This window comes from Mixta sp. (assembly GCF_024610815.1).
Taxonomy (GTDB): domain Bacteria; phylum Pseudomonadota; class Gammaproteobacteria; order Enterobacterales; family Enterobacteriaceae; genus Mixta; species Mixta calida.
The window spans coordinates 1-40,497 of sequence record NZ_JANION010000139.1 but is presented as its reverse complement, the minus strand read 5'-3'; the positions used below and the strand labels follow the sequence as shown (position 1 = coordinate 40,497).

The following is a 40,497-nucleotide window of genomic DNA, read 5'->3' as shown; positions in this document are numbered from 1 at the left end:
GGAGAAACCAGACCGCCGTTCAGCAGCGTCAGGGTGAAGACGCCGGTCATGCCGCCGAGAATCACGGCGATCAGCAGGCGCGGCGCCATCAGCACATACGGGAAGTAGATTTCATGGATGCCGCCAAGGAAGTGGATAATGGCCGCACCGCTCGCTGACTGTTTCGCGTTGCCGCGGCCAAAGAACATATAGGCGACCAGCACGCCCATGCCCGGGCCTGGGTTGGCTTCAATCAGGAAGAAAATGGATTTGCCGGCTTCGCTGGCCTGCTGGATGCCCAGAGGCGAGAAGATGCCGTGGTTGATGGCGTTGTTCAGGAACAGAATCTTCGCCGGTTCAACGAAAATCGAGGTCAGAGGCAGCAGGTTGTTCTGCACCATGATATTCACGCCCGCGGCGAGAATATGGGAGAGGCCTTCCACCAGCGGACCGATGGCGAGGAACGCCAGAATCGCCAGCAGCATACCGATGATGCCCGCCGAGAAGTTGTTGACCAGCATCTCGAAGCCGCTTTTGATTTTGCCGTCTACCGCGCGGTCAAAGGTTTTGATCGCCCAGCCGCCCAGCGGACCGGCAATCATCGAACCGAGGAACATCGGCATATCCGCGCCAACGATCACGCCCATGGTGGTAATCGCGCCCACCACGCCGCCGCGATCGCCGCCGACCAGACGTCCGCCGGTATAACCGATCAGCAGCGGCAGCAGGTAGGTGATCATCGGGCCGACCAGCTTCGCCAGCGTTTCGTTCGGCAGCCAGCCGGTAGGAATAAACAGGGCGGTGATGATGCCCCAGGCGATAAAGGCGCCGATATTCGGCATCACCATATTGCTTAGAAAACGACCAAAGCTTTGAACCTTGACCTTGACAGATGAGGACATAAAAACACACCTCTTATTGTTACGCGCTGACAAATAAGAGAGCGCGTGATTTTGTTAAGACGCTACGGCGAGGCGCCGTCGGATTACTGTATGCAGGCGGACTCTAGCACGCGATTATGACGCTGCGTAGTGAGCTCATCGAAGTGATAAAGATCACAATTAGAGGTAGGTTATCGGACCATATTTGGTGATTAAGATCACAGAAAAGCCCTTATTGAAAACAGGAATGGCGAAATTAGCGGCGAGACAGGGGAATATAATGTGATATTAATCACATTTTTCATGTGGTGGTTTGTTTTAAAAATGTGACGAGTATCACAATAAACTTTTGGTCGAAAATGCGCCAGATCACATTTTTGCCTGGACCGGAAACGGCGCGTCGCGCGGCGCTTTTTTGCAGAAGAGATAACGCCGCGTCGAAAGCAGTAAACAGCGCAGCAGGGGAGGTTAATCGCACCGGAGAAAGTGAAGCGGGAAAGCGATCATCGGTGCATGGCTAATGAAAGAAGCGAGACAAGTACCGGTAAAGCCGGGTAAAGGCAATAACGAGCGCGGGAAATGGGCAACCTCAGGTTGAAAAGTAGCGATAACGGGACAGCCGCAGAGAAAGCGTAGGAAGAAACGGGCGCCAGGATAATCCCTGCGACACCCGCTCTGTGTTACTGGAAGCCGCCCTGCACTGCGCTCTGCGCCTGCGTCAGCGCCTGTGCTTTGGCCGATACGTTGCTCATCAACGTATTGTACTGGCTCGCCTGCTCCTGCGTCGGGAACTGCACGCCATTGTCGTTAAAGGTGACCCGATCGCCCTGCTGTTGCAGGAAATCGCCAGTCTGCACCACATCCTGGCTCAGCGATTGCAGCGCTGGCAGCAGCGGCATCAGCGACGCCGCAGGCTGGGTCACCACTTTGGTATAAACGCGGTCATATACCGCTTTTAAATCATCCGGCTGTTTCAGCGCCGCCTTGCTGCTGTCGGCCTGAGTCTTAGCGTTCTGAATCTGCTGCGTCAACACGCTGAGCGAGCCACTCGCCTGGCGCAGCGCGTCGCGGCGCGTCAGGTAGTCTTGCGGCAGACGAATGGCGGAAAGCTCGTCTACCACCGGACGCAGACCCTGATCCACCGCTTTGTTCACCTGCTGCGAAAAATCATAAATGATGGCGTAGTCACTGGTGTAATTGCCAAAGCGCTGCTTCTGATCTTCACTGAGCGCCGGCAGGCGTTCACCGCTGCGCATCACGGTATTCTGTAAAAAGTCACTAAAAGCCTTACGCTGTTCACCCTCTTTATCACCGCAGCCGGTAAGTTGAAAGATGACCAACAGGGCCGCCAACGGCAGCCACAGGCGCATCCAGACGCGGGAAACTCCGGTCGCCATAGCGTTTACTCCTGTAAATTAACGAATTATCTATTTGTTCAGGCAGCGAGGCTGCCGCCCTGAGGTGCCTAAAGCATAGATCAATGCGATTAGGCTGAATATGGCTATTCAGTAATTAACGATAATTAACACGGCGTTCAGCACGTTTTTTAAGCAGGAAACGGACCAGGAAAAAAGGGAGCGGGCAAGAAAAGAGTAAAGACGGAAGCAAGATCGAAAAATAGTCAGAAAACGGGCGGCAAAACGCTGGCGATCGTCTAATACTTAAATTCCCGATTTATGTTGCACTGCCCTGACCTCGTCCCCTTGCAACAAACCGGCATTCTGAGCCTGGGTTTCAGGTTCTTTTCTCTGTCCTCTTTCACGTTGTTCATAGTGAGTTTTAGGAGTTTGCTATGGAAGTAAAAGATCCCATGGTTGAGTTACTCAGCAGTCTTGAGCAAATTGTATTGACACGGAATGTTGGCGATACCTTTTCCGCGCAGCAAGAAAAAACGGTCTCAGTGCCAGAACCACAGCGCCTGCGCGAAATGACCGGCATGAAAATTGATGAATTTGCCCGCGTGATGGGCGTGAGCGTCTCTTCAGTGAAAAGCTGGGAAGCGAGACGCACCCGCCCGTCAGGTAGCGCACAGAAGCTGATGCAGCTGCTGCATTCAAACCCGTATCTGGGCCGCCAGCTGCTTGACTGAGTGTGTAAATACCGAAAAAAACCCGCCACCGGCGGGTTTTTTTGTTTCAGGCCAGCTGATGAACCAGATGCTCCATCAGATCGGGCGGCAAGGGCGGCGCATAGTTCTGTCCCTCTTCTACGCCGCGCGCCGCCAGACTCCAGGCATCGCCTGAGGCGGCGAGCGCCAGGCTAATCGGTTCCAGCGATGCGTCCAGCGTTTTTGTCTCCGCCGCGCTTTCCTTTGCCTCCGCCGTTTGCGCCAGCAGCGCCGCGATGGCGCTTTCGCCGCCGCTCAGTCCCAGGCCGGCCAGCGTCGTCGGCAATGCGCCGCTTTCCGACAGGCCGTTATGCGCCATCTCTCCGACATCAGCGATGAGGCTGTTTAGCGCGCTGAGCGATAGCTGATGGGCATCTTCCGGCGTGGCTTCCTGATGAACGGTCTGTCCGTCGCCATGGTCCGGCCTGTTGTCCACTGTCGCAGACTGGGCGTTGAAGGCCGTGCTGGTTTCTTCCTCAGCGTGCGTCGCCAGATCCGGGACGGCTTCAGCCAGCACGCTGTTTGCCGGGGCGTGGCCGGTATCGAACGTCACGCTACGGCTGGCGCTGCTGCTGCCGGGAAATTCCGGGTTATCAGGATGGGCGACGGTAACGTTAAGTTGATAATCGCCGTCCGGGATAGTGGCCAGCGCGCCTGCCGGGATGGTGACTTTCCAGCGTCCGTCATTATCGGTAACGGTTTGCCAGCTCAGTTCGCCCAGCGTTACCGTCACTGCGCTGCCGGCAAATATATAATGGGTGGTGCCGCCGATCGTTTGATCGCTTTGCGCTTCCGTCGCGTTGATGATGTTATCGCCCCAGGGGTCAATGGCTACCTGCGGCGGGAACTCGCTGGGATCGGTGTCGCGGGTGAATTCCAGGATGCGCGCCGTGACGATGCTCGGCTGGCCCTCTTCCAGCAGGGTAACGGTCACCATCTGCGTACCGTTCATCGGCAGCAGTTTGGTCTCTTCAAAGGGCACCCACACGCTCCAGTTCAGCTCGCCATTCACCAGCGTGAGCCCGCTTTGATAATGTTGTCCACGCAGCTCGACGTCAACGATAGCGTCCGCCGTCACCCTGTCGGCATCCAGCACGCCGCCGCTCAGTCTCAGGCCGTTGCCCTTTTCCTCGTAGGTAACCAGATTATCGCCGCTGACCGCATCCAGCGTCGGGCCTAAGGGCGATGCCTGCGTTTCGCCGTTTACCGTCAGCGTAATGCCAGCGGTAAAACTACCGGTTTTTACCGTTAACGGCACGTCGCCGACAGGCAGCGCATTCATCTCTTCGCCTGGTATTCTGACCATCCATTCATGGTCCGTCACGCTGGCGCGATAACTTTTCCCGTTCAACGTTAGCGTCACCGGACGGGTGTCATCCCGCACCGTGCCGGTAAAAATATGATCCCACGGGGCGTCGTAGTGCATCACCTCGTCGCCGCCGGGCAGCAGATCGATCTTCAACGGAATCTTCTGCACCACGGTTACCGGCAGGACGGTGCTGGCGGTTTCATCACCGTCCCGCACCGTGACGATAATCGACGTCGGGCCTTGCTCAAGCCGGGCGTCATTAGGAACGGTCAGCGCCCAGGTATCCCCAAAAACGTTCGTGACATAGATCTCATGGCCCAGTTGAACCCAGATTTCGCTGTTATTGTCGACGTTGGCGACTTTACCGCTGAGGTGCAGTTTATAGGCCGATATCTCTTCCTGTGAGATCAGCGAACCCTGACGCAGCGAGTCAAGCGTGATAGTGGGCGCCAGCTCTGGATCGCCGCCGGTGATAATGTCGATATTTCGGCTGTCGGACAGAGCGCCGTTGCCCAGCTGCGCTTTTACCTCGACGTCGCCGGAGCCTAACGTTTGAAGCGTGGAAGCCGGGATAGTGACGCTCCACTCGCCGTAATTGCCCGTTCTGCCGGTAAACGTCTGGCCAGGCAGCGCGCCCGGAAATGTAACGCTGACGAGCTCTCCTGCCGCGACATTAAGACTGGCGCCGGAAATAATTAAATCGGTCTGACTTTCCCGCGCGCTGATAACGTCATCGGTGGAAACCGCGCCGATGGCGATGCGCGGTTCGGTAGAGGAAAAAATATCGTCCAGCCTGATCGTCCGCTCCAGGGAGGTCGTCTCGCCCAGATAATTGGTCGTAATCACCTGCAACCGGTATTCGCCTGGAGAAAGCGCCATCAAATCAGCAACGGAGACGGGTACATGCCATTTGCCTTCCTCATCGACACGCGGCTGATAGTTTTTTGTGCCAAAAACGACCGCCACCACGGTGCCCGGTGTCACGTTAATGGCGGTACCGGAAAGCAACGCCGGGAACATGGCCCACTGCTCATCATCAATCGCAAAGTTGTTATAAGGAGGATCGATAGTCAGGTACGGCGCCGTCGCCGTTTTGGCCACGATAAATTCACGTACGACGGTGGCGGTTTCATTCACATCCTGCACCCAGGCCGTAATGGCCGCCGAGCCATTCTGCAATGTCGCCAGATCGCCAGCGGGAATGGTGGTTTGCCAGTGGTGATTTTTGACCGTTGCCGCGTAGATATCATCGCCCAGCTGAACCCATACCTGACTGCCGTTCGGCACGTTGTCGACGGTGCCGCTGACGATCAGGCCGCTTTGTCGTTCGACGGCAGTCAGCACGTCGTCGCTGGTGATGCTGTTAAGGGTGATTTCCGCCGCGCAGGGCGTCGCATGACCTTTCGTGACGGTAAAGGTACGGTCGATAAGGGTACGTGAGCCGTCATAATCGGCCACCGCCATCACGCTGATGGTATGCTCGCCGGGCGTCAGCGTTTTCAGCACTTCCGGGGGCAGCGTCAGGTGCCAGCTGCCGTTGGCGTCAATCGGCACCTGCCAGCTTTTCCCTTCCAGCATCACGGTAACCAGCGAGCCTTTCTCCGCGAACTCCGTCAGGCCGGAGATGACCTGACCATGGGTTTTTTCCCGGCCGGTCAGCACATCGTTGCCCGCTATCGGACCGATGCCGACACCCGCCGCCGCGCCGTTGCTCATATCCGGAATTTCGACGGTGCGCGTCAGCTCAGTGGTTTTGCCGGAACGGTTAGTGACGCTGATGGTTAGCTGGCGCTCCACCTCCAGCAGCGAGGTAATGGCGGAAGGCGGGATGGGCAGGCTCCAGTCGCCGTTTTTATCAACGCGCGCCTGCCACGTATGGTCTTCCAGCGTCACCGTCACCAGCGCGCCGGGCTCAACATGACGCGCGGTGCCGAAGAGCAGCGCCGGAGAATAGTAATCGGCGGGGTTGGTCGCGCGGAAGCCATCTTCGAACAACGGTTCGACGGTCAGCGTGGGGGGTTTAACCCCGCCACGTCCACAACCATAATGTTTACCAGAGGTGTGTTTGCTCATGATTATCGTCTCGTATGCAGGGTTAAGGTTGGACGAGCGATATCAGATATAATCAAGCGTGCATGCGCAGGCACGGTTTTTTTCGTGGACGACCTTGATGAAATAAAGGGTTTATTTAACAAGTCATTCCGCTGATAAACAGAGAGAATAAACAGGAATGATTGTTTTTTAGCCGAAAAAAAGCGGACGCTTCAGCCATGAATGGCGTGACTGACGAAGCGATAATATAGGAATTTTCTCACGACATCTTAAGGCGTTTCGGCAGATAACTCCCCTGTCGAAGCAGGGCGGTTCAGGTTTACGCCGGCATCAGGTTGTGGCTCAGGAAGTTGTTTATATTGCGCTGTGTCGCTTACAGCGCATATTTTGCCGCCTGTTTTTCAAACCAGGCTTCCGGCACATTGTAAGGTCGCTGTTGCAGCTGGGCGATGCCCTGTTCAATGGTCGCCTGCGCCTGGCGCCAGAGTTCCGCGCTGCCTTCACGCAGCAGCGTAATCTGCACCTGCTTCTCCACCAGGTAGATGCGGGCGAAGTGCGGATCGTACTGCACAATGGCGCGGGTATTATCAATAATGTCCGCCAGCTTAATGGTCTGCGCGTCGGGCGAGGCGTCGGCGGTATGACGGAAATGCGCCACCTTGCGCGCGGCACGGTTTTTCGCCTGCGGCTGTTTTTTATCGGTCAGCATGCTGACCAGTTCGGCGACTTCAGGGCCAAACTGCTGCGCAATATCCTCAAGGGTGGCGCCGGTATCTTCTACCGTGTCGTGCAGCCAGGCGGCGGCCAGCATGTTTTCATCATCGGTGACGCTGCGCACCAGCTCAACCACGGCGGCGGGATGAACGATATAGGGCTCATCCGTATATTTGCGCCGCTGGCCGGCGGCGGCGTGGATTTCTGTCGCAAAGCGTCTTGCCCGTTCTTCCAGTGACTGCATAGATTTCTCCCCCTGCTCTGGTTAAATATTGCTTGCAATTATGTAGTACGCTATTTATATTGTCACGCATGAGTACACATCAAGATGACAAAAAAGCGCCGGGCGCGCCACTGCTGCTGGATAACCAGTTCTGCTTCGCCCTTTACTCAGCCAATCTGGCGATGCATAAACTTTATCGCCAACTGCTGACGCAGCTCGACATCACCTATCCGCAATATCTGGTGATGCTGGTGCTGTGGGAGCGCGATGACGTTACGGTCTCCGATATCGGCGAGCGTTTGTTTCTCGACTCCGCCACGCTGACGCCGCTGTTGAAACGGCTGGAGGCGGCGGGGCTGGTGTCACGCCAGCGCTCGCGGCAGGATGAGCGCCAGGTGGTGGTCACGCTGACGGAGCAAGGCCGCGCGCTACGCGAAAAAGCGTTAAGCATTCCTGAATCGGTTATTTGCGCCTCGGACTGCGATGTCGAGACGTTACAGACCCTTAAGGGCCAGCTTGATCGGCTGCGGGATAATCTGGTTCGCTAGTCCTGTTGTCCAGCCACTGGACAGAGTGGCTGAACAAACTAACCTTTTTAATGTCGTACTAATTAAATCGTTCGCTATTTAATTGTGAATAAACAAACAGGAAGGGGATTTATATGTCATTAGAAAAAGTCATCTATCGTGCAAAAGCAAAAGCTACGGGTGGACGTGATGGCCGCGCCACCTCTTCTGACGGCGTACTGGACGTGAAGCTGGGCGTACCGAAAGAGATGGGCGGCGCCGGCGGCGAAGTCACTAACCCAGAACAGCTGTTCGCCGCTGGTTATTCCGCCTGCTTCCTGGGCGCGATGAAGTTCGTCGCCTCGCGTGACAAAATCGCCATGCCGAAAGAGGCCTTTATCGAAGGCGAGGTGGGCATTGGTCCGCTACCGACCGGTTTTGGCATTGAAGCTACGCTGAATATTCATCTGCCAGGCATGGACCAGGCGGAAGCGCAGAAGCTGGTCGACGCCGCGCATATCGTTTGTCCTTACTCTAACGCCACCCGCGACAACATCGACGTGACTCTGAATATCATCAACGCCTGATATCCCGCCGCGCGCGTTCTGACGCGCGGCTTTCCCTCTCTCTGGCTATCAAACTGTGCGTTTTCTCGTCACGATGGCGAAATTTCGCTGATCCTGATGCCTGACTGTGGTTTACTGCCCACGCTCCACCGGAAAAGGTTCCTTTTTCCGTTCAGAATCCTCTTGTTCATCACGCTGTGAGAATAATGCGATTGTCGGTAAGAACTCTGGCGCAGCGGAGCGGTCTGAATATCGTTTGTAAAGCATATGTTGCGCCGGGAATAAAGAAGGTCGAATGAATTATATAAAATCACTCACTCAGCAAAAGCTGTCTCTTTTGCTGTCGCTCTACATTGGCATTTTGTTGAATTTGCCCATATTTTACCGCCGATTTGATCCATTTCTGAATAAATCCACGCTCACTGACTGGCTGTCGGCCGGGGCGGAAGTCATGGCTATCGTTCTGCTGACTTTCTTCCTGATGCGTCTGCTGTCGCTGGGCGGCAAGCTGTTTTATCGTATTCTCGCTACCGTGCTGGTGCTGATCTCGGTGGCCGCCGCCTACTATATGGCCTTTTTCAACGTGGTGATCGGCTACGGCATCGTGGCTTCGGTGATGACCACCGATATCGATCTCTCGAAAGAGGTAGTGGGCTATCAGTTTGTACTGTGGATGGTGCTGGTCAGCGCGCTGCCGCTGCTGATGATCTGGCGCAACCGCCTGCGCATGACGCTGATTGAACAGTTAAAAACGCCGGGACAGCGTCTGAAGCCGTTGGGCATTATGCTGCTGGCGGTCGTGCTGGTGTGGCTGCCGATCCGCTATTTCGACAAGCTGCAAAAAGCGAATGAAGAGATCACCAATATCGACCTGCCGAGCTATGGCGGCGTGGTGGCGCACTCTTATCTGCCTTCCAACTGGCTGTCGGCGCTGGGCCTGTTCACCTGGACGCACCTTGATGAAGCGGTGGACGGGCAGGAGCTGCTGGACCCGGCGAAGAAATTCACTTACGTGGCGCCGCCGGGCATCGACGACACCTACGTGGTGTTCGTGATCGGCGAGACCACCCGCTGGGATCATATGGGACTGCTGGGCTACGAGCGCGACACCACGCCGAAGCTTTCCCATGAAAAAAACGTGGTGGCATTCCGCGGCGAATCGTGCGACACCGCCACCAAGCTCTCGCTGCGCTGCATGTTTGTGCGCGAAGGCGGCACTATGGATAATCCGGGCCGCACGCTGAAAGAAGAGAACGTTTTCGCAGTGCTGAAATCGCTGGGCTTTAGCTCTGAGCTGTTCGCCATGCAGAGCGAAGTCTGGTTTTACGACAACAGTCATGCGGATAACTTCGCCTTCCGCGAGCAGATCGGCTCTGAGCGCCGCAATCAGGGCAAGCCGGTTGACGATATGCTTTTGATCCCGGAACTGAAGGCGTCGCTCGATCGTCATCCGAACGGCAAACATCTGGTGGTGCTGCATACCAAAGGCTCGCACTATCTTTATTCCCAGCGCTATCCGCGCAGCTACGCGCGCTATACGCCGGAGTGTATGGGCGTAGATGATAAGTGCAGCAAGGCGCAGCTGATTAACGCCTTCGATAACTCGGTGCTTTATACCGACAGTGTGCTGGACAGCGTCTATGACCAACTGCGCGACAAGAAGGCGATCGTCTTCTATGCCGCCGACCACGGTGAGTCGATCAGCGATAATATGCACCTGCACGGCACGCCGCGCGACATGGCGCCGCCGGAGCAGTTCCGCGTGCCGATGATCGTCTGGGCGTCCGACAGCTGGCTGGCGGATGGGCGCAACAAGCAGGCATTTGAACGTTTACAGGCGCAGCAGCGCGTAGGAAAAACCCATCGCCATGTTGAACTGTTTGATACCCTTCTCGGCTGCCTGGGTTACACCTCGCCGGACGGCGGCATTAAAGCGGACAACAACTGGTGTCAGGCGCCTGCCGCCGGCGCGGTAAGCAAAAGCTAATCCCGCGGCTGGCGCGCCGCCGACGTGAATGCTTTTCAGCCAGTTGACGCGCTCAACGTGAAAAAGTCATTGACGCCTGGCGGCGACCTCAGTAAGATGCGCCCCCATCGGCGAGTAGCGCAGCCTGGTAGCGCAACACGTTCGGGACGTGTGGGTCGGAGGTTCAAATCCTCTCTCGCCGACCAAATTCCCAACCCCAGTCAGCAATGACTGGGGTTTTTGCGTTTTAGCGCCGGTCAATGCGCCCGGCATTTTACCTCCCGCCTTCTCGCCTGGATGGGTCAGATATATCTTACCGTTATGGTTTTTCTTTCCGACATAACTTCTTCTTTTATCCAGCTCGCATGCGCAATCGCCTTTAACCGTTATTAATCGCCCTCTCAAAGGAATAAGGCGCGCCCAGCCTGAGATCGAATCTTATTTCGCGTCACATCCTTCCTCTGTCCGATTGTTGCCCGTCGCTGATTGCCTGCGCCACAGGCGTAGCATTTTTTGCTGTTACTCAGGCTTAACAGCCATCAAATCGTTCAGTTATTCAGCGTTCAACGATAAATTTTAAAGGTTTTTTCGCCGTCGAACCCACTGCGACGCTCGCTTTTTACCCGTTTTTTATCGGGCTAATCCGTTAAGAGATGAATTATTCAGCTGCTTTTGTTAGTGGAAGGTTTTTTTTATGTTTGCTTGCTGTTTCTCACACTCTGTGTAAATACCTGACATCTGTATTGACGTGCTTGCAATCTGTTGACAAATTGATGTTTCACCGAGGTAAGGGAAGCGGATTCTTCTGATAGATTTCTTACTGTCAGAGTCAACAAACCCTCACTTATCTCCTGATGCCTTCGGGCAGCTCGCACCGACCGCACAAAAAAAACAGAGGCCGGGCACACGCGCAAACACACATCACACATTGGAGCATAAGCATGAGTATTTCCTTGGCTAAATCAGGGGTGCTAAAGGTTGGTCTGAGCCTGATCGCAATGACCGTGGCCGCCAGCGTTCAGGCTAAGACTCTGGTCTATTGTTCAGAAGGCTCGCCGGAAGGATTTAACCCGCAGCTGTTCACGTCCGGCACCACCTATGACGCCAGTTCGCGCCAGGTTTACAACCGTTTGGTGGAGTTCACTATCGGCACGACGGAACTGCATCCGGCGCTGGCTGAGAAGTGGGACGTCAGCGAAGACGGCAAAACCTATACCTTTCACCTGCGTAAAGGGGTGAAGTGGCACACGACAAAAGATTTCAAGCCGACCCGCGACTTCAATGCGGATGATGTGGTGTTCACCTTCGAGCGTCAGCTCGACAAGAACAACAAATATCATGGCGTTTCCGGCGGCAACTACGAATACTTTGAAGGCATGGATATGCCGAACCTGATCAGCAAGATCGAGAAGGTGGACGACTATACCGTGCGTTTCACTCTGACGCGTCAGGAAGCGCCGTTCCTTGCCGACCTCGGCATGGATTTCGCCTCGATTCTGTCAGCGGAATATGCCGACAAGATGCTTCAGGCGGGCACGCCGGAGAAAGTGGACCTGAACCCGGTCGGCACCGGCCCGTTCCAGCTGCTGCAATACCAGAAAGATTCCCGCATCCTGTATAAAGCCAACGCCGAATACTGGGGCACCAAGCCGAAAGTCGACCGCCTGGTCTTCTCTATCACGCCGGACGCCTCGGTGCGCTACGCCAAGCTGCAAAAAGGCGAGTGCCAGGTCATGCCGTATCCAAACCCGGCGGATATCGCGCGCATGAAGCAGGATAAAAACATCAACCTGATGGAGCAGCCTGGCCTGAACGTCGGCTATCTCTCATTCAACGTTGAGAAAAAACCGCTGGATAACCTCAAAGTGCGTCAGGCGCTGACGATGGCGGTCAATAAGAAAGCGATCATCGACGCCGTCTATCAGGGCGCTGGCCAGTCGGCGAAGAACCTGATCCCGCCGACCATGTGGGGCTACAACGATGCGGTGCAGGATTACCCTTACGATCCGGCTAAGGCCAAAGAACTGCTGAAAGAAGCGGGCATGGCCGATGGCTTCTCTATCGACCTGTGGGCGATGCCGGTACAGCGTCCTTACAACCCGAACGCGCGCCGTATGGCGGAGATGATTCAGGCTGACTGGGCGAAAATCGGCGTGAAAGCCAAAATCGTTACCTACGAGTGGGGCGAGTACCTGAAGCGCGCCAAAGATGGCGAACATCAGACGGTGATGATGGGCTGGACCGGCGACAATGGGGATCCGGATAACTTCTTCGCCACGCTGTTCAGCTGCGCGGCGGCGAAAGACGGCTCCAACTATTCACGCTGGTGCGACAAGTCATTTGAAGATTTGATTCAGCCTGCCCGTGCGACGGACGACCATCAGAAACGTATCGAACTTTACAAGCAGGCTCAGGTAGTGATGCACGATCAAGCGCCCGCGCTGATCATCGCGCACTCCACCGTCTATGAGCCGGTCAGTAAAAAAGTGTCCAACTACGTGGTGGATCCACTGGGCGGTCACTACTTCGTTAACGTCGATATCGCTGAATAATCAACGGGGCCGGCAGCCGCTGGCCCGAAATGTCTCGTCGCGATGGCTGCCTGCGCAGGTTGCAGGCAGCCATCGCCCGACGGCGATATTTGTGGGCTGAACGCATTTCATCCCCTTTCCCGGACGAAAAAAAGGCTAAGGCGCAACCTGTTGCGTCGCGGTTGGCTTCACGCCATCGCAGGATGTGAGCAAAACTCGCCCAACGCGGCGGGATAAAAACAGAGAAACGGAATATGTTGCAGTTCATACTCCGACGTTTGGGCCTGGTAATCCCAACGTTTATCGGTATTACCCTTTTAACCTTCGCCTTCGTGCATCTGATCCCCGGCGATCCGGTGCTGATCATGGCGGGCGAACGCGGGATCTCCCCGGAACGCCACGCGCAGCTGATGGCCCAGCTGGGTCTCGATCAGCCGATGTGGAAACAGTATCTCACCTATATCAACGGCGTCCTGCACGGCGACCTCGGCATCTCCCTGAAAAGCCGCACCCCGGTATGGGACGAGTTCGTGCCGCGCTTTAAGGCGACGCTGGAGCTGGGCTTCTGCGCCATGCTGTTCGCAATGATCGTCGGCATTCCGGTCGGCGTGCTGGCGGCGGTGAAACGCGGCTCGATTTTCGACCACACTGCGGTCGGCATCTCCCTGACCGGCTATTCGATGCCGATTTTCTGGTGGGGCATCATGCTGATCATGCTGGTCTCGGTGCAGCTCAACCTGACGCCGGTCTCCGGGCGGCTCGGCGACGCGGTGTTCCTTGACGATACCCAGCCGCTGACCGGCTTCGTGCTGATCGATACCCTGCTCTGGGGCGAGGCGGGCGACTTCAAAGATGCGGTGATGCATATGATTCTGCCCGCCATCGTGCTGGGCACCATTCCGCTGGCGGTGATCGTGCGTATGACGCGCTCCTCGATGCTGGAAGTGCTGGGCGAGGACTATATCCGTACCGCGCGCGCCAAAGGGCTGACGCGCATGCGGGTGATTGTGGTCCACGCGCTGCGCAACGCCATGCTGCCGGTGGTGACGGTGATTGGCCTGCAAATCGGCACGCTGCTGGCGGGCGCGATCCTGACCGAAACCATCTTCTCCTGGCCTGGGCTGGGTCGCTGGCTGATCGAAGCGTTGCAGCGTCGTGACTACCCGGTGGTGCAGGGCGGCGTGCTGATGGTCGCCACGTTGATTATCCTGGTTAACCTGCTGGTTGACCTGCTTTACGGCGTGGTTAACCCACGCATCCGACACAAGAAATAAGGGGGCGCCAGCATGTCTGTAGTTGATCCTGGCAGCGTAAGCGCTGCACCCACGCCGATGACCCCTTTCCAGGAATTCTGGCACTACTTTAAACGCAACAAGGGCGCGGTAATCGGCCTGGTCTATATCGTGATTATGGTGCTGGTGGCGGTATTCGCCGGCCTGCTGGCGCCGCACGGCCCGGCGGAACAGTTCCGTGACGCGCTGCTGCATCCGCCGGTCTGGCAGGAGGGCGGCAGCTGGCAATATATCCTCGGCACCGATGACGTGGGCCGCGACGTGCTGTCGCGCCTGATGTACGGCGCGCGCCTGTCGCTGCTGGTGGGCTGTCTGGTGGTGCTGCTGTCGCTGATCCTCGGCGTCATCCTCGGCCTGCTGGCTGGCTACGTCGGCGGCGCGCTCGACGCAGCTATTATGCGTCTGGTGGATATTATGCTGGCGCTGCCGAGCCTGCTGCTGGCGCTGGTGCTGGTGGCGATTTTCGGTCCGTCGATCGTTAACGCCTCGCTGGCGCTGACCTTCGTCGCGCTGCCGCACTATATCCGCCTGACCCGCGCCGCGGTGCTGGTTGAGGTAAACCGCGATTACGTCACCGCCTCCAGCGTGGCGGGCGCTGGCGCGCTGCGTCAGATGTTCGTCAATATTCTGCCGAACTGCCTGGCGCCGCTGATCGTTCAGGCGTCGCTGGGTTTCTCCAACGCGATTCTGGATATGGCCGCGCTGGGCTTTCTCGGTATGGGCGCGCAGCCGCCGACGCCGGAGTGGGGCACCATGCTCTCCGACGTTCTGCAATATGCGCAAAGCGCCTGGTGGGTGGTCACTTTCCCTGGACTGGTGATCCTGCTGACGGTACTGGCGTTTAACCTGATGGGCGATGGCTTGCGTGATGCGCTCGACCCGAAACTCAAGCAGTAAAGAGGCACCGAGATGGCGTTATTGAATATAGAAAAACTGTCGGTGCATTTCGGCGATGAAAAAGCACCGTTCCGCGCGGTTGACCGCATTAGCTACCAGGTCGAACAGGGCCAGGTTGTGGGCATCGTTGGCGAGTCCGGCTCCGGCAAATCGGTCAGCTCGCTGGCGATTATGGGGCTGATCGACTTCCCCGGCCGCGTCATGGCGGACAAACTGGAGTTCAACCAGCGCGACCTGAAGCGCATCTCCGAAAAAGAACGTCGCCAGCTGGTGGGCTCGGAAGTGGCGATGATCTTTCAGGACCCCATGACCAGCCTGAACCCTTGCTACACCGTGGGCTATCAGATCATGGAAGCGATAAAAGTTCACCAGGGCGGCAACCGTCGCACCCGGCGTCAGCGCGCTATCGATCTGCTTAACCAGGTGGGCATTCCCGACCCGGAATCACGTCTTGACGTCTACCCGCATCAGCTTTCCGGCGGGATGAGCCAGCGCGTGATGATCGCCATGGCGATCGCCTGTCGGCCGCGTCTGCTGATCGCCGACGAACCGACCACGGCGCTCGACGTGACCATCCAGGCGCAGATTATTGAGCTGCTGCTGGAGCTGCAAAAGCAGGAGAACATGGCGCTGATCCTGATTACGCACGATCTGGCGCTGGTGGCGGAAGCCGCGCAGCACATTATCGTGATGTACGCCGGGCAGGTGGTGGAGACGGGCAAGGCGAGCGATATCTTTAAGGCGCCGCGCCATCCTTACACCCAGGCGCTGCTGCGCGCCCTGCCGGAGTTCGCAGCGGACAAAGCGCGTCTGGCCTCGCTGCCGGGCGTGGTGCCGGGGAAATATGATCGTCCCCGCGGCTGTCTGCTGAACCCGCGCTGCCCTTATGCCACCGACCATTGCCGTGTGGAAGAACCTGAATTACGTGATATTCCAGGGCGTCAGTCCAAGTGTCACTATCCGCTGGATGATGCCGGGAGACCAACCTATGCGTCCTGAACCTCAAGAACAGCAGTATCTGCTACAGGCAATCGACCTGAAAAAGCACTATCCGGTGAAAAAGGGACTGTTCGGCCAGCCGCGGCTGGTTAAGGCGCTGGACGGCGTCTCCTTCAACCTTGAACGCGGCAAAACCCTGGCGGTGGTCGGCGAATCGGGCTGCGGCAAATCGACGCTGGGCCGCCTGCTGACGATGATTGAAACGCCGACCGAAGGCCAGCTGTTCTGGCACGGCCAGGATCTGCTGAAGCACGACCCGCAGGCGCAGTCGCTGCGCCGTCAGAAAATCCAGATTGTGTTCCAGAACCCCTACGGTTCGCTGAACCCGCGTAAAAAGGTCAGTCAGATCCTGGAGGAGCCGCTGCTGATCAACACCACGCTCAGCAAAGCGGAGCGGCGGGAAAAAACGCTGGAGATGATGGCGAAGGTCGGCCTGAAAACCGAACATTACGACCGCTATCCGCATATGTTTTCCGGCGGCCAGCGTCAACGTATCGCCATTGCGCGCGGCCTGATGCTCGATCCCGACGTGCTGATCGCCGATGAGCCGGTCTCGGCGCTCGACGTATCGGTGCGCGCCCAGGTGCTGAACCTGATGATGGATTTGCAGCAGGATATGGGCCTCTCCTACGTCTTTATCTCGCACGATCTGTCGGTGGTGGAGCATATCGCCGACGAGGTGATGGTGATGTATCTGGGACGCTGCGTAGAGAAGGGCACCAAAGAGGCGATCTTCGCCAACCCGCGCCACCCTTACACGCAGGCGCTGCTCTCCGCCACGCCGCGTCTGAACCCGGACGACCGCCGCGAGCGCATCAAGCTGACCGGCGAGTTGCCCAGCCCGCTTAGTCCGCCGCCCGGCTGCGCGTTCAACGCCCGCTGCCGTCGCCGTTTCGGCACCTGCGTCCAGCTACAGCCGCAGCTGAAACGCTACGGCGACCAGCAGATCGCCTGCTTTGCCGTCGACCAGGACGAGCAGCAAAAAGCAGGATAAGAGTAATGCAGAGCGGAGAGCGATCTCCGCTCCATTATTTCCGCTCGCCAAACTTTTCTCTGATTACCGCCTCTGTAGCGCTCCCGCCCCGCAGCAAAAGCTGTTTTGTTGTTACTGGGGGCTGAATTTTGCGGCGCTTCGCAATATCGGACGTGGATTAAAACGATGATTGATTTGTTTTTCGATGGCATTTAGTCCAGATCTTTTTATTGCTTCAATGCGCGCTAAAACCTTTCTGTAATGCCTGGTGCTTCCCTTCTCTTTTTATTTAATTCATGCCGAATGAAGTTGCGCAATAATATATTTCAATCGCTACTGCGCTTTTCAGACGTCCATCTGGCAAAAGGACATGGCTCAGGCCGGGAAAGATCATGTCCGCTTAAAATAAGCCTTCGCGTAAAAAATTACGCGGGCATCCCTGCCTGTTTCGGGAATGCCCGCGTAACGGGTTTCAGCTTGCTCGCTGACGCCCTTTACTGCGGATAAGGCACCCAGTCGCCGCCGTTCAGGCGAATCCAGGGTTTGCCCTGATACATCACCACCACCGCATTATCGTTTTCCGATACCACCGGCGTCTGCGGCAGGTTCTCCGTCAGCACTGACATATTGACGTTCGGCGCGTTAAACACCTGGCCATCCACGACGCGCGACAGCAGTTCTGATATCGCCAGCAGGCTGGTCGGCGTATCGACGCTCAGCGGCTGGCCCTGATGCGGCGCCTTCATGCCGACAAAGCGAATGCCGACCGGCACATGGGTAATGCCTGGGCTGGGAATATCGCGCAGGCCGGACATCTGCATCTTGTCGCCCACCAGCGCAGCGCCATGCTCCGGCACCACCATCACGATGACCCGACGGCCCGATTTTTCCAGGTTGGTCAGGAAGGCGTCCAGCTGATCGAACAGCACCTGCGCGCGCGGCTTCCAGGGCGCGGTGCCGGTTGTGCCAGGCTCGCGCGTGCCGTCGTGCAGCGGGATCAGGTTATAGAAGGTGGCGGTGCGCGCATCGCTGCTTTTGGTGCGGTCATCCAGCCAGCGCTGCATCAGCTGCGCGTCGTTGAACACCGGCGAACCATCGAACGAGGTCAGCTCCGACGCGATGCCCGCCTGCGACATCAGCGGCGCCTGAATATCGCCAAAGTCGCGCAGCTCTTTCAGGTAGTTACCGAAGACACCGGTATGATCCATCATCAGCTGCTCTTTAAAGCCCAGCTTCGCCAGGTTATCAAACAGATAACACTGCTGCTGCGCGGGCTTATAGAGATCGCTGTGCGAGGTCTGACCGCAGCTGGCGCGCAGCAGACGAATCCCCGCCGGGCCGCTGTAGCCGGTCGCGGAGTTGTAGTTGTTCAACAGAATATCGAAGTGCTTCCACAGTGGATGGTCGCGCAGCTGCACCGCATCGATATCGGACCAGGCGAGCGAGCAGATATTGATAATCAGTACATCGAACGGCTGCGAATCAGGAGACAGCGTATCGGGGAAATGGGTGACGCGCTGTTTTTCCGTTTCATAGAAGCGGTTCAGGTAAGCGGTCAGGTTGGCGCTGGTCGGCGGCGCCGACTCATCCAGCGCGTTTTTATCCGCCGCCGCGTTATTGGCGGGCGTTTTGCTGTTCAGCACCACTTCCGGCGTGGCGGAGCGGGTCGGCAGCAGCGAAATCGACGGCCCGGCGATATTGATCACGTTTATCCAGACCAGCATCAGCGAAACCAGCACCGTAATGCGCACCCACTGAGAAATAAACAGGTAAAGCACCAGCATGACGAACGCTGCGCCGACCATCTGCCAGTTAATAAAGCGATTAAAGAGATCGAGCAGGTAGGCGCTGGAAAATCCCGCCACCTGAGCGCCCTGGCTCAGAATGCTTTGCGGGCCGGGCAGCCAGGTGTCATGCCAGAACAGGCCGATGCCGATCGGCAGCGAAATCCAGTTGCGCAGGCGGTGCAGCCGCTCCGACGGCAGCGGCAGCAGCAGCCAGGCGAGAAAGACCAGGTTCGCCAGCGCATGAAAGTTAAGATAGCCGAACCACAGAAGCGCAAATTTAATCAGGAAATAGAAATTCCAGCCGCCCAGACCGCGCCAGCTACGCCAGAAAGCAGCCGTTGAAGGCTGCGTCTTTTTACCATCAGTCATTATTTATCTTTATCCGTTTTAGTGGACTGGCGTTGCCAGGTGCCTTCATATTTCAACGAGCGTGGCGGCAAGAGCCGATGCATAATGCCGCGCCAGCGTGCGGGCAGCCAGCGGGTATAGAGCGGTTTTGTCAGCAGCGCGATCAGCACCAGCAGAATCAGGATCTGAACTCCATCCATTAATGTCATTCGCGCGTGGCTCCCGTTTTATAAATCTTCAGCGCCACCGGCTGCGGCGTTGGACGCGCTACAGGCGCCGGCGCGGATACCGTCGTATCCGGTACGGCCACAGTCAGTTCAGGCGGCTTGTCTTTCCATGCGCCCGGCACCAGCGTTTTCATCTGCCTGACCTCGGAAAGGATCTGCAAATCTTCAAACCAGACCAGGCGATTGGAGAACAGCTCATCGTGCGGCAGACGGAAAATAAATTTCAGCGCCGTATCGAGATCGTTATAGCGACACGAAGAGAGAAAGAGATAGAGCCGGTCGCCCAGCACGGTCACCAGGTCGCCGTAGCGGCGCGGCTTACATAAAGTAAGCGCTTGCTCAGGCCGCAACTCAGGCACCGGACGCAGCGCCACCAACAGACCTTTGCCGTTTTCCGGCAGCAGGGTATTGTTCACCAGCTGCGTCACCGCTTCGCAGAATTTATCCAGCGGTAAAAAGCCGCGTAGCTGAAGCGGTTGCAGTGATTGTAGCAGCGCATCGAGATCGGCAGGAACGTGGCGGTTATAGCGTTGGCCCTGAAGGCTTTCCAGCGTCGTCAAAAAGCGCGACATCGGCGCGCCAAACGGCACGATGGCGTTGACGCCGCACGCCAGCAGCAGACGTTCGTCACTGTAGCGCAGGCTGGTCTGCATCTCGCGCACGATAATTTTCAGCCCGGCGCCGCGGGTGCGGCGCAGGCTGTGAACGTCCTGCGCCAGGGTGCGGATCTGATCGTTATGGGTAAGGGCAAAAATTACCGTCGCAGAGTCGGCCTGCTGGGCGCGTGACGCGACCAGCTCGTTATTGCCGAACAACTGCCAGTGGCTGGAGAGCGGCGGCGCGCCTTCCAGCACCTGTTTTTCTGCAAGACAGATCGCCTCATCGTTCAGCGTCAGCGGCGTGTTCTGCTCATTTTCATTGACCGCCGCAAAGCCGGCAGGCTGAAACGTTAAGCGCAGCGCCCGATCCGCCATCAGGCGACGATCGTGGCACCACCAGCTGACGCGGTAATTCCAGATATCCTGCTGATATTCGAGATGCGCCAGGCCGTTTAATTGGCGGAAAGTACTCAGTAATGTCTGACGTAAATTATTTACGCCAGAACCGGAAGTAATAATTAACAGGCAACAATTACACGTGGCCAGCGTGTGGTTGATTTTTTTACTCCACGCAGTTAATTCCGCAGGTGATAGCTTTTCAATGAAAGAAAAATTATTGAAAAATAATACCAGCCGCGGCTTCGCTGAAAGCGTGCGCGCTAAATCTTCCGGCAAATCCAACAGCGCGCGGCGTTTTTCAGGCAGCGAGTAGAATGGAATACGATTCGGCCCCTGCGGCAAAGCAGGCTCCAGCAGCGCCTGCGGCGCATCGCCGGCGCTGATAAGCGTCAGGGACTTTTGCGCCGCCATAACCTGTCGCGCCAGCCTGCGGGCATCCTCAGGCCGGTTGACGGTAAGCCAGTAACAGCCGGGCGGCTGCATATCACTTAATTCATTCTGAACCTGCTCAATACCGCGCGTACAAGAGAGTGCCATAGAAGTTTCGCAAAGTGGTTCAACCGAAGCTCTTTTATTATAGACAGCGATTTATTCCGCCTGGATAATTTTGATGAATATAATAAAAATCGCCGGGCCATATGTATCGCCTGTACGTTTATCACAGGTTTGAAAAAATGAACGCTATTCGGCGTTCTCTCTTTAATGGCAAGATAAATGAAACAACCGCAAGAAATTTCTGCAATACCCGAAAAACTCGGACTGCGTGACGATATCAGTACGCTCGGAGAGGCGTTCTCTTTTACTGCATTTCGCTACGTCGATATTGCACAGGAAGAGAGACTGGCGGCCATTCTGGCGCGCTGGCCATTATTGAGCGAACTTTCCAGAGAGCAACAGGAAAAGGAAAACGCATGCCGGTCTTAGCATTACAGGGCATACGGGGCGGGACAGGCACGACATCGGTGACGGCGGCGCTGGCCTGGGCTTTACAGCAGCTGGGCGAATCCACGTTGGTGATAGACTGGTCGCCGACCAATCAGCTGCGCCTGCATTTTAATACGCCGCACAGCGAGCGCTGCGGCTGGATGCGCGCGGCGCTGGACGGCGATGCGCAGCATGTGGCGCTGCGCTATCCGGACGGCCCCGATTTTATCCCGTTCGGCGAGCTGAACGGCGAGGAACGCGCGCGCTTTTACGCCGATCCCGCCTCTTTCGCCAGCGACTGGCTCCAGCATCTGACTGAATTGAAAACGCAGTACCGCTGGGTTTTGCTCGATCTGCCCGGCGGCGAGCATCCCTGGCTGCAACCGATCTATGCGCAGGCCGATCGCCTGATGCAGCTGTTGGTGGCCGACGGCAACTGCCATACGCGACTGCATCAACCATTCACGACGCGTCGTCCGCTCTACCTGCTTAACCTGTTTAACGCCAACAGCAAAGTGCAGCAGGATCTGCATCAGCTCTGGATCGGTTCGCTGCACAACCTGATTCCGCTGCTGATCCATCGTGACGAGGCGCTCTCCGAAGCGCTGCTCAACAAGCAGCCGCTGGGCGAGTATCGTCCGCACGCGCTGGCCAGTGAAGAGATCGTCACGCTGGCGAACTGGCTGATTATGTACGTGCGCGGAGAAGGCGTATGAATCCGTTACGCTGGCTGATCGCTGCGCCCGCCTGGCAGGCGCTGAGCACCCGCTACGGCGACTACCGTCAGGCGGGCGCCTCGTCGCTGGCCGCCAGCATCCAGTGCTTCTGGCTGACGCTGGGCTGGTCGCTGCTGCGCTTTGAAACGCCGGGCTGGCAGCGCATCATTGCGCAACGCCGCACGCTCTGGCCGCACATTTCACCGGAGCGGCCGCGTCCGCTCGATATCGTGCGCTTTTTTTCACAGAGCGTCTGGCTGCTGTTGATCCTGCCGCAGGTCGGCAGCAACGTTAGCCAGCGCAAAAGATTTAACGCGTTCCGCCGGTTGTTCAGCTGGCGGCAGCGAATTTATCTGTGGCTCGATGCGCTGCCGCAGCGCATTCAGCAGGGCGAGCAGCTGGAGAAGCGCATCAGCACTATGCCGCCCGTCGCGCGCAAGCTGATTTTTATCGTCTCCAGCCTCGCCGCCGCCGGGCTGGCGCTGCTCTGTATTTCGCAGCCGTTCGATCTGTTTACCCAGTTTATCTTCGTGGTGATGCTCTGGTCGCTGGCAATGATTGTGCGCCGCGTGCCGGGACGACTGGCGACCATGATGCTGATCGTGCTGTCGCTGACCGTCTCCTGCCGCTATCTCTGGTGGCGCTACACCTCAACGCTCAACTGGGACGATCCGGTCAGTCTGACCTTCGGCCTGCTGCTGATCGCGGCGGAAACCTACGCCTGGGTGGTGCTGGTGCTGGGCTATTTCCAGACGCTGTGGCCGCTGCATCGCCAGCCGGTATCGATGCCGGAAGATACGCGCCACTGGCCGACGGTGGATCTGCTGGTGCCCACCTACAACGAGCCGATGAGCGTGGTGAAGCCGACCATCTACGCCGCGCTGGGCATCGACTGGCCGAAGGATAAGCTCAATATCTTTATTCTGGACGACGGCGGCCGCGAAGAGTTTCGTCAGTTCGCCGCCAGCGTCGGCGTTAATTACGTCGCGCGCGCCACGCACGAGCATGCGAAAGCGGGCAACATCAACAACGCCCTGCGCACGGTGTGCAAAAGCGAATTCGTCACCATTTTCGACTGCGACCACGTGCCGACGCGCTCTTTCCTGCAAATGACGCTGGGCTGGTTCCTGAAGGATAAAAAGCTGGCGATGCTGCAAACGCCGCATCACTTCTTCTCGCCCGATCCCTTTGAGCGCAACCTGGGCCGCTTCCGCCGCACGCCGAACGAGGGGACGCTGTTCTACGGCCTGGTGCAGGACGGCAACGATACCTGGGACGCCACCTTCTTCTGCGGTTCCTGTGCGGTGCTGCGCCGCACCGCGCTGGATGAGATCGGCGGCATCGCCGTCGAAACGGTGACCGAGGATGCGCACACCTCGCTGCGTCTGCATCGGCGCGGTCACACCTCCGCCTATATCCGCATTCCGCAGGCGGCGGGGCTGGCGACGGAAAGCCTGTCGGCGCATATCGGCCAACGTATCCGTTGGGCGCGCGGCATGGTGCAGATTTTCCGGCTCGATAACCCGCTGATGGGGCGCGGACTGAAGCTGGTGCAACGCCTCTGCTACGCCAATGCCATGTTGCACTTTTTGTCGGGCATTCCGCGGCTGATCTTCCTGCTGGCGCCGCTCGCTTTCCTGCTCTGCCACGCCTATATCATCTTCGCCCCGGCGCTGGCGATCGCCATCTATGTAATGCCGCATATGCTGCACACCAGCCTCACCAACTCACGCATTCAGGGACGCTATCGTCACTCGTTCTGGAGCGAAGTGTACGAAACGGTGCTGGCCTGGTATATCGCCCGCCCCACCACGGTGGCGTTGTTTAACCCGCATAAAGGGAAATTCAACGTGACGGCGAAAGGCGGTCTGGTAGAGGAACAGCATCTCGACTGGGTGATCACCAAGCCGTACATGATTCTGGTGCTGCTGAACCTGGCGGGCGTCTTTATGGCGGGCTGGCGCGTTGTCTACGGCCCGCAGAATGAAGTGCTGACGGTGCTGGTGAGCCTGCTATGGGTCTTTTACAACATGATTATTCTGGGCGGCGCGGTAGCGGTTTCCGTCGAGGCGCGTCAGATCCGCGAAGCGCACCGCGTAGAGATGGCGATGCCCGCCGCGATCGCGCGCAAGGATGGCCATATGCTGCCCTGCACCCTGCGCGACTATTCGGACGGCGGCGTCGGCGTTGAGCTGCGCGAGGCAGAGGCGCTGAAAGATGGCGAAGAGATTCATCTGCTGCTGCGCCGCAGCCAGCAGGAATTTAGCTTTCCCGCCACGGTGCAGTGCGTATTTGGCCGTCGGGCCGGTATTCGCCTGAAAAACCTGACCACCGAAGAGCATATCGACTTTATTCAATGCACTTTCGCCCGTGCCGATACCTGGGCGCTGTGGCAGGACGGTTTTCCTGAGGATAAACCGGTGCAGAGCCTGGCCGACATTATGATCCTGGGCTTTAAAGGCTACATCCGCCTGGCTGAATATGGCCCGGCCCGAATCCGCCAGCTGTTCCTGATGCTGACCGCCTTTCTTTCCTGGCTGGCGTCGTTTTTTCCCAAAGGCGTGGGAAGCGCGCCGGCAGGCGTTGCCGGTGTAAAACAATGACTCAACTGATGATGCGATAATGACGAGAAAAATAAGCTGGTTTACCGCAATGCTGATGGGCCTGCTGCCGATGGCGCATGGCGCACCTGAATCCAATCCGGCCGGACAGCCGACCAGCATGACGCAGGCGGCGCCTTCCGATATGTCGGCGCCGGCGACGCCGTCAACATCCGCAGGGGCAGCGACCTCTACGGACGCGCCCGTTTCCGCCGATGCGGCGCCCGCACCCGCCGAGCCCGCCGCGCCGGTGCGCACCAGCGAGCTGCGGTTCAGCAATATCGCGCCTGCGCCAGGCAGCTTTAAGCTGCTCGGCACACGGCCGGATGGACAGATTGAATTCGGCGTGCGCAGCGATGAAGTGGTTACCCAGGCGGTGCTGCATTTGAGCTATCGTCCGTCGCCGGCGCTGCTGCCGACGCTGTCGCATTTTAAGGTTTACCTGAACGAGGAACCGATCGGGCTGGTGACCATCACGCCGGATCAGCCGGGCAAAGAGAGCCAGGCGACGGTAAATATCGACCCGCGCTTTATCGGCGACTTTAACCGCGTGCGCTTCGAGCTGGTCGGCCATTACACCAATATCTGCGAAAACCCGGCGAACAGCGCGATCTGGATCGATATCGGCAAGGAAAGTCACCTTGACCTGACGCTGCAAAAGCTGCCGTTGAAAAACGATCTCTCCGATTTCCCGGAGCCGTTCTTCGACAGCCGCGACAATCGCCCGTTACAGCTGCCGATGGTGTTCGCCGCCGCGCCGGATCGGACGCAACAGCACGCCGCAGGGCTGCTCGCCTCCTGGTTTGGCGTACAGGCGCAGTGGCGCGGTCAGTCCTTTCCGGTGCTCTATAACCAGCTGCCGCAACAGCAGCATGCGGTGGTATTCGCCACCAACGACCAGCGCCCCGACTTCCTGAAAGATTATCCGCCGGTGGATAAGCCGACCGTAGAGATCATCAGCCAGCCCGATAATCCGTATCAGAAAATGTTGCTGGTGCTGGGACGTAACGATGCCGATCTGCTGACGGCGGCGCAAGGCATCGCCCAGGGCGACGTGCTGCTGCGCGGCCAGTCCTCTACCATTGAAGAGGTGAAGCAGCTGGCGGCGCGCCAGCCTTACGATGCGCCGAACTGGGTGCGCACCGATCGCGCCACTAAATTCTCCGAGCTGCAACAGTATGAAAACCAGTTGCAGGCGGATGGCATTCAGCCTTATCCGGTCAGCCTGACGCTGAACCTGCCGCCCGATCTTTTCCTGGTGCGCGCGCGCGGCATCAATATGGATATCGCCTACCGCTACACGTCGCCGCTGCAAAATGACGGCTCGCGGCTGGCGATCCACCTGAACAACCAGTTTATGCAGGACTATCCGTTACAGGTGAAAAGCGATAACGGCAAACAGCTACTGCATATCCCGCTGGTGTCGGGCCTCCAGGATAACAGCGCCTCGCTGACCATTCCGGCGCTGCGCCTGGGCGTAGTAAACCAGCTGCGTTTTGACTTCGACTACGCCACCACCATTATCGGCGGCAGCAACGGCGACCGCTGCGAAACGGTGACGCCGGTGACCAACCATGTGGTGGTCGACGGCAACTCCACCATCGACTTCTCCGGCTATCGCCACTATATCCAGATGCCGTCGCTGCGCGCTTTCGCCAATGCAGGCTTTCCGTTCAGCCGCCTGGCCGATCTGTCGCAGACGCTGGTGCTGATAAACGCGCAGCCGCGCGCCGATCAGGTCAGCGCGCTGCTGAATGCGCTGGGGAATATCGGCGCGCAGACCGGCTTCCCGGCGCTGAACGTGCAGATTACCGACGACTGGTCAAAAGCGAAAACGGCGGACGCCGACCTGCTGATGATTGGCGATATACCTGCCGACCTGCGTGAAGATCGCCGCATTAACCTGTTAGTGGACGCGGCGAAAAGCTGGGTGAAAAAACCGGTGCGTCAGGCGCCGCTGGATGATGTGACCGCCCCGGCCAGCGATCGCGCGGTCGCCAGCCAGACCACCATCGTCTCTGACGGCCCGATGGCGGCGATCGTCGGCTTCCAGTCGCCGTTCCACGATCAGCGCAGCGTCGTCGCGCTGCTGGCGGACAGCCCGCGCGCGTATCAGCTTCTGAACGACGCGCTGCTCGACAGCGGCAAGCGCGCCGCGATTTATGGCTCGGCGGCGATTATCCGTGAATCGGGCGTCAACAGCCTGCGCGTGGGCGACAGCTATTTCGTCGGCCATCTGCCGTGGTGGGAACGTATGTGGCACGCGCTGGCGACGCATCCGGCGCTAATGGCGCTGTTCGCGGTGATTGTCGTCGTGCTGGTGGCGCTGATGGTGTGGCGACTGATGCGTCTGGTGACGCGCCGTCGTCTTGGCAATGAGGATGATGAGTGAAACGTCTGACGCTGCGACTGGGAATGTTGTTAATGCTGATGCTGGCGGCGCTGCGCGCCAGCGCTGACTGCGCCCCCTGGTCCGACTGGGCGCAGTTTAAACGCGACTACATCAGCGAAGAGGGCCGGGTGATCGATCCCAGCGGCGGGAAGAACATCACCACCTCGGAAGGGCAGAGCTACGCGCTGTTTTTCTCGCTGGTCGCCAACGACCGCGAGATGTTCGACCGCCTGCTGGGCTGGACGGAGAACAACCTGGCGGAAGGCGACTTAACGCAGCGCCTGCCCGCCTGGCTGTGGGGACAGGAGAGCGGCAGCAAGAAATGGCAGGTGCTGGATAAAAACCCCGCCGCCGATTCCGATCTCTGGATCGGCTGGACGCTGTTGCAGGCGAGCCGCCTGTGGCACAGCCGCAGCTACCAGGTGACTGGCACGCTGCTGCTCAATCGGGTGGCGAAAGAGGAAGTGGCTGACCTGAAAGGCTTCGGCCTGATGCTGATGCCGGGCAAATATGGCTTTATCGAAGGCGACAGCTGGATGATCAACCCCAGCTACCTGCCGTTGCAGTTGCTGGCGGGCCTGACCCGGCTGAAAGGGCCGTGGCCGGAGATCAACCGCAACGCGCTGCGCCTGTTGCAGGAGACGGCGCCGAAAGGCTTTTCGCCCGACTGGTATGTCTGGCAGAGCGGCAGCGGCTGGCGTCCCGATAAATCGAAAGGGCCGACTGGCGGTTACGATGCGATTCGCGTTTACCTTTGGGCCGGGATGCTCAGCGACGACGATCCGCGTAAAGCGACGCTGTTGTCGCACTTCGCGCCGATGGCGCGTCTGACGGAAGAGAATGGCAATCCGCCGGAGCGGGTCGACGTGCTGACCGGCGCGACCATCAATCAGGGCAACGTCGGCTTTTCCGCCGCGCTGCTGCCGTTCCTGCAGGGCTCTCGCGCTCTGACGGCGCAGCAACAGCGCGTGCAGCAGCAGCCTCCCGGCAGCGATGCCTATTACAGCAGCGTACTGGCGCTGTTCGGCGTCGGCTGGGATGAAAACCGCTATCGCTTTAGCGCGCAGGGCGACCTGTTACCGGCCTGGAACCAACAATGCAAAAATTCAGATTAAGCACCCTGGGCCTGCTGCTGCCCGGCCTGCTCGGCGGCGCGTCCGCTTACGCCGCCGAAGAGACGTCGGCGCGTGAAGTCTCGCCGGTCGCGTGGCTGCTGGAGCAGGTGCGCACCGGCGAAGCGACCAATAAATACGATCTGGTCACCCAGGCGCTCTACCGGCTGGAGAAGATCGCGCCCGATAACCCTGACGTCATCGCCGCGCAGCTGCGTCTGGCGCTGCATCAGGGCGACCAGGCGAAGGCGCAGCGATACATGAACCAGCTGAAGCAGACCGCGCCCGATTCTGAGGCGACGCGGGAAGCGCAGGCTGGCATGCTGCTGGTGAGCCCTGAGGGGCGTCAGCAGCTACAGCAGGCGCGTCTGCTGGCGACCGCCGGGCGCGTGCAGGAAGCACGCGACGCCTGGGACAAACTGTTTAAAGGCGCCTTTCCGAGCGTCGATATCGCGCTGGAGTACTGGAGCCTGGTGTCGCGCATCGACGGCCAGCAGGCAACGGCGCTGGCGAACCTGCAGGCGCTGGACAAACGTTATCCCGGCAATGTCGGCGTGCGCATGCAGCTGGCGCGGTTGCAGTTCCAGAATGATAAACCGGCGCAGGCGGCGGATGAGCTGAAAACCCTGGCCAACACTCCGGGCGCGCGCGATCAGGCGGCCGAACTCTGGCTGAGCCGCATACAGGCGCAGCCGGTCACGGCGGAAAGCGTGGCGCAGCTGCGCCAGTATCTCGACGTCTTTACCAGCGGCGACGCGCGCAGCAACGGCGAGCAGGAGCTGGAGCGTCGGCAGAAACTGCTGGCCGATCCCGCTTTCCAGCAGCGTTCACGCGCGCTGGCGCTGGTGGACAACGGCGGCGGCGAGAATGCGATTGCGACATTGCAGGCGGCGCTGAAGCTCAATCCTGGCGATCCCGATCTGTTGGGCGCGATGGGCCAGGCGCAGGGGCGCGCCAATCACCGCGACCTCGCCATCACTTACCTTGAACAGGCGCTGAAGGCGGGGCAGCAGAGCACCAGCGTCGGCCTGTGGCAGAGCCTGTTGCAGACCAACCGCTACTGGCTGGCGATCGACAACGGCGATAAGGCGCTGGCGAAGGGCGATATCGCCGTCGCCGAACAGCATTATCAGCAGGCGCGCGCGCTGGACAACACCGACAGCTATGCATTGATCGGCCTGGGCGACGTGGCGCTGGCGCGCAAGAATGACACTGAAGCGGAGCGGCTGTTCCGCGAAGCCTGGCGTATGGATCGCACCAATACCACGGCGGTGCGGCGTCTGGCCGCGCTCTATCAGCAGCAGTCGCCGCAGAAGGCGATCGCTTTTATCAATGGGCTGAGCGGCGAACAGCAGCGGGCGCTGGGCAGCACGCTGAACAGCCTGCGCAGCGACGTCTTGCGCGCCGAAGCGGATACATTGGCGCAGCAGGGCGACTGGGCGCAGGCGGCGGAAAAATATCGTCAGGCGCAGCAGGACGCGCCGGATGACGTCTGGCTTAACTATCGACTGGCGGGCGCGCTGCGCAATGCAGGCGATGCGCAACAGGCGGACAAATTAATGGCGGCGATGGCGCAGCGTCTGCCCGCCGATCCGACGCAGGTTTACGCTTACAGTCTTTATCTCTCCGGCAGCGATCGCGCGGAAGAGGCGCTGCGTCAGCTGAACAGCGTGCCGCAGGCGCGCTGGGATCAAAACATGCGCGAGCTGGCCGACCGCTTACAGCAGGATAAAGTCTATGCGCAGGCGGACGCGCTGCGTCAGGCGGGCGACAACACCGCCGCGACGGCGTTGCTTAACCAGCAGCCCGCCTCGCCGCGCCGCGACCTCACTCTGGCGGACTGGGCGCTGGCGGACGGCTATCCGCAGCAGGCGCTGGAAGGCTATCAGCGCCTGCTGGCGCAGGATAAGCAGAACCCGGATGCGGCGCTGGGGCAGATCGACGCGCTGGTGGCGCTGAACCGCAAAGACGAAGCGCGCGCCGCCCTGAACGCGCTGCCCGCCGGCAGCGGCGAAGCGAGCCTGAACGTGGGCCGCCGCCTGGCCAACGCCTGGCAGAGCGTGGACGACACGACGCGGGCGCGTCGGCTTTATCAGCAGCTTAAGCCGCGCGCGCAGCAGGAAGCGCCGTCGCAGAGCAGCGCGCTGGTATTTCGCGACGCCGCACGGCTGGAGGCGCAGCAGCAGCCGGCGCTGGCGCTCATGGATTACCGCCAGGCGATGGTCGCCAGCGGCATTACGCCGACGGTGCCTGCCGATAACGCCCGCTTTACCCGCCTGATGCGCAACCAGGCGGATGACGACTGGCTGAAGCGCGGCATCCGCAGCGACGCGGCCGAGCTTTATCAGCGTCAGGACACCACGCTAATGCTGGAACAGGATTATTCGCGCAATAAAGGCACCGGCGGCGTCTCCGATCTCACCGCGCATACCACCATGCTGCAACTGGATACGCCGCTGGCCGATGGCAAAAGCTTTGTGCGCGTAGACCGCGTCGAGATTTCGGCAGGCACCTTCTCCACCGAGGGCGGCAGCCACACCGACGTGTTCGGCACCTGCGCCAATAACGATACCGCAGGCTGTCGCAGCGATCTGAAGCAGAAGCAGGAGGGAGTGGCGATTGGCGCGGGCTGGCAAAATGACCGCTGGTCGGCGGATATCGGCACTTCGCCGATGGGCTTCGAAGTCGTGAACTGGGTGGGCGGCGTCAGCTGGAATACCGATGTGAAAGATGTCGGCCTGACCTTTACTGCGTCGCGGCGGCCCATCTCCAGTTCGCTGCTGGCCTGGGCTGGCGCGCGCGATCCCAGTCCGCAGGGCGGACGCACCTGGGGCGGCGTAGTGGCGACCGGCGGCGCTGTCGGGCTGAGCTACGACCAGGGCGGCGCGCATGGCGTCTGGGCCGACCTCAGCGCACACCAGATCACCGGCAAAAACGTGGCGGACAACAGCCGCGAGCGTCTGATGGCGGGCTACTATTACAAGCTGATCAACGAAGATAACCGGCGCGCGACCATCGGTTTGAACAGCATGCTGTGGCATTATCAGAAAGATCTCAGCGACTACGCATTCGGGCAGGGCGGTTATTACAGCCCGCAGCAATATTTCTCGCTGGCGGTGCCGGTCAGCTACCGGCAGCGCACAGAGAACTGGTCGTTCGATCTGGGCGGCTCGGTTTCCTGGTCGCGCTCGAAAACCCGCGCTCAGGAACGCTATCCGGTCTGGCCCGGCTTTCAGCCGACGGCGAACGATCCTTCCACCGATAGCTCAGGCAGCGGCTTTGGCTATACTTTACGCGCGGCGGTTGAGCGGCGCGTTACCGCGCACTGGACGGTCGGCCTGGCGGTGGATATTCAGCAGGCGAAAGATTACACCCCCAGCCATGGTCTGATTTACGCTCGCTATTCACTGTCCGGCTGGGAAGGCGACCTCAATCTGCCGCCGCAGCCGCTGGCGCCCTACGCCGACTTTAAGTAGCGTTCTGCTCGGAAAACCCTTAAACCGGTTTCCTGCCGTCACTATCTTTACTTAATAAACAGCAACCATGAGATATACTCCTGGTTGCTTTCATCGTTTTCGCCCGTGGTCCGGGGCCTGGAGAAGAGCTTTGCGCGTTAGTCGGTCACTTACGATCAAGCAGATGGCAACGGTTTCTGGCGTTGCGGTAGTGACTATCTGTATTTTTATCGTTATTCAGCTTTTCCACTTTGTGCAGCAGCGCAGGACAGACTATGCGCAGCAGATGGAAAACATCGCGCATACGGTGCGTCAGCCGCTCTCTGAGGCGGTGTTGCGCGCTGATATCCCGCAGGCGGAGCGCATTCTGAATTCGCTGAAGCCCGCCGGCATTTTGTCGCGCGCCGACGTGATGCTGCCTAATGCGTTTCAGGCGCTGCGCACCGATTTCGAAAATGAAAAGCCGGTGCCGCGCTTTATCGCGCGCGTGTTTGAGCTGCCGGTGCAGATCACCGTGCCGCTCTATTCGGTAGAGAGCGCCGCCTCGCCCAAACCGCTGGCCTATCTGGTATTGCAGGCAGACTCCTCGCGCGTCTATCAGTTTATTCTCAGTACCATTTCCACCATGCTGACCACTTATCTGCTGCTGGCGCTGATCCTTTCGGTGGCGATCAGCTGGTGCATCAACCGACTGATCGTGCATCCGCTGCGCGATATCGCCGGCACGCTACAGGATCTGCCGCCGCAGGATATTCTGACCCATAAACTGCCGATGCCGCCGCTGCATCAGGATGATGAAATCGGCATGCTGATCCGCAGCTATAACCGTAACCAGCAGGTGCTGGAGTCGGTGCATGATGAGATGAGCCGCCTGACCACGCACTACGCGCTGACCGACCTGCCCAACCGTACGCTATTCCTGGCGCTGCTGGAGCAGCATCTGAAGGCGGCGGTCTACAGTGGGCCGTTCAGCGTAATCGTGGTGCGCATCGAAACCCTGCTGGAAGCGAACGGCGTATTAACGGAGGAGCAGCGCGATACGTTGACGCTGACGCTGCTGGAAAAAATTCGTGGCGTGATTGAAGAACGCACCGTGGTCGGCCAGTTGGGCGTCAGCGATTTCGTGCTGCTGGTGAAAAAGGCCACTAACCCATTCCGGGCCTATCGACTGGCACGCAATCTGATGAACCGGCTTAATCAGCCGGTCAGCCTGCAACAGGTGCAGCTGCGTCCGACGCTGAGCATCGGCATCGCTCAGCGCGACGCGGCAAAGATGAGCGCGCCGGAGCTGCTGGGACGCGCGGTGTCGGCGATGATGTCGGCGCGCCATCAGGGTAAAAATCAGATTCTGTTCTTTGACCCGTTGCTGACCGAGCGCGCCCAGCGCCGGCTGACGCAGGAGCACGATATTCTGCAAGGTCTGGAGCAGGAGCAGTTCGCGCTGTTTTTACAGCCGCAGATCAATATGGCCAATGGCGAGCTGGTCGGCGCTGAAGCGTTGCTGCGCATGCGTCAGCCCGACGGCAGCTACAGCCTGCCGGAAGAACTGATCGCCAGCGCGGAAGAGATCGGCGTTATCGGCGCGCTGGGACGCTGGGCGCTGGAAGAGGCGTGCCGCGTGCTGGCGGGCTGGCAAAAGCGTGGCATTTCACTGCCTTTAAACGTGAATATTTCCGCCATACAGCTGCGCGAGCCGGGCACCGTCTGGCATCTGCAGGAGCTGCTGGAACGTCACCGCATCCGTCCCGGCAGTCTGGTGCTGGAGTTGACGGAAACCGCGCAGATTGGCGATCCCCTTCAGGCGAAAAGCCTGCTTGGCGCGCTACAGGAGGCGGGCGTGGCGGTGGCGCTGGACGATTTCGGCACCGGCTACGCCAACCTCAGCTACCTGCATCAGTTCCGATCATTGCCGATCAGCAAGCTGAAAATGGATCGCAGCTTTGTTTCCGCGCTGCCGGATGACGATACGATGGTGAAGATTGTCGCGGCGATTGCGGACATTACCGATCTTGAAGTGGTGGCGGAAGGAGTGGAAACCGAGGCGCAGCGCGACTGGCTGCTGGCGCTCGGCATCACTATCGGGCAGGGTTATCTGTATGACGGCCCGGTTTCGCTGAGTGATTTCGAGAAGTGGCTGCGGACGCTGTCGCCTCCGCAGTGAAGACGCGGCGCGCAAGGGCGCGCCGCTCGGCCAATCTGTACGGCGTAGCGCTCCATGCACCGCTCGGCGAATCTGTTTCCCATAGCGTTTTATGCGCCAGCCAGCAAACCTCGCCCCTGTTTCGCTCCATGCCCGCTTTTTCCTTTCTTATCGCCGCCTTTTCATCAGCCAGCGAATAATTCTGAATATCTGGTTATGGTTATTCAGGCTGAAGCGTTTCAGTTCATAAATTCTGTTTATGGCCGTGCAGACCAGGGCCAGATTATATCAATCTTGTTAACACGGTGTTATTTTCCGCGCTGTCTCTTGATGATAATAACAGCTATGCACTCGTCACCTCACGCCGTCAACGGATACGCTTTTATGAAAACTTCTTTGTTCAAAAGCCTTTATTTTCAAGTCCTCACCGCTATCGCCATCGGTATTCTGCTCGGTCACTATTACCCGGAGCTGGGCGCGCAGATGAAACCGCTGGGCGACGCCTTTGTAAAACTGATCAAAATGATTATCGCGCCGGTAATTTTCTGCACCGTGGTGACCGGCATCGCCGGAATGGAAAGCATGAAGGCGGTCGGGCGCACTGGCGCGGTGGCGCTGCTCTACTTTGAAGTGGTCAGCACCATTGCGCTGATTATCGGCCTGATCGTGGTTAACGTGATTCAGCCCGGCGCGGGCATGAACGTCGATCCGGCGACGCTGGACGCCAAAGCGGTCGCTGTCTATGCGCAGCAGGCGGAACAGCAGGGCGTGGTCGCCTTCCTGTTGGACGTGATCCCCGGCAGCGTCATCGGCGCTTTCGCCAGCGGCAATATTTTGCAGGTGCTGCTGTTCGCCATTCTGTTCGGCTTCGCCCTGCATCGTCTCGGCGACAAGGGCACGCTGATCTTCAACGTGATTGAAAGCTTCTCTAAGGTGATTTTCGGCATCATCAATATGATCATGCGCCTCGCCCCCATCGGCGCGTTCGGCGCCATGGCCTTCACTATCGGCAAGTATGGCGTCGGGTCGCTGGTGCAGCTGGGCCAGCTGATTATCTGCTTCTATATCACCTGTGTCCTGTTTGTCGTGGTGGTATTGGGCACTATCGCCCGCATTACCGGCTTCAATATCTTTAAATTTATCGCCTATATCAAAGAAGAACTGCTGATTGTGCTCGGCACCTCCTCATCGGAATCCGCGCTGCCGCGCATGCTCGATAAGATGGAAAAGCTGGGTTGTAAAAAGTCGGTGGTGGGCCTGGTGATTCCGACCGGCTACTCGTTTAACCTCGACGGCACCTCTATCTATCTGACCATGGCGGCGGTATTTATCGCGCAGGCCACCAACAGTCATATGGATATCGTGCACCAGATCACCCTGCTGGTGGTGCTGCTGCTCTCCTCCAAAGGCGCGGCGGGCGTGACCGGCAGCGGCTTTATCGTGCTGGCGGCGACGCTGTCGGCGGTGGGACACCTGCCGGTGGCGGGCCTGGCGCTGATCCTCGGCATTGACCGCTTTATGTCGGAAGCGCGTGCGCTGACCAACCTCGTCGGCAACGGCGTGGCGACGGTGGTGGTGGCGAAGTGGGTCGATCAGCTGGATGAGAAGCAGCTGCGCGATACGCTCTCCTCATCGAAAAAAGCGAAGAAACTGCCGGTCTGATCCTGAGCGGCGATGCTGAAAACAGCGTTAATTAACAGGGGCGCCCTCTGCATACCAGACGGCGCCCCTTCTGTTTTTATGTTTCCTGCGCCTCTTTCTCCCTTTTCAAAGGTCTGCCAACGGCAAAATGGCGTTTTGCGTGCGTAATGAGCAGCTTTCGGGTGGGCAAAATCGGTAAAATTATAAAACTTTGCAAAAAACCGTTATCCGGCTTCGCTGCGGCTTGCCCTTGTTCCATGCATTTGCATAATAAAGCCCACACAGACTGTGTCGCCTCATTGCGCCTGGCCACACTTCAGACGCGAAAGCACGGTTAACATTCATTTATTTATGATTTTTCACTTTGTTGTGTGACAACCTCGTTTTGGCGTGGTCTAACTGCGGTGCGCCCGCTGTGCGTTATCAACAGGACGATAACGCCTGACTATCGCGCGTCATCAATGAAATTAAGTGGGCAATTGAGTAGGGGTTCACATGCAGGGCACCAGAATTCGTCTTTTAGTTGGTGGGTTGTTGCTGGCGGCTGTCAGCGGCACATTGCAGGCTGAAACACTCCAACCCGATCCTGCCTGGCAGCAGGGAAAATTAGATAACGGCTTTAAGTGGCAGGTGCTCAGCACGCCGCAGCGCCCCAGCGATCGCGTTGAAATTCGCCTGTTGGTGAATACCGGCTCGCTAATGGAAAACGCCCAGCAAACCGGCTTTACGCATCTGCTGCCTCGTCTGGCGATGGTGCATAACACCGCGCTCGATCCGGCGCAGCAGCGCGCGCTCTGGCAACAGGGCATGGACCCTGATCGTCCGCTGCCGCCCGCCGTTACCTCCTATGAATTTACGCTGTACAACTTAAGCCTGCCGAACAACCGCCCGGATCTGTTAAAAGATGCGCTGGGCTGGCTTTCTGCGACCGCAGGCAAAATGTCGATTAATGAACAGGTGGTCAGCACCGCGCTGAACGCCGACGATCCCATCGCCAGCTGGCCGCCCAACCCGCGCGATGTCTGGTGGCGCTATCGGCTGAAAGGCTCCACGCTGTTGGGCCATGACCCGGCTGAACAGCCGAAGGCGCCGATAGATATCAACCAGCTCGGCAGCTTCTATAAACAGTGGTATACGCCGGACGCGATGACGCTGTTCGTGGTGGGCAATATTGACAGCCGCGCCCTGAGCGAACAGATCAACAAGGCGTTTTCACCGCTGGAAGGACGCCGCGAAACGCCCGCGCCGGTGCCGACGCTTTCTCCGCTGCCGACCGAGTCGGTCGCGCTGGTCAATCCCGCGCTGAAGCAGGATCGCCTGTCGCTGATCTGGGATATGCCGTGGCAGCCGATTCGCGATTCGCAAAACCTGATTCGCTACTGGCAGAGCGATCTGGCGCGTGAGGCGCTGTTCTGGCACGTACAGCGCGTGCTGAGCGAAAGCAAAGCGCAGGGCGTGCAGGTTGGATTTGACTGTCGCGTGCTTTATCAGCGCGCCCAGTGCGCCATCAGCATGGATTCCAGCGCCGAGACGCTGGAAAAGAACATGAATCTGATCGCGCGCGAGCTGGCTAATGTGCGCGATAACGGCCTGCCGCAGACGGAGTTCGACGCGCTGATGGCGCAGAAAACCGCCGAACTGAACAAGCTATTCGCCACCTATGCGCGCACCGACACCGACGTGCTGATGAGCCAGCGTTTACGCTCGCAGCAGAATGCGGTGGTCGATATCGCGCCGGAGCAGTATCAGAAATTCCGTCAGGATTTCCTTAACGGCCTGACGCTGACGGCGCTGAATCAGGAGCTGCGTCAGCAGCTGTCGCAGGAGCTGACCATGGCGCTGATGCAGCCGCAGGGCGAGCCGGAAGCCAACGTTCAGGCGCTGCACCAGAGCTGGCAAAAAATCATGGCGCCGCCGCCTGCGCCGGTCGTGGCCACGCCGGAGGAAGGGAAGGCGGAAGTCTCCGATATTCCCGCGCCGCGCTCGTAAATAATGGACCGGTCAGCCACGGCGTTTAGCGCTGTCCGGCCTGGCCGTGTTTTAACGCCGCAGTCGGGCCGCCGCTCGTCTGCGGCTTCGTGCTGCCCGTCAGACGGCGTTTTCGCTTATTCCTGCCGGTGCAACGCCACGGCAGATTTACTGCCGCGTCAAACCGCCAGCGTGCGGGTTTTCTGCGCGCGCAACCACTCGGTCACCAGCATCGGCCAGCTTGCCAGCGGCGAATCGGCAAGGTTGCGCATACCGAAACCGTGGCCGCCGCGTTCGTAAAAATGCAGCTCCACCGGCACCTTCTGTTCACGCAGCGCGCTGAAAAACGCCATGCTGTGCGTCACCGGCACGCTCTCATCATCTACCGCATGAATCAGCAGCACCGGCGGCGTTTCACGACTGACGCGCGTTTCCAGCGAGTAAGCTTCGATGGTTTTGCTGTCGGGCCATTCGCCCAGCAGCCGTTTACGCGCGTCGGCATGCGTCTGCCCGTCGCGCATGGTAATCAGCGGATAAACCAACACCAGCGCATCCGGGCGCGCAGGCAGGTTGTCGATGGTGTCCTGCGGCGGATAGAGCTTTTCGCTGAAGCGCGTGCCGAGGCTGGCCGCCACGTAGCCGCCGGCGGAAAAGCCCATCATCACGATGCGTTTGCCGTTGAGACCGCGCGTGGCGCGATCGCGCAGAACGCGTACCGCCCGCTGCGCATCGGCCAGCGGCGCATCGGCGCCTTCATGATGGCCGTCAGCGGGCAGTCGGTAGGTCATCACCGCCAGCGTATAGCCCATGGCGGTGAAGAAGGTCGCCAGCGCGCTGCCTTCGCTGTCGATCATAATGCGGGCGAAGCTTCCGCCGGGCGCGACCAGCAGCGTGACGCCGTTTGACTCTTCGGGATACCAGACGGCCAGTTCAGGACAGCGAACGCCTGACGCCGCGCGGTTGTAGGGCTCAAACTCTTTCGCTAAATCGATAATCTGCGGCTTATCGGTTGACTGACTGGCGCCAGGGGCATCGCCGTGTGGCCAGAGATTGAAAATATCTGCTTTCATAGCCTGTCCTGATGAACGTGATGGTGGAGTGAAAGAGCCGCAGCGCAGCGCAAAAAAGCCAGGCGGGGCTTATTAATCATTGGCGGTGAAAGCGGTGCGCGTCCAGTCATTACTGGCGGTAAAAAGGCAATTCAGATTTAGCCTGGCGGCAAAAAAGGCGATTTGCATTAAGTAAAAATAGTGCCTTTTATTAATGGTTTTGGCGCGCGGGTCGAAAGGAACAGGCTATAGCGTGAGCAAGAAAAAAGCGGATGAATACAGGGCTGTGACGCAGCGGGCGCCGATATCCAAAGGAAATCAGCGCCAGTCAATTAATGTGAGTACTTGCTTACATCATGCGGGTTCGCGCAGCTCATCGTAGGGCACCATAACATGCTCCTGATAAGCCGGGCGCTGTGTTAAACGCTGGTAATAGTTTTCCAGCGCCGGCAGCGTCGGACGAGCCATATCCAGCGTGTAGTAACGGTAGAGCAGCATGCCAAACAGAATATCCGCTACCGTCAGCCGATCGCCCGCCAGATAGTCATGCTGCGCCAGCCGATCGTCAGCGATTTTCAGCAGTTTCGTCAGGCTGTCCATCGCTTCGGCCAGCGTCTGGGTATCCCGTTTCTCCGGCGCGACTCGGATCATCGGCCAGAAAACAGGACGCGCAAAGCCGACGTAGACGCTCGATTTGGCCCATTCCGCCCAGACATCCACCGTGGCGCGCGCCAGTGGATCGTGCGGCCAGAAGGTGTCATTGCCGTAACGGCTCGCCAGATAGCGCACGATGGCGGCGGACTCGAACAGCGGCGGGCCGTCGCCGTCGCGCAGCACCGGCACCAGGCCGTTGGGATTCATTGCCAGAAACTCTGGCGACTGGTTGCCGCCATATTTGTGCCCGATATCGACGCGCTGATAAGGCAGCCCCAGCTCGCCGATACACCACATCACAGCCTGTACATTTGATGAAGTTTTACGTCCCCAAACCTTAAGCATCGCGTTACTCTCCTGAGCGGTGGCGGAAAGCAACAGCATAGTCCTCGCTAGCGCTGCGGCATAGCGCTAAGCGGAATAATTGCGCCGCGATGCTGTATTACCGTGCTGGCGGTCAGGTGGCCGCGCTGCGCCGCATCCTGCGCGCTGCCGCCGCACAGACGCACCGCCAGATAACCGGCGCTGAAGGAGTCGCCTGCGGCGGTAGTGTCGATAATCTTTTCTTTTTCGAGCCGCACTGCGGGCACTTCCAGCAGCGGCTCGTCATTCAGCGCCACCAGACAGGCGTCCGCGCCGCGTTTGATGACGATTTCGCTGACGCCGGCGGCGCGGGTGCGCGCAATCACCTGTTCGGTCGGCGCTTCGCCCCAGAGTAAGGTTTCATCGTCCAGCGTTAAAAAGGCGATATCGGTGCAGTCGAGCATTGCCTGATAAGCCTGCTGCGCCGCTTCGCGGCTCGGCCAGAGGCGCGGACGGTAGTTATTGTCGAAAATCACCTTGCCGCCGTTGCGTCGGCAGGCGGCCAGCAGCGCCATCAGCTGATGACGATCTTCCGGCGAGAGGATCGCCAGGCTGATGCCGCTGAGATAGAGGTAGTCAAACTGCATCAGCTGCTGGCAAATCGCTTCCGCCTGCGGGCTTTGCAGCCAGAAACGGGCGGCGGCTTCGTTGCGCCAGTAGCTGAAGGTGCGCTCGCCGTGCGCGTCGGTCTCGATGACATACAGGCCGGGCAGCCGATTCTCCAGACGTTGCACCAGGCGGGTTTGCACCCCTTCCTGCTGCCAGGCGGCCAGCATTTCGTTGCTGAAGCTGTCGGTACCGAGCGCGGTGACATATTCCACCGTCAGCTGCTCTGACGACGCCTGCCGCGCGATATAAACCGCCGTGTTTAAGGTATCGCCGCCGAAGCCCCGTTTCAGCGCGTCGCCCTGTTGCGAAAGCTCAATCATGCATTCGCCGATTACCGCTATTTTTTTCCCTGTCAACATGGTCACCCCCTAATGCAAATCTGTCCTAGTCTCCATCCGGCGCGTCGCCGAGTCAATATTTTAAAACACCGTTTTAATTTAACTTAAGTCACTAAACTGCTGATATAAGCGGCGATAAAACCGTAAATCACCGCGTTATTGTTACGATTGAAAGTATTAT

General features: G+C 58.8%; 28 protein-coding genes and 1 tRNA gene. 19 read left to right on the top strand and 10 right to left on the bottom strand.

Annotated elements, in window-relative coordinates; all coding sequences use genetic code 11:
- Positions 1 to 881 (bottom strand): PTS mannitol transporter subunit IICBA (locus MYY08_RS10255; protein ID WP_288014000.1); only part of this gene is annotated, 881 nt, incomplete at its 3' end.
- A gap of 659 nt (positions 882 to 1,540) precedes the next feature.
- On the bottom strand, positions 1,541 to 2,257 hold the full coding sequence (locus MYY08_RS10250) for a DUF3053 domain-containing protein (protein WP_038629447.1): 717 nt from the start codon (positions 2,255 to 2,257) through the stop codon (positions 1,541 to 1,543).
- Positions 2,258 to 2,652: 395 nt separating this feature from the next.
- Between MYY08_RS10250 and MYY08_RS10245 the strand changes: the two genes are divergently transcribed.
- A complete protein-coding gene (locus MYY08_RS10245) occupies positions 2,653 to 2,949 on the top strand; it encodes an HTH-type transcriptional regulator (protein ID WP_038629449.1) in 297 nt (98 codons plus the stop codon).
- A 46-nt stretch (positions 2,950 to 2,995) separates the two neighbouring features.
- Here the strand turns inward: MYY08_RS10245 and MYY08_RS10240 are convergent, their stop codons facing one another.
- Both MYY08_RS10240 and MYY08_RS10235 read right to left on the bottom strand, forming a co-directional pair.
- On the bottom strand, positions 2,996 to 6,349 hold the full coding sequence (locus MYY08_RS10240) for a hypothetical protein (protein ID WP_288013999.1): 3,354 nt from the start codon (positions 6,347 to 6,349) through the stop codon (positions 2,996 to 2,998).
- Between the two features lie 352 nt (positions 6,350 to 6,701).
- Complete coding sequence (locus MYY08_RS10235; RefSeq protein ID WP_038629453.1) at positions 6,702 to 7,286, bottom strand: HD domain-containing protein; 585 nt, start codon at positions 7,284 to 7,286, stop codon at positions 6,702 to 6,704.
- Positions 7,287 to 7,354: 68 nt separating this feature from the next.
- Between MYY08_RS10235 and MYY08_RS10230 the strand changes: the two genes are divergently transcribed.
- The 9 genes from MYY08_RS10230 to dppF all read left to right on the top strand — a co-directional run bounded on the left by MYY08_RS10230 (position 7,355) and on the right by dppF (position 17,016).
- Positions 7,355 to 7,813, top strand: a complete 459-nt coding sequence (locus MYY08_RS10230; RefSeq protein WP_038629454.1) for a MarR family winged helix-turn-helix transcriptional regulator — start codon at positions 7,355 to 7,357, stop codon at positions 7,811 to 7,813.
- Between the two features lie 113 nt (positions 7,814 to 7,926).
- Positions 7,927 to 8,358, top strand: a complete 432-nt coding sequence (locus MYY08_RS10225; RefSeq protein ID WP_038629455.1) for an organic hydroperoxide resistance protein — start codon at positions 7,927 to 7,929, stop codon at positions 8,356 to 8,358.
- 274 nt (positions 8,359 to 8,632) lie between these two features.
- Positions 8,633 to 10,324, top strand: coding sequence for a kdo(2)-lipid A phosphoethanolamine 7''-transferase (gene eptB / locus MYY08_RS10220; RefSeq protein WP_038629457.1), 1,692 nt, complete (start codon positions 8,633 to 8,635; stop codon positions 10,322 to 10,324).
- A gap of 108 nt (positions 10,325 to 10,432) precedes the next feature.
- A tRNA-Pro gene (locus tag MYY08_RS10215) sits at positions 10,433 to 10,509 on the top strand.
- 735 nt (positions 10,510 to 11,244) lie between these two features.
- A complete protein-coding gene (dppA, locus tag MYY08_RS10210; protein WP_038629459.1) occupies positions 11,245 to 12,855 on the top strand; it encodes a dipeptide ABC transporter periplasmic-binding protein DppA in 1,611 nt (536 codons plus the stop codon).
- 233 nt (positions 12,856 to 13,088) lie between these two features.
- Complete coding sequence (gene dppB, locus MYY08_RS10205) at positions 13,089 to 14,108, top strand: dipeptide ABC transporter permease DppB (RefSeq protein ID WP_038629460.1); 1,020 nt, start codon at positions 13,089 to 13,091, stop codon at positions 14,106 to 14,108.
- A 12-nt stretch (positions 14,109 to 14,120) separates the two neighbouring features.
- A complete protein-coding gene (gene dppC, locus MYY08_RS10200) occupies positions 14,121 to 15,023 on the top strand; it encodes a dipeptide ABC transporter permease DppC (RefSeq protein ID WP_038629461.1) in 903 nt (300 codons plus the stop codon).
- A gap of 12 nt (positions 15,024 to 15,035) precedes the next feature.
- Positions 15,036 to 16,022: a dipeptide ABC transporter ATP-binding protein gene (gene dppD, locus MYY08_RS10195; RefSeq protein ID WP_038629462.1), complete on the top strand. Its 987-nt coding sequence runs from the start codon at positions 15,036 to 15,038 to the stop codon at positions 16,020 to 16,022.
- Positions 16,012 to 17,016: a dipeptide ABC transporter ATP-binding subunit DppF gene (gene dppF / locus MYY08_RS10190; RefSeq protein WP_288013998.1), complete on the top strand. Its 1,005-nt coding sequence runs from the start codon at positions 16,012 to 16,014 to the stop codon at positions 17,014 to 17,016. Before dppD ends, dppF begins: the two co-directional genes overlap by 11 nt.
- A gap of 473 nt (positions 17,017 to 17,489) precedes the next feature.
- Here dppF and bcsG read toward each other — a convergent pair whose 3' ends face one another.
- Genes bcsG through bcsE form a run of 3 tightly spaced genes read right to left on the bottom strand, consistent with a single transcriptional unit; the run spans position 17,490 to position 20,892 of the window.
- Complete coding sequence (gene bcsG, locus MYY08_RS10185; RefSeq protein ID WP_084970463.1) at positions 17,490 to 19,151, bottom strand: cellulose biosynthesis protein BcsG; 1,662 nt, start codon at positions 19,149 to 19,151, stop codon at positions 17,490 to 17,492.
- Positions 19,151 to 19,339 carry a cellulose biosynthesis protein BcsF gene (gene bcsF / locus MYY08_RS10180; RefSeq protein ID WP_038629466.1) on the bottom strand — a complete coding sequence of 63 codons (189 nt, stop codon included), beginning with the start codon at positions 19,337 to 19,339 and terminating at the stop codon, positions 19,151 to 19,153. Before bcsF ends, bcsG begins: the two co-directional genes overlap by 1 nt.
- Positions 19,336 to 20,892, bottom strand: a complete 1,557-nt coding sequence (bcsE, locus tag MYY08_RS10175) for a cellulose biosynthesis protein BcsE (RefSeq protein ID WP_288013997.1) — start codon at positions 20,890 to 20,892, stop codon at positions 19,336 to 19,338. Before bcsE ends, bcsF begins: the two co-directional genes overlap by 4 nt.
- 177 nt (positions 20,893 to 21,069) lie before the next feature.
- Between bcsE and bcsR the strand changes: the two genes are divergently transcribed.
- The 9 genes from bcsR to MYY08_RS10130 all read left to right on the top strand — a co-directional run bounded on the left by bcsR (position 21,070) and on the right by MYY08_RS10130 (position 37,324).
- The gene (gene bcsR, locus MYY08_RS10170) at positions 21,070 to 21,279 is read left to right on the top strand and encodes a cellulose biosynthesis protein BcsR (protein ID WP_288013996.1); all 210 of its coding nucleotides are present in this window, start codon (positions 21,070 to 21,072) and stop codon (positions 21,277 to 21,279) included.
- Entirely contained in the window at positions 21,267 to 21,995 is a 729-nt protein-coding gene (gene bcsQ, locus MYY08_RS10165) for a cellulose biosynthesis protein BcsQ (RefSeq protein WP_038629468.1), read from the top strand. Before bcsR ends, bcsQ begins: the two co-directional genes overlap by 13 nt.
- Positions 21,992 to 24,598: a UDP-forming cellulose synthase catalytic subunit gene (bcsA, locus tag MYY08_RS10160; RefSeq protein WP_038629470.1), complete on the top strand. Its 2,607-nt coding sequence runs from the start codon at positions 21,992 to 21,994 to the stop codon at positions 24,596 to 24,598. Before bcsQ ends, bcsA begins: the two co-directional genes overlap by 4 nt.
- A 19-nt stretch (positions 24,599 to 24,617) precedes the next feature.
- Positions 24,618 to 26,987, top strand: coding sequence for a cellulose biosynthesis cyclic di-GMP-binding regulatory protein BcsB (gene bcsB, locus MYY08_RS10155; RefSeq protein WP_104951393.1), 2,370 nt, complete (start codon positions 24,618 to 24,620; stop codon positions 26,985 to 26,987).
- Positions 26,988 to 27,010: 23 nt separating this feature from the next.
- Entirely contained in the window at positions 27,011 to 28,102 is a 1,092-nt protein-coding gene (gene bcsZ / locus MYY08_RS10150; RefSeq protein WP_038630217.1) for a cellulose synthase complex periplasmic endoglucanase BcsZ, read from the top strand.
- Complete coding sequence (gene bcsC / locus MYY08_RS10145; RefSeq protein WP_288013995.1) at positions 28,084 to 31,575, top strand: cellulose synthase complex outer membrane protein BcsC; 3,492 nt, start codon at positions 28,084 to 28,086, stop codon at positions 31,573 to 31,575. The genes bcsZ and bcsC overlap by 19 nt, the downstream gene beginning before the upstream one ends.
- Positions 31,576 to 31,705: 130 nt before the next feature.
- Positions 31,706 to 33,715 carry a biofilm formation regulator HmsP gene (hmsP, locus tag MYY08_RS10140; RefSeq protein ID WP_288013994.1) on the top strand — a complete coding sequence of 670 codons (2,010 nt, stop codon included), beginning with the start codon at positions 31,706 to 31,708 and terminating at the stop codon, positions 33,713 to 33,715.
- Between the two features lie 363 nt (positions 33,716 to 34,078).
- A complete protein-coding gene (locus tag MYY08_RS10135; RefSeq protein ID WP_288013993.1) occupies positions 34,079 to 35,356 on the top strand; it encodes a dicarboxylate/amino acid:cation symporter in 1,278 nt (425 codons plus the stop codon).
- Positions 35,357 to 35,830: 474 nt separating this feature from the next.
- Entirely contained in the window at positions 35,831 to 37,324 is a 1,494-nt protein-coding gene (locus MYY08_RS10130; RefSeq protein ID WP_084970393.1) for a M16 family metallopeptidase, read from the top strand.
- A 158-nt stretch (positions 37,325 to 37,482) separates the two neighbouring features.
- Here the strand turns inward: MYY08_RS10130 and MYY08_RS10125 are convergent, their stop codons facing one another.
- The 3 genes from MYY08_RS10125 to kdgK all read right to left on the bottom strand — a co-directional run bounded on the left by MYY08_RS10125 (position 37,483) and on the right by kdgK (position 40,334).
- The gene (locus MYY08_RS10125) at positions 37,483 to 38,373 is read right to left on the bottom strand and encodes an alpha/beta hydrolase (RefSeq protein ID WP_288013992.1); all 891 of its coding nucleotides are present in this window, start codon (positions 38,371 to 38,373) and stop codon (positions 37,483 to 37,485) included.
- Between the two features lie 333 nt (positions 38,374 to 38,706).
- A complete protein-coding gene (locus MYY08_RS10120) occupies positions 38,707 to 39,351 on the bottom strand; it encodes a glutathione S-transferase family protein (protein ID WP_288013991.1) in 645 nt (214 codons plus the stop codon).
- Positions 39,352 to 39,398: 47 nt separating this feature from the next.
- Entirely contained in the window at positions 39,399 to 40,334 is a 936-nt protein-coding gene (kdgK, locus tag MYY08_RS10115) for a 2-dehydro-3-deoxygluconokinase (protein WP_288014001.1), read from the bottom strand.
- Positions 40,335 to 40,497: the final 163 nt, after the last annotated feature.

Excerpts from the sequence above, each read along its gene's own strand:
- bcsC (WP_288013995.1), top strand. The coding sequence starts at position 28,084 with ATGCAAAAATTCAGATTAAGCACCCTGGGCCTGCTGCTGCCCGGCCTG.
- MYY08_RS10225 (WP_038629455.1), top strand. The coding sequence starts at position 7,927 with ATGTCATTAGAAAAAGTCATCTATCGTGCAAAAGCAAAAGCTACGGGT.
- MYY08_RS10245 (WP_038629449.1), top strand. The coding sequence starts at position 2,653 with ATGGAAGTAAAAGATCCCATGGTTGAGTTACTCAGCAGTCTTGAGCAA.
- bcsZ (WP_038630217.1), top strand. The coding sequence starts at position 27,011 with ATGTTGTTAATGCTGATGCTGGCGGCGCTGCGCGCCAGCGCTGACTGC.
- MYY08_RS10125 (WP_288013992.1), bottom strand. The coding sequence starts at position 38,373 with ATGAAAGCAGATATTTTCAATCTCTGGCCACACGGCGATGCCCCTGGC.
- bcsB (WP_104951393.1), top strand. The coding sequence starts at position 24,618 with ATGACGAGAAAAATAAGCTGGTTTACCGCAATGCTGATGGGCCTGCTG.
- dppF (WP_288013998.1), top strand. The coding sequence starts at position 16,012 with ATGCGTCCTGAACCTCAAGAACAGCAGTATCTGCTACAGGCAATCGAC.
- MYY08_RS10135 (WP_288013993.1), top strand. The coding sequence starts at position 34,079 with ATGAAAACTTCTTTGTTCAAAAGCCTTTATTTTCAAGTCCTCACCGCT.
- MYY08_RS10250 (WP_038629447.1), bottom strand. The coding sequence starts at position 2,257 with ATGGCGACCGGAGTTTCCCGCGTCTGGATGCGCCTGTGGCTGCCGTTG.
- MYY08_RS10230 (WP_038629454.1), top strand. The coding sequence starts at position 7,355 with ATGAGTACACATCAAGATGACAAAAAAGCGCCGGGCGCGCCACTGCTG.
- MYY08_RS10130 (WP_084970393.1), top strand. The coding sequence starts at position 35,831 with ATGCAGGGCACCAGAATTCGTCTTTTAGTTGGTGGGTTGTTGCTGGCG.
- dppB (WP_038629460.1), top strand. The coding sequence starts at position 13,089 with ATGTTGCAGTTCATACTCCGACGTTTGGGCCTGGTAATCCCAACGTTT.
- MYY08_RS10120 (WP_288013991.1), bottom strand. The coding sequence starts at position 39,351 with ATGCTTAAGGTTTGGGGACGTAAAACTTCATCAAATGTACAGGCTGTG.
- MYY08_RS10235 (WP_038629453.1), bottom strand. The coding sequence starts at position 7,286 with ATGCAGTCACTGGAAGAACGGGCAAGACGCTTTGCGACAGAAATCCAC.
- bcsG (WP_084970463.1), bottom strand. The coding sequence starts at position 19,151 with ATGACTGATGGTAAAAAGACGCAGCCTTCAACGGCTGCTTTCTGGCGT.
- dppC (WP_038629461.1), top strand. The coding sequence starts at position 14,121 with ATGTCTGTAGTTGATCCTGGCAGCGTAAGCGCTGCACCCACGCCGATG.
- eptB (WP_038629457.1), top strand. The coding sequence starts at position 8,633 with ATGAATTATATAAAATCACTCACTCAGCAAAAGCTGTCTCTTTTGCTG.
- dppA (WP_038629459.1), top strand. The coding sequence starts at position 11,245 with ATGAGTATTTCCTTGGCTAAATCAGGGGTGCTAAAGGTTGGTCTGAGC.
- bcsE (WP_288013997.1), bottom strand. The coding sequence starts at position 20,892 with ATGGCACTCTCTTGTACGCGCGGTATTGAGCAGGTTCAGAATGAATTA.
- bcsF (WP_038629466.1), bottom strand. The coding sequence starts at position 19,339 with ATGACATTAATGGATGGAGTTCAGATCCTGATTCTGCTGGTGCTGATC.
- bcsQ (WP_038629468.1), top strand. The coding sequence starts at position 21,267 with ATGCCGGTCTTAGCATTACAGGGCATACGGGGCGGGACAGGCACGACA.
- MYY08_RS10240 (WP_288013999.1), bottom strand. The coding sequence starts at position 6,349 with ATGAGCAAACACACCTCTGGTAAACATTATGGTTGTGGACGTGGCGGG.
- dppD (WP_038629462.1), top strand. The coding sequence starts at position 15,036 with ATGGCGTTATTGAATATAGAAAAACTGTCGGTGCATTTCGGCGATGAA.
- bcsR (WP_288013996.1), top strand. The coding sequence starts at position 21,070 with ATGAAACAACCGCAAGAAATTTCTGCAATACCCGAAAAACTCGGACTG.
- bcsA (WP_038629470.1), top strand. The coding sequence starts at position 21,992 with ATGAATCCGTTACGCTGGCTGATCGCTGCGCCCGCCTGGCAGGCGCTG.